The following is a 42,108-nucleotide window of genomic DNA, read 5'->3' on the forward strand; positions in this document are numbered from 1 at the left end:
CAGCGGAAGATCCCGCACGCGCCGCACCACCGTCTCATGGACCTGCCGACACTTCGATCCGCATTCCTCGCAGTACATTACCTTGCTGACCGGCTTCAGGTACAGCGCCAGCGTACGGCTTTCCCCTTCTGGCCATACCACCAGATCCAGCTTGTAGCCATCCCAGCAGCCCAACGCCTGCAGCGTCTTCCGATCCAGCATCCCGTTCCCTATGACCGTCTTAACGGCCATTAGGATACGGAATGTGGCAAATCAGGCCCCGGAATTCTTCGAAGAACCAAAAAAAAGCCACCTTTGGTGGCTTTTTTTCTTACCGCGACAACCCCATCAATCGACGCGCTTGTCCCGCTCGATCACCGCATACGCGCTGTGGTTGTGGATCGACTCGAAGTTCTCCGCCTCCAGCACATAGGCCACGATGCGCTCGTCCGCATTGAGACGCATGGCGATGTCGCGCACCAGGTCCTCGACGAACTTGGGATTCTCGTAGGCACGTTCGGTGACGAACTTTTCGTCGGGCCGCTTGAGCAGCCCCCACAGTTCGCACGACGCCTCTTCCTCGGCCATGCGCACCAGCGCTTCGACCGGCAGCTCGCCGGCCAGCTCGACGTTCATGGTGATATGCGAGCGCTGGTTGTGCGCGCCGTACTGCGAGATCTTCTTCGAGCACGGGCACAGGCTGGTCACCGGCACCAGCGCCTTCAGGAACACCCGCGTGGCGCCGTTGCGCACTTCGCCGGTCAGCGTGACCTCGTAGTCCAGCAGCGACTCCACGCCCGACACCGGCGCGACCTTGCTGATGAAGTACGGGAACGTGACCTCGATGCGGCCGGCCTCGGCTTCGAGCTTCTCCAGCATCTTGTCCAGCATCAGCCGGAAGCTGGCCAGCTCCAGCGGCGCGCGCTCTTCTTCCAGCAGCGCGACGAAGCGCGACATATGCGTGCCCTTCTGCTCGGCGGGCAGGTGCACGTCGAGGTTGAAGGTGCCGACGGTCGGCACGATGCCGGTCGGGGTTTTCAGGGTCACGGGATAGCGCACGCCCTTCACGCCGACACGCTGGATCGGAATCTGGCGGGTGTCGGGGCTCGACTGGACGTCGGGCATCACGAAGGCGGGGTGGATGTCATTCATCTACGGTTTCCTCCAGGGTTGCGCAGTCGGGCGCAAGCCCTTACGGTCGCGGCATTTTCGCAGTTCCTCCATGCCGCGCAACGAGTGTGAAACCACGGGACCCGGCACTGGCGTGCCGACCCGCAGCTGCGAACACAAAAATCGGAGTGTAAGGGAATTCGGACGCACCCGTGGCGCGACGGCCCGAATCCCCTCGGGATGGCAGGTGATCAGGCCACGCGCGAGGCGACCGTGACCTGCGGCTGGTCGAGCCCGAAACGCTCGCGCACCGAGCGCTCGATGCCGGCCGCGTCGAGGCCGCATTGCTGCAGCAGGAAGGCCGGGTCGCCATGGTCGACGAAGCGGTCGGGCAGGCCCAGCGTCAGCACCGGCTTGTCGACGCCGGCCTCGGCCAGGGCCTCGAGCACGGCGCTGCCGGCGCCGCCCATCACGCTGCCCTCTTCCACTGTCACCAGGTAGTCATGGTCGGCGGCCAGGCGCCGCACCAGCGCCACGTCGAGCGGCTTGACGAAGCGCATGTCGGCCACGGTGGCGTCCAGCGCCTGCGCCGCGCCCAGCGCCGGCTGCACCATCGAGCCGAACGCCAGCATGGCGACGCGATGCCCGGCGCGCGCGCCGCCCTCGCGGCGCACCACGCCCTTGCCCACCGGCACCGGCGCCAGGTCGGCGGCGATCGCCGCGCCCGGGCCGGAACCTCGCGGATAGCGCACCGCGCTCGGGCCGTCCTGCTGGAACGCCGTGGTCAGCAACTGGCGGCACTCGTTCTCGTCGGACGGCGTCATCACCATCATGTTGGGGATGCAGCGCAGGTAGGCGATATCGTAGGCGCCCGCGTGCGTCGCGCCGTCGGCGCCGACCAGGCCGGCGCGGTCCAGCGCGAACACCACCGGCAGGTTCTGCAGCGCCACGTCGTGGATCAGCTGGTCGTAGCCGCGCTGCAGGAAGGTCGAGTAGATCGCCACCACCGGCTTCAGGCCCTCGCACGCCAGGCCGCCGGCGAAGGTCACCGCATGCTGCTCGGCGATGCCGACGTCGTAGTAGCGGTCGGGGAAGCGCTGCTCGAACTCGACCATGCCCGAGCCTTCCCGCATCGCCGGCGTGATGCCGACCAGGCGCTTGTCGGCCGCGGCCATGTCGCACAGCCAGTCGCCGAACACCTGGGTGTAGGTCTTGCGCGCAGGCTTGGCGGCCGGGCGGATGCCTTCGGCCGGATTGAACTTGCCGGGGCCGTGGTAGAGGATCGGGTCGGCCTCGGCCAGCTTGTAGCCCTGACCCTTCTTGGTGACCACGTGCAGGAACTGCGGGCCGCCGCCTTCGAGCGCGCGCTCGCGGATGTTCTGCAGCGTCGGCACCAGCGAATTCAGGTCGTGGCCGTCGATCGGGCCGATGTAGTTGAAGCCGAATTCCTCGAACAGCGTGGCCGGCACCATCATGCCCTTGGCATGCTCCTCGAAGCGCTTGGCGAACTCCAGCACCGGCGGCGCCACCGACAGCACCTTCTCGATGCCCTTCTTGGTGGCGGCGTAGAACTGGCCGCTCAGCAGCCGTGCCAGGTGGCGGTTGAGCGCGCCCACCGGCGGCGAGATCGACATGTCGTTGTCGTTGAGCACCACCACCAGCGGCAGGTCCTTGTAGACCCCGGCGTTGTTGAGCGCCTCGAAGGCCATGCCCGCGGTCATCGCGCCGTCGCCGATCACCGCCACCGAGACCCGCTTCTGGCCCTGCGTGCGCGCGCCCAGCGCCATGCCCAGCGCGGCCGAGATCGAGGTCGACGAATGCGCGGTGCCGAAGGTGTCGTATTCGCTCTCGCTGCGGCGCGGGAAGCCCGAGATGCCGCCCCACTGGCGCAGCGTGCGCATGCGTTCGCGGCGCCCGGTCAGGATCTTGTGCGGATAGCTCTGGTGGCCCACGTCCCACACCAGCCGGTCGTCGGGGGTGTTGAAGACATAGTGCAGCGCGATGGTCAGTTCGACCGTGCCCAGGTTGGACGACAGGTGGCCGCCCGTCTGCGAGACCGACTCCAGCACGTAGGCGCGCAGTTCGTCGGCCAGGGTCTGGAGCTCGCGCCGGTCGAGCTTGCGCAGGTCCGCGGGGGCGTCAATCTTGTTGAGGAGTGCGTAGGTCATGATGTCCGTTCGGCCGGCTCTAGTTTAATGCGTGCGCAGCACGATCAGGTCCGCCAGGTCGCGCAGGCGCGCGGCGCGCTCGCCGAAGCCGGCCAGCGCCTCGTACGCCTCGGCGCGCAGCGACCCGGCCAGTTCGCGGGCCGCGTCCAGCCCCAGCAGCGACACGTAGGTCGGCTTGTCGTGGGCGGCGTCCTTGCCGGCGGTCTTGCCCAGCGTCGCGGTATCGGCAGTGACGTCCAGAATATCGTCTACGACCTGGAACGCCAATCCCACCGCCGCCGCGTAGCGGTCCAGCGCGGCCAGGCCAGTGGCATCGATCTCGCCGCACAGCGCGCCCATGCGGACGCTGGCGCGCAGCAGCGCGCCGGTCTTCATGCGGTGCATGGCCTCGAGCGCGTCACGCGTCATGGCGCGGCCCACGTTCTGCAGGTCGATCGCCTGGCCGCCGGCCATGCCGGCCGAGCCCGACGCCCGCGCCAGTTCCGCCACCAGCTGCAGCCGCACCGCGGGCGCGATCGGCCCGGCCTCCGCCAGCACGATGAAGGCCTGGGTCTGCAGCGCATCGCCGACCAGCAGCGCGGTGGCCTCGTCATAGGCCTTGTGCACGGTCGGGCGGCCGCGGCGCAGGTCGTCGTCGTCCATGCACGGCATGTCGTCGTGGACCAGCGAGTAGGCGTGGATCATCTCCACCGCGCAGGCGGCCGCGTCGCAGGCCGCCGGCGCCGCGCCGCTGACCTCGCCGGCGGCATGGACCAGCAGCGGGCGCACGCGCTTGCCGCCGCCCAGCGCAGCATAGCGCATCGCTTCATGCAGCGTATGCGGCACCGTGCCGGCGTCGGGCAGCGCGGCCTGCAGGGCGGCCTCGGTGCGGGCGCCCTGCGCCTGCATCCATTGTGCGAAGTCGCTCATGCCTCGTCCGTCCCCGGTGCGCCATTGGCACCGTTGGCCTCGCCCGCCAGCGGCCTGAGCGCGTCGCCCTCCAGCACCCGCACCTGCTGCTCCACCCGCTCCAGCTTCTGCTGGCAGTAGCGCACCAGCTCGGCGCCGCGGCGGTATGCCGCCAGCGAGGCCTCGAGCGGCAGCTCGCCGCTTTCCATGCTGGCCACCAGCGTCTCCAGTTCGGCCATCGCCGCCTCGTAGGAGGCGGGCGGCGCCGAGGCGGCGTCGGCGGGGTTGTCGGTCTGGACCGGAGCGGTCGTCGTTGTTGGCATATCAGGCCCTGGGATCTGGAACCGGGGGAAACCCGGATGGGGAAGCCCGGATTTTACGCCAAAGCGCGCGCCTGCCCCCATCTTGCAGGGGGATACGGTGCCCCGATCGGGTGCTTCCGCTGCGGAAGTGACTTGTGCGCTCGGGTCGTCTTTCCGAATGCGGCCGGTACGGCACCCCGATGACGACCCGGGTCGACTTTTTCGCTAAAAAGGCAAAAAAATCAGTCCCTTAACTTTTCGGGTCGGGTACAATCTTTCGTTCGCCGCCAGGGGTTGCAAGTGCATCCTCGCCGGGCGGTCAGTCTTTCCCAAATCGATTCCATTTTCGATGGTTGGGTTGTTCACTGCTTTCACCTGTTCATCTGGGAGTGGGGATAATGTCCAATCTCAGCACCGCGCTCAACCTGGCGCCGGCTGATTCGCAACTGCCCGTCGGCGTCTACTTCGACGAAGCGCTGCATCAACAAGAACTCGAACTGCTGTTCAGCAATGGCCCGGGCTATGTCGGCCACGAACTGATGGTCCCGGAGACCGGCGACTACCACACGCTCAAGGCCGAGGACGAAGGCCGCATGCTGGTGCGCAACGCCGCCGGCGTCGAGCTGATGTCCAACGTCTGCCGCCACCGCCAGGCCATCATGCTGAACGGCCGCGGCAACCAGCAGAACATCGTCTGCCCCCTGCACCGCTGGACCTACAACCTCAAGGGCGAACTGCTCGGCGCGCCGCATTTCGAGCAGCAACCCTGCCTGCACCTGAAGCGCTCGCCGCTGCAGAACTGGAACGGCCTGCTGTTCGAGGGCCCGCGCGACGTGCGCGCCGACCTGGCGCGGCTGGGCGTGGCGCAGGACCTGAACTTCGACGGCTACATGCTCGACCATGTCGAGGTGCACGAGTGCGACTACAACTGGAAGACCTTCATCGAGGTCTACCTCGAGGACTACCACGTGGTGCCGTTTCACCCGGGTCTGGGCAGCTTCGTCTCGTGCGACGACCTCAAGTGGGAATTCGGCGAATGGCACAGCGTGCAGACCGTGGGCCTGCACGCCGGCCTGAAGCGCCCCGGCAGCCCGACGTACCAGAAATGGCACGACGCGGTGCTGCGCTTCAATGATGGCGTGCTGCCCAAGCACGGCGCGATCTGGCTGACCTACTACCCCAACATCATGGTGGAGTGGTACCCGAACGTGCTGGTGATCTCGACGCTGCACCCGCTCGGCCCGCGCAAGACCCGCAATGTGGTGGAGTTCTACTACCCCGAGGAAATCGCGCTGTTCGAGCGCGAGTTCGTCGAGGCCGAGCGCGCCGCCTACATGGAAACCTGCATCGAGGACGACGAGATCGCCGAGCGCATGGATGCCGGCCGCCTGGCGCTGCTCAAGCGCGGCACCAGCGAGGTCGGCCCGTACCAGTCGCCGATGGAAGACGGCATGCAGCACTTCCACGAGTGGTACCGCCGCGCCATGGCCTACGCGGGCTAGCCGGCCACGTCGGCAGTGCGATCAACGCACAACGCAAGCTCTGAACGGACCGCCTCGGCGGTCCGTTTTGCTTTGGCTGGCGATGTGCGCTGCTAGAATCATTGGCCGGCGCGATCGGCGCGGGGCCGCAGAGCCCCGCTCGCGCACCGGCCTCCTCTCCTTCGCTCCTGCCCGCTTCACGCGCCCTCGCCATGCAATCGCTCTGGATGCTGTTCGCCGCCTTCGCCTTTTCGCTGATGGGGGTTGGCGTCAAGCTGGCGTCCGACCTGTACACCACCGGCGAGATCGTGTTCTACCGCGGCCTGATCAGCGTGGTGATCATGTGGGTGCTGCTGTCCTCGCGCGGGGTCTCGGTGCGCACCCCGTACATGCTGTCGCATATCAAGCGCAGCGTGTTCGGCGTGACTTCGCTGATGCTGTGGTTCACCTCGATCTCGCTGCTGCCGCTGGCCACCGCGATGACGCTGAACTACATGTCGCCGGTGTGGATCGCGCTGATCCTGGGCGCCAGCGCGGCGCTGGCCGGCACCGGCGGCAATGCCGACCGCCGCCTGGTGCTGGCCATCCTGCTGTCGTTTGCCGGGGTGATCTGCCTGCTGCAGCCGTCGGTGGGCAAGGACCAGCTGACCGGCGGCCTGGTCGGGCTGATCTCGGGCATCTTTACCGCACTGGCCTATGTCGAGGTGCGCCAGCTCGGCCAGCTGGGCGAGCCCGAAGGCCGCATCGTGTTCTATTTCTCGCTGGTCGGCATGATCGCCGGGCTGGTGTGGATGCTGCTGGGCGGCACCAGCCCGCATACCTGGTATGGCGCCGGCCTGCTGCTGGCGATCGGCATCCTGGCCACGCTCGGCCAGACCGCGATGACCCGCGCCTACAAGCGCGGCAACACCCTGCTGACCGCCAACCTGCAATACGCCGGCATCGTCTTCTCCAGCGTGTGGGGCATGCTGATCTGGTCGGATCGCCTGAACTGGCTGTCGTGGCTGGGCATGGCGCTGATCATCGCCAGTGGCATCGCCACCACGCTGATGCGCGCGCGCCAGGGCACCGACGCCAAGCCCACGCCGGCCACGCCGGTCAAGTCGCCGGAGGCGGAAGTGCACCCCGAGGTGTAGCATTCGGTAAGCCCGACCGCCCTGGATTTTTCCCTCCGTTCGCTACAGGATTCCCATGCAGAAACCGCTGATTTCCGTCACCGCGCTGCAGTCTCTGCTGGCCGGCCCCGGCCGCTGCGTCGTGATCGACTGCAGCTTCGACCTGGCCGACCCCGCCGCCGGCCGCGAGACCTACCGCACCGGTCACCTGCCAGGCGCCTTCTACCTGCACCTGGACAACGAGCTGTCCGGCCCCAAGACCGGGCGCAACGGCCGCCATCCGCTGCCGGACGCCGACGACCTGGTCGCGCGCCTGCAGGCACTCGGCATCGACGACGACACCCCGGTGGTCGCCTACGACGCCCAGAGCGGCATGTTCGCCGCGCGGCTGTGGTGGCTGCTGCGCTGGATCGGCCACGACGCCGTGGCCGTGCTCGACGGCGGCAAGGACGCCTGGGTCAAGGCCGGCCTGCCGCTGGAGCACGATGCCGCGGCAGAGCCCGAGTTTCCGGGCAAGCTTCGCCGCGGCAAGTCGCTGGTGCCGACCGTCGATGCGGACACACTGGTCGACAATCTCGGCCAGGGCCGGCTGCTGGTGGTCGATGCGCGCGCTCCCGATCGCTTCCGCGGCGAGAACGAAACCCTGGATCCGGTCGGCGGCCATATCCCGGGCGCGGTCAACCGCTTCTTCAAGCACAACCTGGATGCGGAAGGCCGCTTCAAGCCCGCCGAGACCCTGCGCGCCGAATTCGGCGCGGTGCTGGGCACGCATGCCGCCTCACAGGCGGTGATGCAGTGCGGCTCGGGCGTGACCGCGTGTCACAACCTGCTGGCGCTTGAAGCCGCGGGCCTCGGCGGCGCGGCGCTGTATCCGGGATCGTGGAGCGAATGGTGCGCCGACCCGGCGCGTCCGGTTGCCACCGGGGCGGCCTGAGCCGGCTAGCGTGACGACGCGACGGGCGCGGCGTGACTGTGCCCGTCGTGGCCGTGCCCGACCTGGCTGTGCCGCTCGTGCACGCCATTGGTGATGAAGACGATGGCCGAGATCCCGGCGGCGACCAGCACCACCTGGATCGCCGATTCGCGCCAGCGCGGCTTGCGCTGCATCTGCGGCATCAGGTCGCTGACGGCGATATAGATAAAGCTGCTGGCGGCGATCACCAGCACGTAGGGGATCCACCCGCTCAGCTGGTCGAGCAGGAAATACCCCACCACACCGCCGGCAATCGCCGCCAGGCTCGACAGCAGGTTGAAGGCAAAGGCGCGCGCCTTGGAGAAGCCGGCATTGAGCAGCACGATAAAGTCGCCCACTTCCTGCGGGATCTCGTGCGCCGCGATCGCCAGCGCGGTGACCACGCCGATATGCGGGTCGGCCAGGAACGCCGCCGCGATCACGATGCCGTCGGCGAAGTTGTGGAAGGTGTCGCCGACCAGGATGGTCAGGCCGCTGCGGCCGGCTTCCTCGCGGTCATGGCCGTGGTGGTGGTGGTGCCCGTCGCCCTCGTGATGGTGCGAATGGCGCAGCAACGAGAGCTTTTCCAGCAGGAAGAAACCCAGCAGCCCCGCCAGCAAGGTGCCGAACAGCGCGCGCGGATCGGCGCCGGACTCGAACGCCTCGGGCAGTGAATGCAGCAGCGCGGTGGCCAGCAGCACGCCCACCGAGAAGCTCACCATGCGCTCGACCACGCGCGACGCCACCGTCAGCGACAGCAGCGCCGCCCCGAAGATGCTGCCCACCCCCGAGATCGTGGCGGCGAGCAGGATATACAAAAGCGTCGAATGGATGATGGGCTCCCGGGGTGGCGGTGCCGGGCGGCCCCGCCGTTCCGCCCGCATCGCGCCGGGCGGCAAACGCAACAATGTTGCAATAACTCAAAGGCCGCATTGTACGTATCCGCCGGGACTTTGCAATCCTGCCGTCGGCCGCCTCCACGGGCGGGGGCCGCCTGCCAGGTCAGGCGACGCCGTACTGCCTGAACCAGTCCACGCACTTCTGCCAGCCGTCCCTGGCATCGGCCTCGCGGTAGCTGGGCCGGTAGTCCGCATGGAAGGCGTGGCCGGATTCGGGGTAGACGATAAAGCGCGAGCGTTTGGCGTCCGGATCGGACGACGTCGCCAGCGCGGCCTTCATCCGGTCCACCTGCTCCAGCGGGATGCCGGTGTCCTTGCCGCCGTACAGGCCCAGGACCGGCGCATGGAGCTGGCTGACCAGGTCAATGGGATTCTTCGGCTTGATCGGCGTCGGCTCGGGCGCCAGCTGGCCGTACCAGGCCACGCCCGCCTTCAGGCGCTGGCTGTGCGCGGCGTAGAGCCAGGTCATGCGGCCGCCCCAGCAAAAGCCGGTAATGGCCAGGCGCGAGACATCGCCGCCATTGGCGCCGGCCCAGGCCACGGCCGCATCGAGGTCGCCCATTACCTGCGCGTCGGGCACCCTGGCGATCAGCTCGCGCTGCAGTTCCTGGATGGTGCCGAAACTCTGCGGATCGCCCTGGCGCGCGAACAGCTCGGGCGCGATCGCCAGGTAGCCCAGCTTGGCAAAGCGCCGGCACACGTCGGCGATATGCTCGTGCACGCCGAAGATCTCGCTGACCACCAGCACCACCGGCAGGTTTTTCTTTCCTTCCGGCTGGGCGCGGTAGGCCGGCATGCTGAAGCCGCCCGACGGGACGGTGACCTCGCCCGCGTTCAGGCCGGCAAAATCGGTCTTGATCGCCTGCTGCGCCATCAGCGGCAGGGCCGCGGCCGCAAAGGCGGAACCCAGCGCGGTCTTGACGAAGCCGCGGCGGTCGAAAGTCTGGCCGGGGACCAGGCTGTCCACTTCTGGTTTGAGCATGCTTGTCTCCAGGATCGTTGGTGGCTGGGCCGCCACGCGGCGCCCGCGCCCGATTTTAAGCAGACATGGAGAAAACATGGCGGCGCAGGCCGCCGGCGCCCCCACCCGCAAGCGGGGGGCCCGGGCCATGCGTCAGTGCAGCTTGACGCGCGGACTGGTCTTGCTGCGCAGCCAGTGCGAGACGGTGTCCAGCGCCATCCCGACCGCGCCGTGCAGCGCCATCACGTGCATCCGGTACAGCGAGGTGTACATGAAGCGCGCCAGCAGCCCTTCGATAAACATCGAGCCGCCGATCAGCCCGCCCATCAGGCTGCCCACCGCGCTGAAGTGTCCCAGCGACACCAGCGAGCCGAAGTCCTTGAAGGTGAACTGCGGCAGCTGCCGCCCCGCCAGCCGCGCGCACAGCGCCTCGTAGAGGAAGGTGGCCTGCTGGTGCGCGGCCTGCGCGCGCGGCGGCACCGAGGTCTGCTTTTCGGGCCACGGGCAGCTGGCGCAATCGCCAAAGGCAAAGATGTCCGGGTCGCCCTCGCTCTGCAGCGTCGGGCCGACCACGAGCTGGCCCTGGCGGCTGACCGGCAGGCCCAGGCTGGCCAGCACCGCGGGCGCGGTGATGCCGGCCGCCCATACCGTCAGGTCGGCATCGATGGTCTTGCCGCTGGCGGTCAGCACGGCCTGCGGCGTGACTTCGGTCACGCGCTCGCTGGTGAAGACGTCGACATCCAGCTTCTTCAGCAGCTTGGCGGTCTCGGCCGAGACCCGCTCGGACAGCGCCGGCAGGATGCGCGGACCGGCCTCGATCACGTGGATGCGCACGTCGCGGCGCGGATCGAGCCGGTGCAGGCCGTAGGCGCTGAGCACGTGCGCGGTGTTGCGCAGCTCCGCCGACAGTTCCACGCCGGTGGCGCCGGCGCCGATGATGGCCACGTCCACGCGCGGGCGGCCGTCCTCGCCGACGCGGCCGCGCCCGTTCTGGGCGCGCACGCAGGCCGCGATCAGCCGTTTGCGGAAGCGCTCGGCCTGGGCTACGGTGTCCAGCGCAATGGCATGCTCGGGGGCGCCCGGCACGCCGAAGAAATGCGTGACGCAGCCGATCGCCAGCACCAGCGTGTCGTACGGCAGTTCGCGCGCGGGCAGCAGCTCGGCACCGTCCTGGTCGACGCAGGCCGACACCGAGATGGTCTTGCGGCTGCGGTCGATGCCGGTCAGCTCGCCCTGCTGGAATTCGAAATGATGCCAGCGCGCCTGCGCCGCGTATTCGAGCTGGTGGGTGTTGGGATCCATGCTGCCGGCGGCGACCTCATGCAGCAGCGGCTTCCAGATATGGGTGGGCAGGCGGTCCACCAGCACCACCTGCGCCGAGCCCTTGCGGCCGAGCTTGTCGCCCAGCTTCGTTACCAGTTCCAGCCCCCCTGCTCCGCCGCCGACGACGACGATGCGGTGCGTCCTTGTTTCTGTCATGGTCTACCTGCTGCGTTTTTATAAATGCTTAGCCTGCGGCGCTTGCTGAGGCGTTTCCCACAGTCTGCTGCATTGCAGCATGACTGGCAAGCACCGCACGCCGACACAGCAGTCGCTTCATTCGATACCACCACGCAGGGGCCGCGCGCCGGCCGGGCGCCGGCGCGCGGGAACGGGCCTCAGTGCGCTTCTTCCCAGTTGGCGCCGCTGCCGACCTCGGCCACCAGCGGCACGCGCAACTCGGCCACCGTGCACATCAGCTCGGGCAGGCGCGCCTTGACCAGTTCGAGCTCGTGCTCGGGCACCTCCAGCACCAGTTCATCGTGGACCTGCATGATCTGGCGGGTCTGCAGGCCGTCGCGCTCCAGCCAGTCCTGCACCGCGATCATCGACAGCTTGATCAGGTCGGCCGCGGTGCCCTGCATCGGCGCGTTGATGGCGGCGCGCTCGGCCGCCTGGCGGCGCGGGCCGCTGCCGCCGTTGATATCGGGCAGCCACAGGCGCCGGCCGAACACGGTCTCGACATAGCCCTGCTCGCGCGCGGTCTGGCGGGTCTCTTCCATGTAATGCGCCACGCCGGGGTAGCGCATGAAGTAGCGGTCGATGTAGTGCTTGGCGGCCTCGCGCTCGATACCCAGGTTGCTGGCCAGCCCGAACGCGCTCATGCCGTAGATCAGGCCGAAGTTGATCACCTTGGCGTAGCGGCGCTGCTCGCTGCTGACGGCGTCGCGCTCGACGCCGAAGATCTCGGCGGCGGTGGCGCGGTGGATGTCCTCGCCGTTGGCGAAGGCGCGCAGCAGGTTCTCGTCGCCCGAGATATGGGCCATGATGCGCAGCTCGATCTGCGAATAGTCGGCCGACACGATCACGCTGCCCGGCTCGGCGATAAAGGCCTCGCGGATGCGGCGGCCTTCCTCGGTGCGCACCGGGATGTTCTGCAGGTTGGGCTCGGTCGACGCCAGCCGCCCGGTCACCGCGGTGGCCTGGCCGTAGCTGGTGTGCACGCGTCCGGTCTGCGGGTTGACCATCTTCGGCAGCTTGTCGGTGTAGGTGGACTTGAGCTTGGACAGGGCGCGGTAGTCCAGCAGCAGCTTGGGCAGCGGGTAGTCCTCGGCCAGCTTCTGCAGCACCTCTTCGTCGGTCGAGGGCGCGCCGCTGGCGGTCTTCTTCACCACCGGCAGCTTCATCTGGTTGAACAGGATCTCGCCGATCTGCTTGGGCGAACCCAGGTTGAACGGCTGGCCGGCGGCCTCGTAGGCCGACTGCTCCAGCGCCAGCATGCGCTGGCCCAGCTCGGCGCTCTGCGCCGCCAGGCGTTCGGCGTCGATCAGCACGCCGTTGCGCTCGACCTTCTGCAGCACCACCGAGACCGGCATCTCGATCTCTTCGTAGACCCGGCGCAGCCCCGCCGCGGCCTCGACCTGCGGGAACATCCTGCGATGCAGGCGCAGCGTCACGTCGGCGTCCTCGGCGGCGTATTCGGTGGCGCGGGCCAGGTCGATCTGGTCGAAGCCGATCTGGCTCGCGCCCTTGCCGCACACCTCTTCATAGGTGATGGTCTTCAGGTTCAGCAGGCGCTCGGCCAGGCTGTCCATGCCGTGGTTGCGGTGCGAGGCCAGCACGTAGCTCTGGAGCATGGTGTCGTGTGCAATGCCGCGCAGCCTGATGCCGTGGTTGGCGAACACATGGACGTCGTACTTCAGGTTCTGGCCGAGCTTGGGGCGGCTGGCATCCTCCAGCCAGGCGCGCATGCGCTCCAGCACCAATTCGCGCGCAAGCTGGCCGTGCTCGGGCAGGCCGGCCACGTCAGGGCCGCGGTGCGCCACCGGGATATAGCAGGCCTCGCCCGGCGCCGCCGACAGCGAGATGCCGACCAGCTGCGCCTGCATCGGATCGAGCGAGGTGGTCTCGGTATCGATCGCCACCAGCGGCGCGGATTCGATGCGCCGCAGCCAGTCTTCCAGCATGCCCGCGGTGGTGACGGTCTCGTAGCGGATCTCGGTGGGCGCCGCGTCCTCGGCCGGCGCCGCGCCGGCGTCGGCCGACGGCACCGGCGCATCGAACAGGCCGCCCTGCGCGGGCGCGCTGGCCGCGGCGCGGGCGCGGGCCTGGGCGCGCGCATCGGGCAGGCTTTCGCCGGTGGCCTCGCGCAGCCAGGTCTTGAAGCCATAGCGCTGGAAGAACGCCACCAGCTGTTCCTTGTCCTCGCCGGTCTCGCGCAGCGCGTGGAAATCGGCGACCGACTTGCTCAGGTCGCAGTCGGTCTTGACCGTCACCAGGCGGCGCGCCATCGGCAGCCATGCCAGCGTGTTGCGCAGGTTCTCGCCGACCACGCCCTTGATGCCGGGCGCGGCCGCGATCACGCCGTCGAGCGAGCCATGCTCGGCCAGCCATTTGACCGCGGTCTTGGGGCCGACCTTGGGCACGCCCGGCACGTTGTCCACCGCATCGCCGATCAGCGACAGATAGTCGATGATGCGCTCGGGCGGCACGCCGAACTTGGCCACCACGCCGGCAGGGTCGAGCACCTCGCCGCTCATGGTGTTGACCAGCGTGACCTGCTCGTTGACCAGCTGCGCCAGGTCCTTGTCGCCGGTGGATACCACCGTGCGCACGCCCTGCTCCATGGCCTGGCGCGACAATGTGCCGATCACGTCGTCGGCCTCGACGCCGTCGACCACCACGATCGGCCAGCCCAGCGCGCGCACGGCCTCGTGGATCGGCTCGATCTGGCGCGCCAGGTCCTCGGGCATCGACGGGCGGTGTTCCTTGTAGGCGGGATACAGGTCGTCGCGGAAGGTCTTGCCCTTGGCGTCGAACACGCAGGCGCTATACTCTGCCGGGTAGTCGTTGCGCAACTTGCGCAGCATGTTGATCATGCCGTAGATTGCCCCTGTGGGCAGACCCTCCCCATTCCTCAGGTCCGGCAAAGCGTGATAAGCGCGATACAGATAGCTCGATCCATCGACGAGCAAGAGTGTTTTTGGACTATCCGACATTCCCATGGACTCAAAATTGACTGGTGCCGCTGCAGGCGGTGCCTCGACCGCCCCCCTTGCTGATCCGGACGTTGCTGATATCTCCGGCGATACCGTACAACCGCCGCCGGAGGCTGCCTCCGAGCACGCCGCGGCCATTGCCGCTGCGGCCGATGCCGCCGCCGCCGGCAATCCGCCAGAAGTTGCTGCTGAAAAGGCTGCTGCGGCGGCGGCGCGCGCCAATCCGCGCAAGATGATCCCCAGCCTGCGTGCGCTGGCCGACGAAGACCGCGCAACCGCAAAGAAGGCGCGCGCCTCGTGGCAAATGTTCACGATTATGGCAGAGTTCATCGAGGCCACCGAGTACCTGTCAGAGATCCGCCCGGCGGTGTCGATCTACGGCAGCGCGCGCCTGCGCGAGGACTCTCCCTACTACCAGCGCACCATCGAGATCGCACGGCTGTTCTCGGACGCGGGCTTTGCCGTGATCTCCGGCGGCGGCCCCGGCATCATGGAAGCGGCCAACAAGGGCGCGCACGCGGGCAAGTCCGCCAGCGTCGGCCTGAACATCGAACTGCCGCACGAGCAGCAGGGCAATCCGTACCAGGACATTGCCATGCGCTTTCGCCACTTCTTCACCCGCAAGGTCACCTTCGTCAAGAATTCGGACGCCTTTATCGTGATGCCGGGCGGCTTCGGCACGCTCGACGAGCTGGCCGAGGTGCTGACGCTGGTGCAGACCGGCAAGTCGCGCTCGGTGCCGGTGATCATGTTCGGCAGCCGCTTCTGGAAGGGCCTGCTGGACTGGTTCCGCTTCACGCTGCTGCCGATGGGGCTGATCGCCGAGCACGACCTGGACCTGATGAAGATCGTCGACGAGCCGCACGAAGTGCTGGAAGCGGTCTACGACTATTACGAGCAGCGCGGCGGCGACAAGCCGATCCCGCCGAAGGAAGAGATGTTCTACCTGTAAGGCCGCGATCCGCGGTCCCGGGCTTGCCGGGGCGCCGCGGCCACGCATGCGCCACCCGGCGCCGTGGCGCAGGTGCCCCCCGGGGCACGGCGGCGGCCTGTGCGGGACAGGAATTGCTAGAATGGAACCTGTCCGTCTGCCACGCCCGGCGCCACCGGGTTGCAGTCCAACCGCCGCATGCCGCGGCGCTGCGTGCCGCTTGCGCCGCAGCCCGCACAGGAGCACCTGATGACCTCCCCTTCTCCCGTCCGCCCGGTCCGGTCCACGCGCGCAGCCGCCGTGGCCGGCGAGCCTGAATCGCCTGCCAGGCGGCCCGTGTCCGGCCTGGCCGCGGCAGTGGCCGCCGCTCTGGCGCTGGCGTCCGGCTGGGCCGTCGCGCAGGAAAGCAATGCGCTGACCCAGCAGGAGCTGAACCAGATCAACAACCAGCCGATCGCCCCGGCCGCCAGGTCGCAGCTGAACCAGCCGCGCCAGCCGAGCTTCCAGCTGAACGAACGCGATGGCACCCAGGTGCGCGAGTACCGCGACAAGGGACGCGCCACCGATATCCAGGTCAGGTCGGGCTTCGGCACCAGGTACGAGATGAGCAAGCCGGAAGACAGCTCGCCCAAGATCCGCGAGCATGACGTCAACCGCGTGCCTTCGGTCAACCTGAAGTTCTGAACCCGCTTGCCCACGGCCCGGCCTTGGATGCCGGGCCGCGCCGGCCCTCCGGCAGTCATGCCGCGGCGGCGGCCCGGACTTTGTCCGGAACTCGCGCCCGCCGCTTTCCGATTCGCATCACACAACAAGTATGGCCGTATTCACCACGGTCTCGCAGGACGAGATCGCACGCTGGCTGCTGGATTTCGACCTTGGCGAAGTGCGCGACCTGCGCGGCATCGCCTCGGGCATCGAGAACAGCAATTTCTTCCTCACCATGGAGCACGCGGGGCAGACGCGCCAGTACGTGCTGACCATCTTCGAGCGGCTGTCGTTCGCGCAGCTGCCCTATTACCTGCACCTGATGGCGCACCTGGCCGAGCGCGGCATCCGCGTGCCCGCGCCGATCCCGGCGCGCGACGGCGAGATCCTGCGCCCGCTCAAGGGCAAGCCCGCCACCATCGTCACGCGCCTGCCCGGCGCGTCGCAGCTGGCGCCGGACGCGCAGCACTGCGCCGAAGTCGGCGACATGCTGGCGCGCATGCACCTGGCCGGCGCCGACTATCCGCGCCGCCAGCCCAACCTGCGCAGCCTGCCGTGGTGGCAGCAGACCGAGCGCGAGATCCTGCCCTTTCTCGATGCCGGCCAGCGCGCGCTGCTGCAACGGGAGATCGCCCACCAGGCGGCGTTCTTCGCCAGCGCGGCGTACGCCAGCCTGGGCGAGGGCCCGTGCCACTGCGACCTGTTCCGCGACAACGCGTTGTTCGAGGAAGACGCCAGCGGCCGCCACCGTCTGGGCGGCTTCTTCGATTTCTACTTCGCCGGCAACGACAAGTGGCTGTTCGACCTGGCGGTCACCGTCAACGACTGGTGCATCGACCTCGCCAGCGGCGAACTCGACCCGGCACGCGCGCAGGCGCTGCTGCGGGCTTATCATGCGGTCAGGCCTCTGACCGGGACCGAGGCCGCGCACTGGCAGGACATGCTGCGCGCGGGCGCGCTGCGCTTCTGGGTGTCGCGGCTGTGGGACTTCTACCTGCCGCGCGAGGCGGACATGCTGCAGCCGCACGATCCGACCCATTTCGAACGCATCCTGCGCCGGCGCCTGGACGCACAACCCGCGAACCCCGAGAGCGCCCCGCTCCCCTGGATCTGACCCGTATGCAACTACTGGAAGTCCCTGCCAAGGAAGGCTACACCTGGTTCCGCCAGGGCATCTGGCTGTTCCGCAAGAACCCGCTGACCTTCCTGATGCTGCTGTTCGTCTACCTGATCGCCGCGCAGCTGGCCATCGTGGTGCCGCTGATCGGCATCATCGCGCTGCTGGTGGTCACGCCCGGGCTGTCGGTCGGCGTGATGACCGCCTGCCGCGACGTGATCCAGAACAAGCGGGTGCTGCCCACCGTGCTGCTGGCGGGCTTCCGCGCCAACGGCAAGGAGGCCACGCGCAACCTGCTGGTGCTGGGCGGCATCTACGCCGGGCTGGTGTTCATTCTTGGCCTGATCGCCGGCGCGGTGGTCGACATGAGCGCGCTGGTGCCGATCGTGCTGAAGGAAGAGGCGCCGACCGCCGAGGCGGTGCGCCAGCTGTACTACGCCATGCTGATCGGCGCGCTGCTGTACACGCCGATCGCGATGATGTTCTGGTTCGCACCGCTGCTGGCCGCCTGGCACGGCGTGCCGCCGGTCAAGGCGCTGTTCTTCAGCTGGACCGCATGCTGGCGCAACCGCGGCGCGTTCTTTACCTACGCGGTGCTGTTCGCGATGCTGCTGGTGGCGATCCCGTTCTTCCTGGAGGCGGTGTTCAGCGCCTTCGGCGCCGAGACGGTGCTGTCGTTCCTGGTCACGCCGTATTCGCTGCTGATGCTGGCGATCCTGTATTGCTCGTTCTATGCGACGTACCGCGGCTGCTTCAACGTGACCCCGCCGGGGGTCGAGCCGGCGGCGCCGGCGGCGCCGGGCGCCTGACGACAGGCGCTTGGGTACTCCCTCTCCCGCTTGCGGGAGAGGGGCGCGAGCAGTACGCATGGTCCCTCTGCCTCAATCAATCGCGTCCAGCTTCGCCACCGCCAGCGCCAGCCACTTGGCGCCATGCCGCTTGAAGTTGATATTGGCGCGCGCATCGGCGCCCTCGCCTTCCAGCGCGGTGATCACGCCTTCGCCGAACTTGTTGTGGAACACCGACTGGCCGACGCGGAAGCCGGTGCCGGCCTCGCGCCTGGCATCGGCATAGCCGTTGCCGTTGTCCATGCCGCCGGTCGGCCTGGTGCCGGTATAAGGCACGTCCTCGGGCTTGCGGAACCAGTCGCGGCCCCAGGCATTGTCGCGCTCCTGGCGGCGCACGCCGCCGTAGCTCTGCGCCGGCGGGGTCAGCCATTTGAGCGCGGCCTCGGGCAGTTCCTCGAAGAAGCGCGAGCGCACGTGGTAGCGGGTCTGGCCGTGCAGCATGCGGCTTTGCGCGAACGACATGTAGAGCCGCTTGCGCGCGCGCGTGATCGCCACGTACATCAGGCGGCGCTCTTCCTCCAGGCCGTCGGGATCCATCATGCTGTTCTCGTGCGGGAACAGCCCTTCTTCCAGGCCGCTGATGAAGACCACGTCGAACTCCAGCCCCTTGGCCGCGTGCACGGTCATCATCTGCACCGCGTCCTGGCCGGCCTGGGCCTGGTTGTCGCCGGCCTCGAGCGAAGCGTGGGTCAGGAACGCGACCAGCGGCGTCATCACCACCGGCAGCGCCTCGGGGTCGAGCAGCTGCTGTGACTGGTCGCCATCGGCCAGCACCGGCGTAGCGGGCCCGCGCCCGGCCGGGATCACCGCGGCCAGCGCTTCCAGGCCGTAACCCTCCTCGACCACGAAGGCCTGCGCCGCGGTCACCAGTTCCTGCAAGTTCTCGATGCGGTCCTGGCCCTCTTTCTCGCCCTGGTAATGCGTGATCAGGCCGCTGTGGTTGATCACGTATTCGACGGTCTCGGCCAGCGTCAGCCGGCGCGTGTCCTCGCGCATCTTGTCGATCAGCCGCGTGAACGCGGCCAGCTTGCTGCCGGCCGCGCCGGGCACGTAGGCCACCGCCTCGGCCAGCGCGCAGTCATACTGGCGCGCCATGTCCTGCAGCACTTCGAGCGAGCGCGCGCCGATGCCGCGCGCCGGGAAGTTGACCACGCGGCCGAAGGCGGCGTCGTTGCGCGGGTTCTCCAGCAACTGCAGGTAGGCCAGCGCGTGCTTGATTTCGGCGCGCTCGAAGAAGCGCAGGCCGCCGTACACGCGGTACGGGATGCCGGCCGAGAACAGCGCGTGCTCGATCACGCGCGACTGCGCGTTGCTGCGGTACAGGATGGCGATCTCGGCGCGGCTGGCGCCCTGCGCGATCTGGTCGCGGATTTCCTCGATGATCCAGGCGGCTTCCTGCCCGTCCGAGCCGCCCTGGAACACGCGCACCGGCTCGCCGTGGCCGGCGTCGGTGCGCAGGTTCTTGCCGAGGCGGCGCGCGTTGTGCGAGATCAGGTGGTTGGCCGAATCCAGGATATGCCCGTGCGAGCGGTAGTTCTGCTCCAGCTTGATCAGCCGGCGCACGCGGAACTCATGCTCGAAGTCGCGCATGTTGCCGACATTGGCGCCACGGAAGGCGTAGATACTCTGGTCGTCGTCGCCCACGGCGAAGACCGCCGCCGGGTTCTGCGTGCCATGGCCGGCCAGCAGCTTGAGCCACTGGTACTGCAGCACGTTGGTGTCCTGGAACTCGTCGACCAGCACATGGCGGAAGCGGTGCTGGTAGTGCTGGCGGATGGCGTCGTTGTAGCGCAGCAGCTCGTAGCAGCGCAGCAGCAGCTCGGCGAAGTCGACCACGCCCTCGCGCTGGCATTGCATGTCGTAGGCGGCGTAGAGGTCGACGAAGCGCTTGTTGAAATCGTCGTTGGCCTCGACGTCGGCCGGGCGCAGGCCCTGCTCCTTGGCGTTGTTGATGAAGTACTGCAGGTTCTTGGCCGGGTACTTCTCGTCGTCGACGTTGAGCGACTTGAGCAGCCGCTTCAGCGCCGAGAGCTGGTCCTGGCTGTCGAGGATGGCGAAGGTCTGGGGCAGCCCGGCGTCGCGGAAATGCGCGCGCAGCATGCGGTTGCACAGGCCATGGAAGGTGCCGATCCACATGCCGCGGGTATTGATCGGCAGCATCGACTGCAGCCGCGTCTGCATTTCCTTCGACGCCTTGTTGGTAAAGGTCACCGCCAGGATGCCCGCCGGCGAGACCCGGCCGTTCTGCAGCAGCCAGGCAATGCGCGTGGTCAGCACGCGGGTCTTGCCGCTGCCCGCGCCCGCCAGGATCAGCGCCGGTTCGTCGGGCAGGGTGACGGCGGCTAGTTGTTCGGCGTTCAGGTTGGCGAGCAGGTCGGACATCGGAAAGGCCTAATGGAATCGCCGCAATTATACCGGGGGGCCCTGTTCCATAAATCACATCCGGCCTCGCGCCGGCGCGCGCTCACTGGGCGCGGCCGCCCGGCTCCGGCCACGAAATAGGCACCGGCCGCCCGCCCCCGTATAATTTGTGGTTTCACTGGCGCCAGGCCGGCCCTCGCAGGCCGCCAGCGACCGCCAGGCGCAGGGCACCGCACCTGCCACGCATCCCGACGCCAACCTCGACATCCCAGCATGACCGCCCAAGACCAATCGCTTGCCAAGAGCTTCGAACCCGCCGCCATCGAGGCGAAATGGGGCCCCGAGTGGGAGAAGCGCGGCATCGCCAAGCCGACCTTCGACCCCGCCCGCCCGGACTTCGCGATCCAGCTGCCGCCGCCCAATGTGACCGGCACGCTGCACATGGGCCATGCCTTCAACCAGACCATCATGGACGGCCTGGCCCGCCACGCGCGCATGCTGGGCGCCAACACGCTGTGGGTGCCGGGCACCGACCACGCCGGCATCGCCACCCAGATCGTGGTGGAGCGCCAGCTCGAAGGCCAGGGCGTGTCGCGCCATGACCTCGGCCGCGAGAAGTTCACCGAGAAGGTGTGGGCCTGGAAGGAAGAGTCGGGCTCGACCATCACGCGCCAGGTGCGGCGCATGGGCGCGTCGATCGACTGGAGCCGCGAGTACTTCACCATGTCGCCGGAGATGTCGAAGGCGGTCACCGAAGTCTTCGTGCGGCTGTACGAGCAGGGCCTGATCTACCGCGGCAAGCGCCTGGTCAACTGGGATCCGGTGCTGGGCACCGCGGTGTCGGACCTGGAAGTCGACAGCGTCGAGGAAGAAGGCTCGCTGTGGCACATCCGCTATCCGCTGGTCGAGGCGGACGCCAAGGGCGGCCTGACCCACCTGACCGTGGCCACCACGCGCCCGGAAACCATGCTCGGCGACGTCGCCGTGATGGTGCATCCGGAAGACGAGCGCTACGCGCACCTGATCGGCAAGTCGGTGCACCTGCCGCTGACCGGCCGCCAGATCCCGGTGATCGCCGACGAATACGTCGACCGCGAGTTCGGCACCGGCGTGGTCAAGGTGACCCCGGGCCATGACTTCAACGACTATGCGGTGGGCCTGCGCCACAACCTGCCGCAGCTGTCGATCCTGACGCTGGACGCGAAGATCGTTGCCGACGCCCCCGCCGCCTATGCCGGCCTGGACCGCTTCGATGCGCGCAAGGCCATTGTCGACGACCTCGACAAGCAGGGCCTGCTGGAAGACGTCAAGAAGCACAAGCTGATGACCCCGCGCAGCGAGCGCACCGGCAGCGCGATCGAGCCGATGCTGACCGACCAGTGGTTCGTCGCCATGAGCAAGCCGGCGCCGGAAGGCACCTTCTACCCTGGCCGCTCGATCGCCGAGGTGGCGCTCGAAGCCGTGCAGAGCGGCGAGATCAAGCTGGTGCCGGAGAACTGGATCAGCACCTACAACCAGTGGCTGGGCAATATCCAGGACTGGTGCATCTCGCGCCAGCTGTGGTGGGGCCACCAGATCCCGGCGTGGTACGACGATGCCGGCAACTGCTTCGTCGGCCGCACCGAGGAAGAAGCCGCCGCCAAGGCGCGGGCCGCCGGCAGCACCGGCGCGCTGCGCCGCGAGGAAGACGTGCTCGACACCTGGTTCTCGTCGGCGCTGGTGCCCTTCTCCTCGCTGGGCTGGCCTGAAGAAACGCCCGAGCTGAAGCACTTCCTGCCGTCGTCGGTGCTGGTCACCGGCTACGACATCATCTTCTTCTGGGTGGCGCGCATGGTCATGATGACCAAGCACTTCACCGGCAAGGTGCCCTTCCACACCGTCTACGTGCACGGCCTGGTGCGCGATTCGGAAGGCAAGAAGATGAGCAAGTCCGAGGGCAACACGCTCGACCCGGTCGACCTGATCGACGGCATCGACCTCGACACGCTGCTGAAGAAGCGCACCACCGGCCTGCGCCGGCCCAAGGACGCGCCCAAGATCGAGAAGAAGACGAAGAAGGAATTCCCCGACGGCATTCCGGCCTTCGGCGCCGACGCGCTGCGCTTCACCTTCGCCTCGCTGGCCACGCTCGGCCGCAACATCAACTTCGATACCGGCCGCTGCGAGGGCTATCGCAATTTCTGCAACAAGCTGTGGAATGCGACCCGCTTCGTGCTGATGAACACCGAGGGCCATGACTGCGGCATGGGCCCCTGCAACCAGGACTGCGGCCCGGACGGCTACCTCGATTTCTCGCAGGCGGACCGCTGGATCGTGTCGCTGCTGCAGCGCGTGGAGGCCGAGGTCGAAAAGGGCTTCGCCGAGTACCGCTTCGACAATATCGCCAACGCGATCTACAAGTTCGTCTGGGACGAGTACTGCGACTGGTACCTGGAACTGGCCAAGGTGCAGATCCAGAACGGCACCGAGGCCCAGCAGCGCGCCACCCGCCGGACCCTGCTGCGTGTGCTCGAGACCGTGCTGCGCCTGGCGCATCCGGTGATCCCGTTCATCACCGAGGAACTGTGGCAGAAGGTGGCCCCGCTGGCCGGCCGCGCCGGCGGCGATGGTGCGGAAACCATCGCATTGCAGCCTTATCCGCTGCCCGCCGTCGCCAAGATCGACGAGAATGCCGAGCAGTGGGTCGCGCGCCTGAAGGAAGTGATCGATGCCTGCCGGAACCTGCGCGGCGAGATGAACATCTCCCCGGCCCAGCGCATTCCGCTGTACGCGCAGGGCGACAGCGCCTTCCTGAAGGCGGCGAGCGCACATATCCAGGCCCTGGCGAAACTTTCGGAGGTGCGCGTCTTCGAAGATGAAGCCTCCCTGCAAGCCGAGGGCGCCGGTGCGCCGGTCGCCATTGCCGGGGGCAACCACCTGCTGCTGAAAATCGAGATCGATGTCGCCGCCGAGCGCGCGCGCCTGTCGAAGGAAGTCGAACGCATCGGTGGCGAAATCGGCAAGTGCCGCGCCAAGCTGTCGAACGAGAGCTTTGTCGCCAAGGCACCGCCCGCGGTGGTGGCGCAAGAGACGCAGCGCCTGTCCGATTTCGAACAGACGCTGGCCAAGCTGCAAGGCCAGTTGCAGCGGCTGCCAGCCTGACCCGAAGGGTCAGTCAGGCGGCCTGCATCACGCCCCTGCCGGTCGGGGGTTCTGTACGGCATCGTCGGACAGAACCGGACAGACGGCGCCCACGCCGGCTGGCAGGGTTATGGACTGGAATCTGAGAGGTACACCTGATATGGAAAATCGCGTCACCAAGGCTGTGTTCCCGGTTGCGGGCCTCGGCACCCGCTTCCTGCCAGCCACCAAGGCCAGCCCCAAGGAAATGCTTCCGGTGGTGGATAAGCCGCTGATCCAGTACGCCGTGGAAGAAGCCATGGCCGCCGGCATTACCGAGATGATCTTCGTCACGGGCCGCTCCAAACGCGCCATCGAGGACCATTTCGACAAGGCCTTCGAACTGGAAGTCGAGCTCGAAGCCAAGAACAAGCAGGCGCTGCTGGACGTGGTGCGCTCGATCAAGCCGGCCAACGTCGAGTGCTACTACGTGCGCCAGCCCGAGGCGCTGGGCCTGGGCCACGCGGTGCTGTGCGCGGCCAAGCTGGTGGGCGACACCCCGTTCGCGGTGATGCTGGCCGACGACCTGATCGACGGCAACCCGCCGGTGATGAAGCAGATGGTGGATGCCTTCAACCACTACAACTGCTCGGTGCTGGGCGTCGAGGAAATCACGCCCGAGCAGAGCCGCTCCTACGGCGTGATCGACGGCCGCGAGTGGGACGACGACGTGATCAAGGTCTCGGGCATCGTCGAGAAGCCGGCGCCGGAAGACGCACCCTCCAACCTCGGCGTGGTCGGGCGCTACATCCTGACGCCGCGCATCTTCGACCACCTGCGCGAGCTCAAGCCCGGCGCCGGCGGCGAGCTGCAGCTGACCGACGCGATCCAGTCGCTGCTGGGCCAGGAGCAGGTGCTGGCGTACCGCTACCAGGGCCGCCGCTATGATTGCGGCAGCAAGCTGGGCTACCTCAAGGCGACCGTCGAGTTCGCGCTGAAGCACCCCGAAGTGGGCACCGATTTCAGCGCGTACCTGGAATCGCGCGAACACCTGAACGGCCCGGGCCGCTGAGCCTCGCCCCCACGAAGAAAAAGCCGCTTTCGGGCGGCTTTTTCCTTATGGACGGTCGAGCGCTGCCAGTCCCGCGGGCGGGAACGGCAGCAGGCCGTCAACGACGGCGCATGTAGAACACGAATACCTTGTCCACTTCCGAGTGCGACAGCAGCTCGTTGCCGGTCTGCTTGGCAAAGGCCTGGAAATCGCGCGTGGCGCCGGGATCGGTGGCCAGCACCTTGAGCACGTCGCCGCTGGCCATGTCGGCCAGGGCCTTCTTGGTGCGCAGGATCGGCAGCGGGCAGTTCAGGCCGCGGGCATCCACTTCTTTCTGGAACTCCATTCGTCTCTTCCTCTGATGCTTGGGGGCTGGAGGCCGGCTAGAAAAACCGGCCTTACCAGCGGTATTGTAGCGAAGCCCCGACCTGGCTGAAGTCGTGGGGACGGCGCGGGTCCGGAATGTCGGCGCCGGTCTGGCGATCGAAGAAGCGCACCGGGTAGCCGCGCGCGGCAAGCCAGTCGGCCACCGCGAAGCCGGTCCCGGCCGACCACACCCGCACGTCTTCGGGCGCCACCAGCTTGTACTCGGCCAGTTCCTCCGACAGTTCGACGGTGCCGGTCGCCTTGACGTGATAGGCGATGATCAGCTCGTTCTTGCGCATGAACTCGTAGACGCCGATCAGCGCGACCGACTCGGTATCGAGGTTGGTCTCTTCCTTCAGTTCGCGCGCCACGCCCAGTTCGGGCGGCTCGTCGCGCTCCAGGAAGCCCGTCACCAGCGCAAACATCTTCTCCGGCCACGCGGCGTTGCGCGCCAGCAGCAGCTTGTCCTGGTATTCGACCACCGCCGCCAGCACCGGCAGGGGATTGTTCCAGTGCACGAAGCCGCAGTCCTGCTGCACGCAGGCGTGGCGTTCGCGCCCGGACAGCGGCAGCAGCTCGAGCGGCGCGCCGCACTGCGGGCAGAATCGGTAGCTCATGGGGGCTCCTGGGTCTCGTCGTTATCAGTTTGAGTAGGCGAATTTGGCCCCGCTCATGCGCCGCAGGCGGCGCGCATGTCGGCGGCCAGCGCCTCCACGGTCTGCGGCTGCAGGTCCCACGAACACATGAAACGGCAGCCGCCCGCGCCGATAAAGGTGTAGAAGCGCCAGCCCTTTGCGCGCAGCGCCTCGATCGCCGGCAGCGGCAGCTCGGCGAAGACCGCATTGGATTGCGTCGGGAACATGATGCGCACGCCCGGGATCTCGCGGATGCGCTGCTGCAGCCGTTGCGCCATCGCATTGGCATGGCGCGCGTTGGCCAGCCACACGTCGTTCTCGAGCAAACCCAGCCACGGCGCGGAGATAAAGCGCATCTTCGACGCCAGCTGTCCGGCCTGCTTGACGCGGTAGGCAAAGTCCTCAGCCAGGCGGCGGTCGAAGAACACCACTGCCTCGCCCACCGGCAGGCCGTTCTTGGTGCCGCCGAAGCACAGCACGTCGACGCCCGCGCGCCAGGTGATCTCGGACGGAAGCACGCCCAGCGACGCCACTGCATTGGCAAAGCGCGCGCCGTCCATGTGCACGCGCAGCTGCCGGCGCTTGGCGATGGCGGCGATCGCGCGCACTTCTTCCACGCTGTAGACGGTGCCGACTTCGGTCGACTGCGTCAGCGACACCACCTTGGGCTTGGGGTAATGGATGTCGGCGCGGCGCGTGACCAGCGCCTCGACCGCATCGGGCGTGAGCTTGCCGTGCTCGCCCGGCGCGGTCAGCAGCTTGGAGCCGTTGGAGAAGAACTCCGGCCCGCCGCATTCGTCGGTCTCGATATGCGCCAGCTCGTGGCAGATCACCGAGTGGTACGACTGGCACAGCGCCGACAGCGCCAGCGAGTTGGCCGCCGTGCCGTTGAACACGAAGAACACTTCGCAATCGGTCTGGAACAGGTCGCGGATGCGGTCGCAGACCTTCTGCGTCCAGCTGTCGTCGCCATAGGCCTGCTCATGGCCGCTGCCGTTGGCTTCCAGGAAATATTTGAGCGATTCCGGGCAGAAGCCGGCGTAGTTGTCAGAGGCGAAGTGTTGCATGGTGTTCAGTGTGGAGCGGGCTGGCGCCTTACTTCTTGTCGGCCCACAGCTCGCCGCCGGTGGCCCAGTTCTCGCGCTTGATGTCGGTAATGATGATGTCGACCGCCGACGGCGAGCAGCCCAGCGTTTCGCAGCTGACGCGGGTCACTTCCTCGACAAACTTGCGCTTCTGCTCGATGGTGCGGCCTTCAAACATTTCGACGTGGAAAGTGGGCATTCATGGCTCCTGTGCTTGATGATTGTTGTGATCCGGGCGGGGCAACGTCGTCCCCGTTCAGTCCCGATAGGAAGGATCGATTCTATCCAGTTTGCGCAGCAGCGCGGGCCATTCCAGCACGCCTTCGATCGCGCCATCGTCGTAGAGCTGCGCGGAGGTCTGGTCCGCCACCGCGGCGTCGGGCTGCACCAGCGCGCCGCCCGCCTGCGCCGCGATCTGGACCTCGCAGGCCTTGATCAGCGTCGCCATCAGCACATAGGCTTCGGCCACGGTGCGGCCCACCGTCAGCGTGCCGTGGTTGCGCAACAGCATGGCCGGATGCGCCCCCAGCGATGCGGTCAGGCGCGCGCCCTCGGCCGGGGTAAAGGCCAGGCCCTCGTAGTCGTGGTACGCGATGCGGCCATGGAAACGCATGGCGTGCTGCGACAGCGGCAGCAACCCCGCCGCCTGCGCCGACACCGCGATGCCGGCGGTGTTATGCAGGTGCATCACGCACATCGCGTCGGCGCGCGCGGCATGCACCGCGGCGTGCAGTGCGAAGCCGGTGACGTTGACCGGGTGCACCGTCTCGCCGACCACCTCGCCGCGGCCGTTGATCTTGACCAGGTCGCTGGCGCGGATCTCGTCGAAGGCAAAGCCGAAGGGATTGATCAGGAAGTGGTCCGGCTCGCCCGGCACCGTGGCCGAGATATGGGTGTAGATCAGGTCATCCCAGCGCTCGCGCGCGGCCAGGCGATAGGCCGCGGCCAGGTCGACGCGCACGCGCTGCTCTTCGGCTGAAACGGGATCGGAAGCGCCCGCGGCGCGCGCGGGCTGCAAGGCAAAAGACATGGGGTCGCTCCTGCGCCGCCCGGTCTGGCGTGCCGGGTACGGCCCGGCCTTCTGTGCCGCGCCGCGGACCGCGATGCCGGCAATCCCGGCCGCAGCTCCTCGCGCGGCGCGCCGGACGGCAAAGACGATACTTTAGCGCACCTGGGCGCCCGGGCTCAGGCCGGTCCCGGCCGCCGGCAGCGGCCACGCGCGGCGCATCCAGGCGAACACCAGCGCGCCCAGCGCCAGTGCCGCGGCGGCGCACGCCAGCGAACCGGCAAAGCCGCCGCTGCGTGCCACCAGCGCAGTCGCCAGCGGCGGCCCGGCGATCTGGCCGAGGCCATAGGATGCGGTCATCAGCCCCATCAGCCGGGGCGCCTGCGGCCCCCACAGCCGCCGCGCCTCGCGCATCGCGAACGCCACCAGCGCGGTGAACGGCAGGCCCGCCAGCAGGCTGCTGGCGGCAAAGCCGGGCACGCTCGGCAATACCACCGCGATCGCCACGCCCAGCGCCTGCATGCCGTACAGCAGCGCCAGCAGCTTGCGGTTGTCGTGCGCCATGCCGACCCGCGTCGCCAGCAACGCGCCCACCGCCACGCCCGCGCCGAAGATCGGCCAGAACAGGTCGGCCCATACCGTGCCGGGCAGCGCTTGGCGCGCGATCACGGGCAGGAAGGTCGCGGTGATGATGTAGCCGAAGCCGGCCAGGCCGTAGGCCAGGGTCAGGGCGCAGGTCTGGGCATCGAGCCGCGCCGTGCCGGCAGCGGCTTCGGCATCGGCGGCACCGGCCGGCGGCGCCGCTGCCCCCACGGCGGCCGGCGCGACGAAAATCCGCCAGACCGCGGCCGCCAGCACCACCGCCAGCGCGGTGAAGGCGAGCCAGCCATGGTCCGCATGCCAGCCCGCGCCGACCATGCCGGACGCGCCCAGCCCGGTGACCACGATACCCACGCCCGGGCCGCAGAAGATCAGCCCGCCCAGCTCGGGCCGGCCCAGCTCGGCCAGCCGCTGCAGGCACCAGGCCGCGGTGTAGACCATTGCCACGGCGCTGACGACGCCCGCGGCGGCGCGCCACAGCGACCACGCCGGCATGCCGCCCGGCAAGGCCATGCCCAGTGTCAGCAGCACCGTGGCCACCAGGCCCCAGCGCACCATGCGCGCCGCATCGGGCCGGATAAACATGCACACCGCGGCGCCGACGAAGTAGCCGATGTAGTTCACCGTCGCCAGCCAGCCGCCCTGGTCCAGCGTGACGATGCCGTCATGCAGCATCATCGGCAGCAGTGGCGTGAAAGCGAAGCGGCCGATGCCCATCACCACCGCCAGCGACACCAGGCCGGCCAGCGCCACCGCCAATGGCCCGGCCGCGCGACGCGGCGGCGCGGCGGCCGCCACGCGCGCGGCGGGGTGTTCGGGCTCGAGGGGGCGGGGGATCGGCATGAGGAATGGACCGGTGGTGGCAGCGGTTGCACTGCGATTTCTGTATGCTACGCTGCCATAAGCATCTTGAAACATGAATTATCAAGATGCCATCCATCCTGAAATCTGATGAATAACCGTGGGGAGCAGGCCATGGATCTTGCCGCGCTCGAGATTTTCCGCGCCGTCGTCGAAGCCGGCGGCGTCACCCGCGCGGCCGAGCGGCTGCACCGGGTGCAGTCCAATGTCACCACCCGTATCCGCCAGCTGGAGCAGTCGCTGGGCGTCGAGCTGTTCGTGCGCGACGGCCGGCGCATGGTGCTGACGCCGTCGGGCCAGACCCTGTTCGACTATGCCTGCCGCATCCTGACCCTGACCGAAGAGGCGCGCCACGCGGTGCTGCCGGCGCGCCCGCACGGCCGCCTGCGCATCGCGTCGATGGAAAGCACCGCCGCGAGCCGCCTGCCGCAGGTGCTGGCCGCGTATCACCAGGCCTGGCCCGAGGTGCAGCTGGAACTGGTGACGCTGGCCACGCGGCAGGCGTTCGACGCGCTGGCGCGCTTCGAGGTGGACTGCGCCTTTGTCGCCGAGCCGCTGGCCGACCCGGCGCTGCGGGCCGTGCCGGTGTTCGAGGAAGAGCTGGTGGTGATCACGCGCGAGCACCATCGCCCGGTGCGCGGCGCGGCCGACCTGGAAGTGCCGACCCTGCTGGCGTTCGAGCCGGGCTGCAACTACCGCGCGCGGCTCGAGACCTGGTACGGCAGCGGCCCCGCGCCGACGCCGCGCGTGCTGCAGCTCAGCTCCTACCATGCCATCGTCGCCTGCGTCGCGGCCGGCATCGGCGCGGCGATCGTGCCGCGCTCGGTGCTGGGCCTGTACCGCGACCTGCCCGCCATCCGGCAGCACAGCCTGGGCGCGGCGGGCCGGGTGCGCACGCTGCTGGCGTGGCAACCGTCGATGGCCAGCGCCGCGCTGCATGCGCTGGTCGCGGCCCTGCCCGAACTCACCCCCGCACCGCCCGGCTCGGCCGGACCCGAACTGGCGGCAGCCTGAGCTGCGCGGCCACGTGCAAGATGTGCCCGGTGGCCTACACTTGAAGTGGCGTCACCACGGCACCTTGCCTGCCCTGCTCCTGCCATGAACCCTGCCACCGCGTTGCTGCGGGCCTTCCGGCTGCTGTCCAGCCTGGCGCTGGCATGCTGCGCGCTTGCCTTCGGCAGCAGCGCCGCGGCCCCGCCGACGGCCACGACCACGGCTACCGCGCCGGTGTACGTGATCCCGCTGAAAGGCGCGGTCAGCCCGGCCAGCGCCAGCTTTATCCTGCGCGGCATGGCGCGCGCGCGCGAAGCCGGCGCGCAGCTGGTGGTGCTGGAAATGGACACGCCCGGCGGGCTGGATGCGTCGATGCGCGACATCATCCAGGCGATCCTGGCCTCGCCGGTGCCGGTGGCCAGCTATGTCTCGCCCGGCGGCGCGCGGGCGGCCAGCGCCGGCACCTACATCCTCTATGCCAGCCACCTCGCGGCGATGGCGCCGGGCACCAACCTGGGCGCGGCGACGCCGGTGCAGGTCGGCATCGGCGGGCCGCAGAAGCCGGAGTCCCTGCCCGGCGCGCGTCCCGCCTCGGCGCCCGCCAGCGAACCCGCCTCGGGCGACACCATGGCGCGCAAGCAGATGCACGATGCCTCGGCCTATATCCGCGGCCTGGCGCAGCTGCGCGGGCGCAACGCCGAATGGGCCGAGCGCGCGGTGCGCGAATCGGTCAGCCTGTCGGCCGACGAGGCGCTGGCGCAGCGTGTCATCGATGTGGTCGCGCCAGACCTGCCGGCGCTGCTGCGCCAGCTCGACGGGCGCAAGCTGACCACCGCCGGCGGCAAGGCCAGCACGCTGCAGACGCGCAACGCCCCCGCGGTGACGCTGGAGCCGGACTGGCGCAACCGCTTCCTGGCGGTGCTCACCGATCCCAGCGTGGCGCTGTTGCTGATGATGATCGGCATCTACGCGCTGATCTTCGAGTTTTCCACGCCGGGCATGGTGGTGCCCGGCATCGTCGGCGCGATCTGCCTGCTGCTGGCGCTGTTCGCGCTGCACATGCTGCCGGTCAACTATGCCGGGCTGGCGCTGGTGGCGCTGGGCATCGGCTGCATGGTGGCGGAGCTGTTCCTGCCCACCTTCGGCGCGCTCGGGGTGGGCGGCATCGTCGCCTTCGCCTTCGGCGCGGTGATGCTGATCGATACCGACGTGCCCGGCTTCGGCGTGCCGCTGCCGATGGTGGCGGCAATGTCGGCGCTGTCCGCGGTGTTCGTGTTCGGCATGTCGGCGATGCTGGTGCGCTCGCGCAAGCGGCCGGTGGTCAGCGGTGCCGACACGCTGGTCGGCAGCCGCGGCGAACTGCTCGATGACCTGCGCGAGGAAGGCTGGGCCAGCGTGCGTGGCGAGACCTGGCGGGTGCACAGCGCCACGCCGCTGGCGCGCGGCACGCCGGTGCTGGTCACCGGGCGCAGTGGCCTGGTGCTCGAAGTGATCGCCGCCGGCAGTGCGCCGGCCTCCTCTTCCCAACCGACCCCTGACAAGGGAGCCTGACCATGGCCTACGGATTCAGCTTCGGCGGTGTGATCTTCCTGCTGGCACTGCTGGTGATCACCTCGTTCCGCGTGCTGCGCGAATACGAACGCGGCGTGGTGTTCATGCTCGGGCGTTTCTGGAAGGTCAAGGGCCCCGGGCTGGTACTGCTGATCCCGGCGGTGCAGCAGATGGTCCGGGTCGACCTGCGCACGGTGGTGATGGACGTGCCGCCGCAGGACGTGATCTCGCGCGACAACGTCTCGGTCAAGGTCAATGCGGTGGTGTACTTCCGCGTGGTCGATCCCGAACTGGCGATCATCCAGGTAGCGAACTTCCTCGAGGCCACCAGCCAGCTGGCGCAGACCACGCTGCGCTCGGTGCTGGGCAAGCACGAGCTGGACGAGATGCTGGCCGAGCGCGAGAAGCTGAATCTCGACATCCAGCAGGCGCTGGACGCGCAGACCGACGGCTGGGGCATCAAGGTCTCGAACGTCGAGATCAAGCACGTCGACCTCAACGAGACCATGGTCCGCGCCATCGCCCGCCAGGCCGAAGCCGAACGCGAGCGGCGCGCCAAGGTGATCCATGCCGAAGGCGAGCTGCAGGCCTCGGAGAAGCTGCTGGAGGCGGCGCAGATGCTGGCGCGGCAGCCGCAGGCGATGCAGCTGCGCTACATGCAGACGCTGACGCAGATCGCGGGGGACAAGAGCTCGACCATCGTGTTTCCGCTGCCGATCGATTTGCTGACGACGCTGGGCGGCGGCAAGGGAACACCGGAAAAGTAAAAAAGCATGAAGGGCGCCGGGGCGCCCTTCATGCTTTTGTGACAACGTGGCCTCGACCGAGGGTGTACTCCCTCTCCCGCTTGCGGGAGAGGGAGTACACCCTGCCGATCAAACCTTGCTGGCCACCCACTCGCTGACACCAGCCAGCGCCTGCGGCAGCTTGGCCGGCTCGGTGCCGCCGGCCTGCGCCATGTCGGGACGGCCGCCACCCTTGCCACCCACCTGCTGGGCGACAAAGTTGACCAGCTCGCCAGCCTTGACCTTGCCGGTGGCATCGGCGGTGACGCCGGCGATCAGGCTGACCTTGCCGTCGGCGACCGCGCCCAGCACGATGGCGGCGCTCTGCAGCTTGTCCTTGAGCTTGTCCATGGTCTCGCGCAGGGTCTTCAAGTCGGCGCCGTCCAGCTGCGCGGCCAGCACCTTCAGGCCCTTGACGTCGACAGCCTGCGCCGCCAGCTCGTCGCCCTGCGACGCGGCCAGCTTGCTCTTCAGGCGCTCGAGTTCCTTCTCGAGCGCGCGCACCTGCTCCTGCACCTGGCCGATGCGCGGCACCAGCTCGGACGGCTGCGCCTTGAGCACGGCGGCGGCTTCGTTCAGCCTGGCGTCCAGGCCCTGCAGGTAGTGCAGCGCGTTGTCGCCGGTAATGGCTTCGACGCGGCGGATGCCGGCGGCGACGCCGCCTTCCATCACGATCTTGAACAGGCCGATATCGCCGGTGCGGTGCACGTGGGTGCCGCCGCACAGTTCCTTCGAGGTGCCGATCGACAGCACGCGCACGTCATCGGCGTACTTCTCGCCGAACAGCGCCATCGCGCCGCTCTTGACCGCGTCGTCGAACGGCATGATCTCGGCGTGCGTGTCTTCGTTGCGCAGGATCTCGGCGTTGACGATCTCTTCGACCTGGCGGATCTGCGCGTCGGTCAGCGCGGCGTTGTGCGAGAAATCGAAGCGGGTCTTGTCCGCGTCGACCAGCGAGCCCTTCTGCTGCACGTGGCTGCCCAGCACTTCGCGAAGGGCCTTGTGCATCAGGTGGGTGGCCGAGTGGTTGCGCACGGTGCGCGCGCGGCGCAGCGCGTCGACCTGCGCGGACACGCCATCGCCGACCTTGAGCGCGCCGCCCTGCAGCGTGCCCTGGTGGCCGAACACGTCGGCCTGGATCTTGGTGGTGTCGGCCACCACGAACACGACATTGCCGGCCTGCAGCACGCCCTGGTCGCCGGCCTGGCCGCCGGACTCGGCGTAGAACGGGGTGTTATCCAGCACCACCACGCCGGTCTGGCCGGGCTGCATGGTGTCGACCGCGGCGCCATCCACATACAGCGCGGTGACCGTGGCCCGCGGCAGTTCCAGCTTCTCGTAGCCGTGGAACACGGTCTTGTCGCCGGTGTACTCCAGGCCGGCGGCCATCTTGAACTTGCCGGCGGCGCGCGCCTGCTCGCGCTGGCGGTTCATGGCGGCATCGAAGGCGGCCTCGTCCACGCCGATTTCCTGCTCGCGGCACACGTCCTGGGTCAGGTCCAGCGGGAAGCCGAAGGTGTCGTGCAGCTTGAAGGCGAGTTCGCCGTCCAGCGTCTTGCCGCCCTTGAGCTTCAGGTCGGCCAGCGCGGCGTCGAGGATGGCCATGCCGTTCTCGATGGTCTCGAAGAAGCGCTCTTCCTCGGCCTTCAGCACTTCGGTCACGCGCGACTGCGCCTCGGCCAGCTCCGGATAGGCCTGGCCCATCTGCTCGACCAGGTCCGGCACCAGCTTGTGGAAGAACGGGGTCTTCTGGCCCAGCTTGTAGCCGTGGCGGATGGCGCGGCGGATGATCCGGCGCAGCACGTAGCCGCGGCCTTCGTTGCCCGGGATCACGCCGTCGACAATCAGAAACGCGCACGCGCGGATATGGTCGGCGATGACCTTCAGCGAGTTCTGGTTCAGGTTGTCGATATGGGTTTCGCGCGCGGCGGCCTTGATCAGCGCCTGGAACAGGTCGATCTCGTAATTGCTGTGCACATGCTGCAGCACCGCGGCGATGCGCTCCAGGCCCATGCCGGTGTCGACACACGGCTTGGGCAGCGGCGTCATGTTGCCCTGCTCGTCGCGGTTGAACTGCATGAACACCAGGTTCCACACCTCGATGTAGCGGTCGCCGTCTTCTTCGGGCGATCCCGGCGGGCCGCCCCACACGTCGGGGCCGTGGTCATAGAAGATTTCCGAGCACGGGCCGCACGGGCCGGTGTCGGCCATCTGCCAGAAGTTGTCCGACGCGTAGCGCGCGCCCTTGTTGTCGCCGATGCGCACGATGCGCTCGGCCGGCACGCCCACTTCCCTGGCCCAGATGTCGTAGGCCTCGTCGTCTTCCGCATAGACCGTTACCCACAGCTTCTCTGCCGGCAGCTGGTAGGTCTTGGTCAGCAGTTCCCATGCGTACTGGATCGCCTCGCGCTTGAAGTAGTCGCCAAACGAGAAGTTGCCCAGCATCTCGAAGAAGGTGTGATGGCGGGCGGTGTAGCCCACGTTCTCGAGGTCGTTGTGCTTGCCGCCGGCACGCACCGAGCGCTGCGCCGAGGTGGCGCGGCTGTAGGGGCGCTTGTCGGTGCCGAGGAACACGTCCTTGAACTGCACCATGCCGGAATTGGTGAACAGCAGCGTCGGGTCGTTCGCCGGCACCAGGCTGGACGAGCGGACCACGGTATGGCCCTTCGATTCGAAGAACTGCAGGAACTTGCTGCGAATGTCTGAGACTTTCATGGGATGGCGGACGCTTGTCCCGGCGTGGCCGGGCGCGACGAATCAGTTTGGGATTTGCAAACCGTTGATTATACGGGCAAGGCAGGCCATCGGGCAGGTCGGCCACGGCGCCGCGGAAGCGGCCGGCTATCGCCCTGAATCCCATTGCCGCAAGATACTCTTAAATCACTTACGACGGCAGCGCCGGACTGCCGGTGGTACAGTGCAGCCAACCCGCGCCGCCCCCTTTTCCGGGGCTTGCCGACCACCCACATTCCGGATCCGATCCCCGCCTTACCTCTGCCTCGAATACCGCCATGGGAGCCTTAAGCCATCTCCGCGTCCTCGACCTGACCCGCGTGCTCGCCGGGCCGTGGTGCGCCCAGAACCTTGCCGACTTCGGCGCCGACGTGATCAAGATCGAGCGTCCCGGCGCCGGCGACGACACCCGCACCTGGGGCCCGCCCTGGCTCAAGGACGAAGACGGCCGCGACACCGCCGAGGCCGCCTACTACCTGGCCGCCAACCGCAACAAGCGCTCGGTGACGTGCGACATCAGCACCCCGGAAGGCCAGCAGATCGTGCGCGACCTGGCCGCGCAGAGCGACGTGGTGCTGGAGAACTACAAGGTCGGCCAGCTGAAGAAATATGGCCTGGACTACGACTCGCTCAGGCAGGTCAAGCCCGACCTGATCTACTGCTCGGTCACCGGCTTCGGCCAGACCGGCCCGTACGCCGCGCGCCCGGGGTACGACTTCATCATCCAGGGCATGGGCGGCTTCATGAGCCTGACCGGCGAGCGCGACGACCTTCCCGGCGGCGGCCCGCAGAAGGCCGGCGTGGCGATTTCCGACCTGATGACCGGCCAGTACGCGACCATTGCCGTGCTGGCGGCGCTGGCGCACCGCGACCGCACCGGCGAGGGCCAGTACATCGACATGGCGCTGCTCGACGTGCAGGTGGCGATGCTGGCCAACATGAACACCAACTACCTGGCGAGCGGCGAGGCGCCGCGCCGCTGGGGCAACGCGCACCCGAACATCGTGCCCTACCAGACCTTCCAGGCCGCCGACGGCTGGATCATCGTCGCGGTCGGCAACGACGGGCAGTTCCGCAAGTTCGTCACCGACGGCGGCATGCCGGAGCTGGCCGACGACCCGCGCTTTGCCACCAACCCGCAGCGCGTGGCCAACCGCGACGTGCTGGTGCCGATCCTGGCCGGGATGGTACGCCCGCGCACCCGCGCGCAATGGATCCGCGACCTCGAGGCCGCGGGCGTGCCGTGCGGCCCGATCAACACCCTCGACGACGTGTTCGAGGACGACCAGGTCAAGGCGCGCGGCCTGCGCGTGGACCTGCCGCACCCGAGCGCGGGCGAGGTCAAGCTGGTCGGCAGCCCAATCAAGATGAGCGCTACGCCGCCGCAGGCGCTGCGCCACCCGCCGCTGCTGGGCGAGCACACCGACACCGTGCTGGCCGAGAGCCTGGGCTACAGCGCGGCGCAGATCGCCGCACTTCGCGCAAAGGGTGTGCTGTAAGATTCTCCTCCAGCCCGCGGCCGGCCAGCCGGCCGCGGGCGCTTTCCGGAAATTCAGTCCCCACTGAAGTACTTTCCGGGCCCGCGCCGCGGCGCGCGCCCGCGCAAAGCGAAGGAGAACCCCATGCTGACCGACGCCATCCTGGCCTTCCTGCATTTCCTGGCGATCTTCGTCCTGATCACGCTGATGGCGGCCGAGGCCGTGGCGCTGCGCCCGGACCTGACCCCGGCCACCGTGCGGCGCCTGTCGCTGTACGACCTGTTCTATTTCCTGTCGGCGATGCTGGCGCTGGCCACCGGCCTGCTGCGCCTGTTCTACGGCGCCAAGGGCGTGGACTTTTACCTGCACAATCCGTGGTTCCACGCCAAGATGGGCGTGTTCGTGCTGATCGCGTTGTGCTCGCTGCCGCCCACCCTTGCCATCGCGCGCTGGCGCAAGCAGGCGCGCAGGCTGCCCGATTACGTGCCGCCGCCGTCCGAGATCAAGGCGGCGCGGCGCTGGGTCATGATCGAATCGCACCTGGTGATCCTGCTGCCGCTGTGCGCCGTGATGATGGCGCGCGGCATCGGGGCCCGCTGAGCATCCCTATCCCTCTGTCCTCCGCAACATGCTGAAGAAACTGCTTGCCGCCGCGCTGACCGCGGCACTGATGCCCGCCGCGGTGGCGGCGACCAACACCTACCCCTCCAAGCCGGTTCGCTTCGTCGTGCCCTACCCGGCCGGCGGCCCGCTCGACACCGTGGCGCGCGCCATCGGCGACAAGCTGCGCGACAGCCTGGGCCAGCCCGTGATCGTGGAAAACAAGCCGGGCGCCGGCGGCAACCTGGGCGCGGACTACGTCGCCAAGCAGCCCGCCGACGGCTACACCATCGTCATGGGCGCGGTGGCCACGCACGCGATCAACCCGACGCTGTTCAGCAAGATGCCGTACGACCCCGTGAAAGACTTCGCGCCGATCACGCTGGTTGCCGACGTGCCCAACGTGCTGGTGATGCATCCGGGCAAGGCCGCCGAGCTGCAGATCCACAACGTGCGCGACCTGGTCGCCTACGCGCGCAAGCACCCCGGCAAGCTGGACTACGCCTCGGGCGGCAACGGCAGCGCCGGCCACCTGTCGGGCGAGCTGTTCAAGAGCATGGCCAGGGTCAGCATGGTCCATATCCCCTACAACGGCGCGGCGCCGGCGCAGCTGTCGGTGCTGTCGGGCCAGACCGACCTGATCTTCGACAACCTGGCCTCGGCCTCGGCCAATATCAAGGCGGGCAAGCTCAAGGCCTTCGCCGTCACCACCGCCGGCCGCGCGGCGTCGTTCCCGGAGCTGCCGACCATTGCCGAGGCCGGCAAGGGACTGGGGCTGGAAGGCTTCGACATCTCGACGTGGTTCGGCGTATTCGCCCCGGCCAACACGCCGCGCGAGATCGTCGAACGCCTCAACCACGACATCGTGGCGATCCTGAAGACCGACGACATGAAGGCCCGCCTGGCCCGCATCGGCGCCCAGCCGGCACCGACCACGCCGGAGCAGTTCGCGGCGCTGATCCAGAAGGAACTGAAGAAGTATGCGCAGATCGTGAAGGTGTCGGGAGCGAAGGTCGACTGAAGCCCAACCATCGCAGCACCAACGGTCTTGAGTGCTCCCAGGCCGCCCGAGCTGGCTAAAGCAAGGTGTTCTCCCTCTCCCCTCACGGGGAGAGGGCCGGGGTGAGGGGCGGTTTGGCGAGGCACCACACCGAGCGAAGCCTTCGGTTTTAACCCGCAAGCCTCAGCCTTCGAAACGCCTGCCCTCACCCCCGCCCCTCTCCCGCAAGCGGGAGAGGGGCGCAAACCGGCAGGGATTACGCACTTTCGCGGCTCTGCTTACTCTGTTCCCCCCGGCGCCGGCGCACCCACAGCTTCCCGCCCGAATCCCCCTCCAGCCGCGGCAGCAGCAACCCCACCTGCACGATCTGCGCGCCTTCCATGCGCGTTACCGTCAGCGGCAGCCCGGCGATTTCGACGCTGTCGCCCTCCACCGGCGGCGACGTGAACGCGCGCTGCATCGCGCTTTCCAGCGTCAGCGGTTCTTCGTCCGGCGTCAGGGCACGCGTGCCGTAGAGCGCGGCCACGTCGCGCAGCGGCGCATCGCCCGACAGCAGGAAATCGTGCGAGACCTGTTCCCAGGTGGGCGCCCGGCCCGGCGTCTGGAACAGCGCCGACAGCAGCGGCAACGAGACGGTCGGTCCCAGCACGCAGACCGCGTCGCCGGCGCGCAATACGGTCTGGCCCGGGTCGGCGAGCGCGTCGTCGCGGGCCACGGTCAGCAGGCGGCAGCGCGGCGGCAGTTCCAGCTGGTCGGCGCGCACGTTCTCGACCGGCGCGTTGGGGCCGACCTCGAACTGCATCACTTCCAGGATCGGCGCGCGCGTGCCGCGCAGGCGCGAGCGCGCCAGCGGCTCGGGGTAGCCGGGACGCAGCACGCGCGCCAGCCGCGCCGCCACCGACACCGTGGTGCCCTGGAACAGCAGGCTCGCCAGCACCACCGCAAAGGCAATGCGGAACAGCAGCCCCGACTGCGGCACCTCGCGCAACAGCGGGAACAGCGCCAGCACGATCGGCACCGCGCCGCGCAGGCCCATCCATGCGATAAAGCCGGTCTCGCGCGCATTGAAGCGGAACGGCAGCAGCGCCAGCCAGACCGCCACCGGCCGCGCCACCAGCATCAGGAACGCCGCCACCGCGACCGCGGGACCGGCGACCTCCCAGATCCGGTGCGGCGCTACCAGCAGTCCCAGCAGCAGGAACATGGCGGACTGCGCCAGCCACGCCATGCCGTCCATGGCGCGCATGGTGTCGGCGGTGACGGCGCGCTCGCGGTTGCCGATCAGCATGCCGGTCAGGTACACCGCCAGGAAGCCGCTGCCGCCGGCGCTCTGCACCATGGCAAAGACCATCGCGCCGCCCGAGCACAGCAGGATCGACTGCAGCCCTTCGGCCACGCGCGTGCGCTCCAGCACATAGGCCAGGCAATAGCCAAGCCCAAGCCCCAGCACGCCGCCCACGCCGAACTGCACCAGCAGGCGCAGCACCAGGCCCAGCGGCGTCAGGCCCCCGGGCGCGGTCAGCCATTCGATCAGCGTCAGCGTCAGGAAGATCGCCATCGGGTCGTTGATGCCGGATTCGATCTCCAGCACGCTCGCGACCCGGTCCTTCAACCGGATGCCGCTGCTGTTGAGCGTCGAGAACACCGCGGCGGCATCGGTCGAGCCGACGATGGCCCCCAGCAGCAGCCCCAGCCGCCAGTCGATGCCGAGCAGCCAGGCGGCGAATATCCCGACCAGCGCGGCCGTCACCAGCACCCCGACCGTGGCCAGCGACAGCGACGGCCTGAGCGCCACGCGGAAGGTGGCAAGGCGGGTGCGCAGGCCGCCGTCGAGCAGGATGATGGCCAGCGCCAGGTTGCCCACCAGGAAGCTGAGCCAGGTATCGGAGAAGCGGATGCCGCCGGGTCCGTCGACGCCGGCCAGCATGCCCACGGCCAGGAACACCAGCAGGAACGGCACGCCGAAGCGCGCCGAGAACGCGCCCAGCACGATGCCCAGCGACATCACGACGGCGCCGAGCAGGATGACATGGTCGATGCTTTCCAAAACGCTCCTTGTATTGCCCGGGGATTCGCCTGCCGAAACTTCCAGGACCTTTCAGGCACTTTCTGAAGCTTTCAAAACCCTTCAGAACCCCGTTGCCGTGGCGGGCCAGCGCGGCGCCCCAGACCGTCCCGGATGATAGCGCAGCGGCCCGGGCCGCTGCCCGCAAAGCCGCCTGCAGCCTGGCGCAGCGGCACTTTTAAGCGCGCCCTCACTAGGGGATACCCGAACCATGACCCCATTTGCAGACATCTGAAAGGTAGCTGAAAGGTCGCCCCCTTACCTTCCACCCTGCCCGCCGGAAGGCCTCGGAATTCGCCGCATTGGTGCAACGCAACAAAGGCAACGCTGAGGCCCGCCGCAGATTTCAAGCAGTCTTATCGAGGAGATTCACTTTGCGCATACGTAGCCAAAAGGACTTTGCCTCCGGCCTGATGTTCATCCTGGTCGGATTCGGCTTTTCCTGGGTCGCGCGCGGTTATTCCATGGGAACCGCCGCCAAAATGGGACCGGGATACTTCCCGTTCTGGCTCGGCATCGTGCTCGCCCTGCTGGGCGCGCTGGTGCTGTTCGGCTCGCTGTCGTCCAAGTCGGAAGAAGACAGCCTGGCCCGCTGGGACATCAAGACGCTGTTGTGGATCCTCGGTTCGGTGGTGCTGTTCGGGCTGCTGCTGAAGCCGCTGGGCATGGTGCTGTCGGTGCTGGTGCTGGTGCTGGTGTCGTCGATGGCCAGCCACGAGTTCAGCTGGAAGGGTGCCATCCTGAACGCCATCATCCTGGTGCTGATCAGCCTGGGCGCGTTCGTGTACGGCATCAACCTGCAGATGCCGGTGTGGCCGGCTTTCCTGGCAAGCTAAGGAGGCCGCCAACATGGAACTACTCACCAACCTGGGTCTGGGCTTCTCCACCGCCCTGACCTTCCAGAACCTCGCGTACGCCTTCCTCGGCTGCGTGCTGGGCACGCTGATCGGCGTGCTGCCGGGCCTGGGGCCGCTGGCCACCATCGCCATGCTGCTGCCGGTGACCTACACGCTGCCGCCGGTGGCCGCGCTGATCATGCTGGCCGGCATCTACTACGGCGCCCAGTACGGCGGCTCGACCACCGCCATCCTGGTGAACCTGCCCGGTGAATCGTCGTCGGTGGTGACCACCATCGATGGCTACCAGATGGCCAGACGAGGGCGAGCGGGGGTGGCGCTGGCCACCGCCGGCCTGGGCTCGTTCTTCGCCGGCTGCGTCGCCACCATGATCCTGGCCGCATTTGCCGCGCCGCTGTCGGAACTGGCGTTCAAGTTCGGTCCCGCCGAGTACTTCTCGCTGATGGTGCTGGGCCTGATCGGCGCCGTGGTGCTGGCCTCGGGCTCGCTGGTCAAGGCCATCGCCATGATCGTGCTGGGCCTGCTGCTGGGCCTGGTCGGCACCGACGTCAACTCGGGCGCCGCACGCTTCTCGTTCGACGTGCCGGAACTGACCGACGGCCTGAACTTCGTCTCGGTGGCAATGGGTATCTTCGGCTTTGCCGAAATCATCGCCAACCTGGAGCAGAAGGAACACCGCGAGACCTTCACCGACCACATCACCAACCTGTTCCCGACCAAGGACGACTTCAAGCGCATGATCCCTGCGGTGCTGCGCGGCACCGCGCTGGGCTCGGCGCTGGGCATCCTGCCGGGCGGCGGCGCCTCGCTGGCCTCGTTCGCGGCGTACTCGCTGGAGAAGAAGACCTCCAAGTATCCGCAGGAATTCGGCAAGGGCGCGATCGAGGGCGTGGCGGGTCCGGAATCGGCCAACAACGCGGCTTCGCAGACCTCGTTCATCCCGCTGCTGACGCTGGGCATTCCGCCCAACGCGGTGATGGCGCTGATGGTGGGGGCGATGACCATCCACAACATCCAGCCCGGCCCGCAGGTGATGACCAGCAACCCG

General features: G+C 68.2%; 34 protein-coding genes and 1 pseudogene. 17 read left to right on the forward strand and 18 right to left on the reverse strand.

From position 1 onward, the window contains the following. From A3AG_RS0102005 to A3AG_RS0102025, 5 genes and pseudogenes are all read right to left on the reverse strand, one after another. Positions 1–201 (reverse strand): annotated as a pseudogene (locus A3AG_RS0102005) (ISL3 family transposase); the annotation flags it as partial. 126 nt (positions 202–327) lie between these two features. Next, positions 328–1,131, reverse strand: coding sequence for a GTP cyclohydrolase FolE2 (gene folE2 / locus A3AG_RS0102010; protein WP_018003863.1), 804 nt, complete (start codon positions 1,129–1,131; stop codon positions 328–330). 209 nt (positions 1,132–1,340) lie between these two features. Then, a complete protein-coding gene (gene dxs, locus A3AG_RS0102015; protein WP_018003864.1) occupies positions 1,341–3,257 on the reverse strand; it encodes a 1-deoxy-D-xylulose-5-phosphate synthase in 1,917 nt (638 codons plus the stop codon). Positions 3,258–3,281: 24 nt separating this feature from the next. Then, positions 3,282–4,166 (reverse strand): polyprenyl synthetase family protein, encoded by an 885-nt coding sequence (locus tag A3AG_RS0102020; RefSeq protein WP_018003865.1) that lies wholly within the window; start codon positions 4,164–4,166, stop codon positions 3,282–3,284. Further along, positions 4,163–4,468 (reverse strand): exodeoxyribonuclease VII small subunit, encoded by a 306-nt coding sequence (locus tag A3AG_RS0102025; protein ID WP_018003866.1) that lies wholly within the window; start codon positions 4,466–4,468, stop codon positions 4,163–4,165. The genes A3AG_RS0102020 and A3AG_RS0102025 overlap by 4 nt, the downstream gene beginning before the upstream one ends. Before the next feature lie 377 nt (positions 4,469–4,845). Here A3AG_RS0102025 and A3AG_RS0102030 point away from each other — a divergent pair, with 377 nt between their 5' ends. The 3 genes from A3AG_RS0102030 (at position 4,846) to A3AG_RS0102040 (ending at position 7,977) form a co-directional block, all read left to right on the forward strand. After that, positions 4,846–5,949, forward strand: coding sequence for an aromatic ring-hydroxylating oxygenase subunit alpha (locus tag A3AG_RS0102030; protein ID WP_018003867.1), 1,104 nt, complete (start codon positions 4,846–4,848; stop codon positions 5,947–5,949). Positions 5,950–6,140: 191 nt separating this feature from the next. After that, positions 6,141–7,064: a DMT family transporter gene (locus A3AG_RS0102035; RefSeq protein ID WP_018003868.1), complete on the forward strand. Its 924-nt coding sequence runs from the start codon at positions 6,141–6,143 to the stop codon at positions 7,062–7,064. A gap of 55 nt (positions 7,065–7,119) precedes the next feature. Further along, positions 7,120–7,977: a sulfurtransferase gene (locus tag A3AG_RS0102040; protein ID WP_018003869.1), complete on the forward strand. Its 858-nt coding sequence runs from the start codon at positions 7,120–7,122 to the stop codon at positions 7,975–7,977. A 5-nt stretch (positions 7,978–7,982) separates the two neighbouring features. On the opposite strand, the gene A3AG_RS0102045 is transcribed toward A3AG_RS0102040, so the two are convergent. From A3AG_RS0102045 to polA, 4 genes are all read right to left on the reverse strand, one after another. Further along, positions 7,983–8,879: a ZIP family metal transporter gene (locus A3AG_RS0102045; protein WP_018003870.1), complete on the reverse strand. Its 897-nt coding sequence runs from the start codon at positions 8,877–8,879 to the stop codon at positions 7,983–7,985. Between the two features lie 118 nt (positions 8,880–8,997). Continuing rightward, entirely contained in the window at positions 8,998–9,876 is an 879-nt protein-coding gene (locus tag A3AG_RS0102050) for a dienelactone hydrolase family protein (protein ID WP_018003871.1), read from the reverse strand. Between the two features lie 132 nt (positions 9,877–10,008). Then, positions 10,009–11,334, reverse strand: a complete 1,326-nt coding sequence (locus A3AG_RS0102055) for an NAD(P)/FAD-dependent oxidoreductase (RefSeq protein WP_018003872.1) — start codon at positions 11,332–11,334, stop codon at positions 10,009–10,011. Positions 11,335–11,513: 179 nt separating this feature from the next. After that, the gene (gene polA, locus A3AG_RS0102060) at positions 11,514–14,333 is read right to left on the reverse strand and encodes a DNA polymerase I (protein WP_018003873.1); all 2,820 of its coding nucleotides are present in this window, start codon (positions 14,331–14,333) and stop codon (positions 11,514–11,516) included. 4 nt (positions 14,334–14,337) lie between these two features. Between polA and A3AG_RS31235 the strand changes: the two genes are divergently transcribed. From A3AG_RS31235 to A3AG_RS0102080, 4 genes are all read left to right on the forward strand, one after another. Further along, positions 14,338–15,285, forward strand: a complete 948-nt coding sequence (locus tag A3AG_RS31235; RefSeq protein ID WP_012353484.1) for an LOG family protein — start codon at positions 14,338–14,340, stop codon at positions 15,283–15,285. Positions 15,286–15,513: 228 nt separating this feature from the next. Further along, a complete protein-coding gene (locus tag A3AG_RS0102070) occupies positions 15,514–15,948 on the forward strand; it encodes a membrane protein (RefSeq protein WP_026163868.1) in 435 nt (144 codons plus the stop codon). A 130-nt stretch (positions 15,949–16,078) separates the two neighbouring features. Continuing rightward, a complete protein-coding gene (locus tag A3AG_RS0102075) occupies positions 16,079–17,083 on the forward strand; it encodes a homoserine kinase (protein WP_018003875.1) in 1,005 nt (334 codons plus the stop codon). 5 nt (positions 17,084–17,088) lie between these two features. After that, entirely contained in the window at positions 17,089–17,895 is an 807-nt protein-coding gene (locus A3AG_RS0102080) for a BPSS1780 family membrane protein (RefSeq protein ID WP_018003876.1), read from the forward strand. 72 nt (positions 17,896–17,967) lie between these two features. Here A3AG_RS0102080 and A3AG_RS0102085 read toward each other — a convergent pair whose 3' ends face one another. Continuing rightward, the gene (locus A3AG_RS0102085) at positions 17,968–20,316 is read right to left on the reverse strand and encodes a UvrD-helicase domain-containing protein (RefSeq protein WP_018003877.1); all 2,349 of its coding nucleotides are present in this window, start codon (positions 20,314–20,316) and stop codon (positions 17,968–17,970) included. 252 nt (positions 20,317–20,568) lie between these two features. Here A3AG_RS0102085 and A3AG_RS0102090 point away from each other — a divergent pair, with 252 nt between their 5' ends. Both A3AG_RS0102090 and galU read left to right on the forward strand, forming a co-directional pair. Further along, entirely contained in the window at positions 20,569–23,436 is a 2,868-nt protein-coding gene (locus A3AG_RS0102090; protein WP_018003878.1) for a valine--tRNA ligase, read from the forward strand. 139 nt (positions 23,437–23,575) lie between these two features. Continuing rightward, positions 23,576–24,466: a UTP--glucose-1-phosphate uridylyltransferase GalU gene (gene galU / locus A3AG_RS0102095; RefSeq protein ID WP_018003879.1), complete on the forward strand. Its 891-nt coding sequence runs from the start codon at positions 23,576–23,578 to the stop codon at positions 24,464–24,466. Positions 24,467–24,563: 97 nt separating this feature from the next. On the opposite strand, the gene A3AG_RS0102100 is transcribed toward galU, so the two are convergent. The 6 genes from A3AG_RS0102100 to A3AG_RS0102125 all read right to left on the reverse strand — a co-directional run bounded on the left by A3AG_RS0102100 (position 24,564) and on the right by A3AG_RS0102125 (position 28,980). Next, entirely contained in the window at positions 24,564–24,791 is a 228-nt protein-coding gene (locus A3AG_RS0102100) for a sulfurtransferase TusA family protein (RefSeq protein ID WP_010813669.1), read from the reverse strand. A 52-nt stretch (positions 24,792–24,843) separates the two neighbouring features. Further along, positions 24,844–25,428, reverse strand: coding sequence for an NUDIX hydrolase (locus A3AG_RS0102105; protein WP_018003880.1), 585 nt, complete (start codon positions 25,426–25,428; stop codon positions 24,844–24,846). 53 nt (positions 25,429–25,481) lie between these two features. Then, entirely contained in the window at positions 25,482–26,513 is a 1,032-nt protein-coding gene (locus tag A3AG_RS0102110; protein ID WP_018003881.1) for a threonine aldolase family protein, read from the reverse strand. Positions 26,514–26,541: 28 nt separating this feature from the next. Next, positions 26,542–26,730: a 4-oxalocrotonate tautomerase gene (locus tag A3AG_RS0102115; protein ID WP_012353493.1), complete on the reverse strand. Its 189-nt coding sequence runs from the start codon at positions 26,728–26,730 to the stop codon at positions 26,542–26,544. A gap of 57 nt (positions 26,731–26,787) precedes the next feature. After that, the gene (locus A3AG_RS0102120; RefSeq protein WP_018003882.1) at positions 26,788–27,561 is read right to left on the reverse strand and encodes a class II aldolase/adducin family protein; all 774 of its coding nucleotides are present in this window, start codon (positions 27,559–27,561) and stop codon (positions 26,788–26,790) included. A gap of 132 nt (positions 27,562–27,693) precedes the next feature. Continuing rightward, complete coding sequence (locus A3AG_RS0102125; RefSeq protein WP_018003883.1) at positions 27,694–28,980, reverse strand: YbfB/YjiJ family MFS transporter; 1,287 nt, start codon at positions 28,978–28,980, stop codon at positions 27,694–27,696. 132 nt (positions 28,981–29,112) lie between these two features. Here A3AG_RS0102125 and A3AG_RS0102130 point away from each other — a divergent pair, with 132 nt between their 5' ends. The 3 genes from A3AG_RS0102130 (at position 29,113) to A3AG_RS0102140 (ending at position 32,309) form a co-directional block, all read left to right on the forward strand. Next, complete coding sequence (locus A3AG_RS0102130) at positions 29,113–30,012, forward strand: LysR substrate-binding domain-containing protein (protein WP_018003884.1); 900 nt, start codon at positions 29,113–29,115, stop codon at positions 30,010–30,012. A gap of 84 nt (positions 30,013–30,096) precedes the next feature. Beyond that, a complete protein-coding gene (locus A3AG_RS0102135; protein WP_018003885.1) occupies positions 30,097–31,542 on the forward strand; it encodes an NfeD family protein in 1,446 nt (481 codons plus the stop codon). 2 nt (positions 31,543–31,544) lie between these two features. Then, complete coding sequence (locus A3AG_RS0102140) at positions 31,545–32,309, forward strand: slipin family protein (protein ID WP_018003886.1); 765 nt, start codon at positions 31,545–31,547, stop codon at positions 32,307–32,309. Between the two features lie 108 nt (positions 32,310–32,417). On the opposite strand, the gene alaS is transcribed toward A3AG_RS0102140, so the two are convergent. After that, the gene (gene alaS, locus A3AG_RS0102145; protein WP_018003887.1) at positions 32,418–35,042 is read right to left on the reverse strand and encodes an alanine--tRNA ligase; all 2,625 of its coding nucleotides are present in this window, start codon (positions 35,040–35,042) and stop codon (positions 32,418–32,420) included. 296 nt (positions 35,043–35,338) lie between these two features. Between alaS and A3AG_RS0102150 the strand changes: the two genes are divergently transcribed. From A3AG_RS0102150 to A3AG_RS0102160, 3 genes are all read left to right on the forward strand, one after another. Next, a complete protein-coding gene (locus A3AG_RS0102150; RefSeq protein WP_018003888.1) occupies positions 35,339–36,559 on the forward strand; it encodes a CaiB/BaiF CoA transferase family protein in 1,221 nt (406 codons plus the stop codon). Positions 36,560–36,682: 123 nt separating this feature from the next. Then, on the forward strand, positions 36,683–37,138 hold the full coding sequence (locus A3AG_RS0102155; RefSeq protein ID WP_018003889.1) for a DUF2214 family protein: 456 nt from the start codon (positions 36,683–36,685) through the stop codon (positions 37,136–37,138). A gap of 28 nt (positions 37,139–37,166) precedes the next feature. Further along, positions 37,167–38,159 carry a Bug family tripartite tricarboxylate transporter substrate binding protein gene (locus A3AG_RS0102160; RefSeq protein WP_018003890.1) on the forward strand — a complete coding sequence of 331 codons (993 nt, stop codon included), beginning with the start codon at positions 37,167–37,169 and terminating at the stop codon, positions 38,157–38,159. Between the two features lie 235 nt (positions 38,160–38,394). On the opposite strand, the gene A3AG_RS0102165 is transcribed toward A3AG_RS0102160, so the two are convergent. Next, positions 38,395–40,185, reverse strand: a complete 1,791-nt coding sequence (locus tag A3AG_RS0102165; protein ID WP_018003891.1) for a potassium/proton antiporter — start codon at positions 40,183–40,185, stop codon at positions 38,395–38,397. 392 nt (positions 40,186–40,577) lie between these two features. On the opposite strand from A3AG_RS0102165, the gene A3AG_RS0102170 reads away from it, so the two are divergent. Together A3AG_RS0102170 and A3AG_RS0102175 are read left to right on the forward strand one after the other, a co-directional pair. Continuing rightward, positions 40,578–41,039: a tripartite tricarboxylate transporter TctB family protein gene (locus A3AG_RS0102170; RefSeq protein ID WP_012353504.1), complete on the forward strand. Its 462-nt coding sequence runs from the start codon at positions 40,578–40,580 to the stop codon at positions 41,037–41,039. Positions 41,040–41,052: 13 nt separating this feature from the next. Then, positions 41,053–42,108 (forward strand): tripartite tricarboxylate transporter permease (locus A3AG_RS0102175; protein ID WP_018003892.1); only part of this gene is annotated, 1,056 nt, incomplete at its 3' end.

The organism is Cupriavidus neocaledonicus, from assembly GCF_000372525.1.
GTDB lineage: Bacteria > Pseudomonadota > Gammaproteobacteria > Burkholderiales > Burkholderiaceae > Cupriavidus > Cupriavidus neocaledonicus.

Bases quoted from the DNA above. Each gene is read 5' to 3' on its own strand.
- A3AG_RS0102035 (WP_018003868.1), top strand. From the start codon at position 6,141: ATGCAATCGCTCTGGATGCTGTTCGCCGCCTTCGCCTTTTCGCTGATG.
- A3AG_RS0102160 (WP_018003890.1), top strand. From the start codon at position 37,167: ATGCTGAAGAAACTGCTTGCCGCCGCGCTGACCGCGGCACTGATGCCC.
- A3AG_RS0102085 (WP_018003877.1), bottom strand. From the start codon at position 20,316: ATGTCCGACCTGCTCGCCAACCTGAACGCCGAACAACTAGCCGCCGTC.
- A3AG_RS0102040 (WP_018003869.1), top strand. From the start codon at position 7,120: ATGCAGAAACCGCTGATTTCCGTCACCGCGCTGCAGTCTCTGCTGGCC.
- A3AG_RS0102045 (WP_018003870.1), bottom strand. From the start codon at position 8,879: ATGCGGGCGGAACGGCGGGGCCGCCCGGCACCGCCACCCCGGGAGCCC.
- folE2 (WP_018003863.1), bottom strand. From the start codon at position 1,131: ATGAATGACATCCACCCCGCCTTCGTGATGCCCGACGTCCAGTCGAGC.
- A3AG_RS31235 (WP_012353484.1), top strand. From the start codon at position 14,338: ATGGACTCAAAATTGACTGGTGCCGCTGCAGGCGGTGCCTCGACCGCC.
- A3AG_RS0102075 (WP_018003875.1), top strand. From the start codon at position 16,079: ATGGCCGTATTCACCACGGTCTCGCAGGACGAGATCGCACGCTGGCTG.
- A3AG_RS0102030 (WP_018003867.1), top strand. From the start codon at position 4,846: ATGTCCAATCTCAGCACCGCGCTCAACCTGGCGCCGGCTGATTCGCAA.
- A3AG_RS0102090 (WP_018003878.1), top strand. From the start codon at position 20,569: ATGACCGCCCAAGACCAATCGCTTGCCAAGAGCTTCGAACCCGCCGCC.
- galU (WP_018003879.1), top strand. From the start codon at position 23,576: ATGGAAAATCGCGTCACCAAGGCTGTGTTCCCGGTTGCGGGCCTCGGC.
- A3AG_RS0102110 (WP_018003881.1), bottom strand. From the start codon at position 26,513: ATGCAACACTTCGCCTCTGACAACTACGCCGGCTTCTGCCCGGAATCG.
- A3AG_RS0102125 (WP_018003883.1), bottom strand. From the start codon at position 28,980: ATGCCGATCCCCCGCCCCCTCGAGCCCGAACACCCCGCCGCGCGCGTG.
- A3AG_RS0102020 (WP_018003865.1), bottom strand. From the start codon at position 4,166: ATGAGCGACTTCGCACAATGGATGCAGGCGCAGGGCGCCCGCACCGAG.
- A3AG_RS0102115 (WP_012353493.1), bottom strand. From the start codon at position 26,730: ATGCCCACTTTCCACGTCGAAATGTTTGAAGGCCGCACCATCGAGCAG.
- alaS (WP_018003887.1), bottom strand. From the start codon at position 35,042: ATGAAAGTCTCAGACATTCGCAGCAAGTTCCTGCAGTTCTTCGAATCG.
- A3AG_RS0102120 (WP_018003882.1), bottom strand. From the start codon at position 27,561: ATGTCTTTTGCCTTGCAGCCCGCGCGCGCCGCGGGCGCTTCCGATCCC.
- A3AG_RS0102055 (WP_018003872.1), bottom strand. From the start codon at position 11,334: ATGACAGAAACAAGGACGCACCGCATCGTCGTCGTCGGCGGCGGAGCA.
- A3AG_RS0102135 (WP_018003885.1), top strand. From the start codon at position 30,097: ATGAACCCTGCCACCGCGTTGCTGCGGGCCTTCCGGCTGCTGTCCAGC.
- A3AG_RS0102150 (WP_018003888.1), top strand. From the start codon at position 35,339: ATGGGAGCCTTAAGCCATCTCCGCGTCCTCGACCTGACCCGCGTGCTC.
- A3AG_RS0102140 (WP_018003886.1), top strand. From the start codon at position 31,545: ATGGCCTACGGATTCAGCTTCGGCGGTGTGATCTTCCTGCTGGCACTG.
- A3AG_RS0102105 (WP_018003880.1), bottom strand. From the start codon at position 25,428: ATGAGCTACCGATTCTGCCCGCAGTGCGGCGCGCCGCTCGAGCTGCTG.
- A3AG_RS0102130 (WP_018003884.1), top strand. From the start codon at position 29,113: ATGGATCTTGCCGCGCTCGAGATTTTCCGCGCCGTCGTCGAAGCCGGC.
- A3AG_RS0102025 (WP_018003866.1), bottom strand. From the start codon at position 4,468: ATGCCAACAACGACGACCGCTCCGGTCCAGACCGACAACCCCGCCGAC.
- A3AG_RS0102070 (WP_026163868.1), top strand. From the start codon at position 15,514: ATGACCTCCCCTTCTCCCGTCCGCCCGGTCCGGTCCACGCGCGCAGCC.
- A3AG_RS0102080 (WP_018003876.1), top strand. From the start codon at position 17,089: ATGCAACTACTGGAAGTCCCTGCCAAGGAAGGCTACACCTGGTTCCGC.
- A3AG_RS0102155 (WP_018003889.1), top strand. From the start codon at position 36,683: ATGCTGACCGACGCCATCCTGGCCTTCCTGCATTTCCTGGCGATCTTC.
- A3AG_RS0102050 (WP_018003871.1), bottom strand. From the start codon at position 9,876: ATGCTCAAACCAGAAGTGGACAGCCTGGTCCCCGGCCAGACTTTCGAC.
- dxs (WP_018003864.1), bottom strand. From the start codon at position 3,257: ATGACCTACGCACTCCTCAACAAGATTGACGCCCCCGCGGACCTGCGC.
- polA (WP_018003873.1), bottom strand. From the start codon at position 14,333: ATGTCGGATAGTCCAAAAACACTCTTGCTCGTCGATGGATCGAGCTAT.
- A3AG_RS0102100 (WP_010813669.1), bottom strand. From the start codon at position 24,791: ATGGAGTTCCAGAAAGAAGTGGATGCCCGCGGCCTGAACTGCCCGCTG.